Genomic DNA, 57,062 nt, shown 5'->3' with positions numbered 1-57,062 from the left:
GCCTCGCAGCCCGGCGTTCCCGCCATCGCGGAGAACGTCCCCTCCGAGACCCTCGCCGCGCTGGCACCGACGATCGTAGGCGCCATCTCCGCCCCCGGCCTCATCGCCGACGGCGGACAGGCCGCGATCCTGGCTCAGGCGCGGGTCCTGCTGGCCACCCCCGGCATTCCGGCGCAGGTCAAGTCCACCCTCGAGCGGGTCATCACCTTCCTCGACGGCAGTGGCGGCGGCGGCCCCGAACTGCCCCCGTCGGACGGTCCGCGCATCGCGCAGTTCCTCTACCCGACCATCGGCAAGGGCTGCATCGGCCCGACCTCGGACTCGGTCGGCACCGCGCTGGCCGTGCCCGGCCCCGCCGAACTGCCCCCGCCGGGACCGGCCGCCGACCAGACCGGCTTCGTCTTCACCGCGCTCGGCACGAAAACCGCCACCGTGGTGCAGAATCCGCCGATGACGGTGCAGTGGGTCAACCTCGACAACCGCCGCACCGGCACCCAGCCGCTCACCACCGAGTCCGGCATCAACGCCGACGGCCCGGCCACCCTCACCGCCATCGCCGACACCGGCGCGGGTCGGGTCGCCGCGGTGATCAGCGGCTCGCTCACCACGACCACCGCCGACGGTGACCGCACCTGCTCGTTCGCCCCGACCGTCGGCTTCTTCTCCGTCGGCTGAGTTCTCGCACCACGCAATTGGAGTTCGATCTATGAAGTTTGTCGTCCCCGGCCTGGTCAGTGGGCTGGCCGGCGCGGTGCTCGGGGTGATCGCCGTCATCGGCATCACCGCGGCCGCGCAACAGAATTCGATCCCGTCGCCCGAGGAATCCGGTGACCCGGGCTCGTCGGTGCTCGGCAACGTGCAGTACGGCTCGCGATGAGCAACGTGCGCAGGCTGATCGCCTGCCTACTCGTCGGTCTCGGCGCGCTGCTGCTCGCGGCCGCCGTCATGATCCCCAGCTACACCGTCGACCGGGTCGCCAAGACCCCGCTCGATCTGCGCATCACCACCGTGGCCAAGAGCGTGCCCGGTGAGGAGAGCCTGGTGCTCGACTCGCGTTCGCTCACCTCGCCGGAGGGGTCGGCCAAGGTCGACACCAACGTGCCGGTCGTCTCCCAGCGGTTCCTGACCGTGGAGGAGCCCTCGGGCGCCGACGAGATGACCGTCCAGGCCGGTCAGACCCTGCGTCGCGACGACCGGGACGGCGACAGCGGCATCCTGACCGCCTCGATCGACCGCGTCACCATCGATCGCGTCACCGGTCAGCCGATCGACGCCGCGCCCAACGGTTCGATCGCGGTCACCGTCGACAAGTCGGGCGCCTCGGTGGCCGAGGAGTCGCAGCGTCGCGGCCTGCAGTACCGCTTCCCGATCGGCACCGAGAAGAAGTCCTACCCGTACTTCGACCTCAACGCCCGCGCCACCTACGACATCGATTTCCTCGAGGAAACGCAGATCAACGGCGTGACCGTGTACCACTTCCGCCAGTCCATCCCGGTCACGAACATGTGGGACGTCGTGCAGGCGCCGACCAACAAGCTCAGCCTGCCCGCCGCCAAGTGGGGCCTCGAGGGCGACGAGCCGGTCACCATGACCCGCTTCTACACCAACACCCGCGACCTGTGGGTGGAGCCGAAGACGGGCGCGGTCCTCAAGGGCGGCGAGAAGATCCACCTGTACTACGGCCGCAGCGCCGACCAGGTCGATGTCACCGCGCTGAAGTCGCACATCGTCTTCGACGAGGAGACCATCGACGCGCAGATGGGTGTGACCCAGAAGAGCCTGGACAAGCTCTCGCTCTACGGCAGCACCCTGCCGGTGGTGCTCGGCATCGCCGGCGCGATCGCCCTGATCGCGGGCATCGTCCTCGGCTTGCTCAGCGGGGGTTCGTCGGCCGGTCGCGGCCGCGCGTTCGACCCGCCCACCGAGCGGATCAAACGCAACCCGTAGCACCCGGTAGCACCCACCTCGGCCTCCCCGACACCGTGTCGGCGGAGGCCGAGGTGTTTTCGTTCGCCGTGAGTGAACGCCCTCACCTGCGGGAACAAAGGCCCGGTAGTCCATGTTGAGTCAGCAAAGCTCAACTTTGGAAGGGTCGATATGACTACAGCTCAGAACCTGCCGGTGCTGTTCCTGACCGAGCCGATCGTGCTGCCGGGCATGGTCGTGCCCATCGAACTGGACGAGTCCGCGCAGGCCGCCATCGACGCCGCCCAGGCGGGCAAGACCGGGGCCGTGCTGGTCGCGCCGCGCCTGGACGAGGGCTACGCGTCCTACGGTGTGGTGGCGACCATCGAACAGGTCGGTCGGATGCGCGGCGGCGCGCCCGCGGCGGTATTGAAGGCCGAGCGTCGCGCGCGGATCGGGCACGGGGTGACCGGGCCCGGCGCCGCGCTGTGGGTGGAGGCCGAACCCGTCGAGGCCGTCGAGCCCGACGAGCGCGTGCGCGAGCTCGCCGACGAGTACAAGAAGCTGGTCGTGGCCGTGCTGCAACGCCGCGAGGCCTGGCAGATCATCGACATCGTCAACCAGCTCGACAATCCCGAGGCCGTCTCCGACACCGCGGGCTACGCGCCCTACCTGTCCAACGAGCAGAAGCGCGAACTGCTCGAGACCCCCGACCTCGCCGCGCGCCTGATCCGTCAGATCGAGTGGATCACCGACCATATCGCCGAGGTGGAGGTCACCGACAAGATCTCCGAGGACGTGCGCGACGGGATGGAGAAGTCCCAGCGCGAGTTCCTGCTGCGCCAGCAGCTCAACGCCATCCGCAAGGAACTCGGCGAGGACGAACCCGACGGCGCCGACGACTACCGCACCCGCGTGGAGAACGCCGACCTGCCCGAGAACGTGCGCGCCGAGGCGTTGCGCGAGGTGGGCCGGTTGGAGCGGGCCAGCGATCAGAGCCCCGAGTCCGGTTGGATCCGCACCTGGCTCGACACGGTCCTCGACCTGCCGTGGTCGGTGAAAACCGAGGACAGCAGCGATGTTTCGGCCGCGCGTGCCGTACTCGACGCCGATCACCACGGCCTCGAGGAGGTCAAGGACCGGATGGTCGAGTACCTGGCCGTGCGTTCGCGTCGGGCCGCCCGTGGACTCGAAGTGGTCGGTGGGCGCGGTTCGGGCGCGGTGCTCGTGCTGGTCGGTCCGCCCGGTGTCGGCAAGACCTCGCTGGGCGAATCCGTCGCGAAAGCGTTGGGCCGCAAGTTCGTTCGCGTCGCCCTCGGTGGGGTGCGCGACGAGGCCGAGATCCGTGGCCACCGCCGCACCTACGTGGGCGCGCTGCCCGGTCGGATCGTGCGCGCGGTGAAGGAGGCGGGTTCGATGAATCCCGTTGTCCTGCTGGACGAGATCGACAAGGTCGGCTCCGACTTCCGTGGCGACCCCGCCGCGGCCCTGCTCGAGGTCCTCGACCCCGCCCAGAACCACACCTTCCGCGACCACTACCTCGACCTGGACCTCGACCTGTCCAACGTCTTGTTCATCGCCACCGCCAACGTCATGGACACCATCCCCGGCCCCCTGCTGGACCGCATGGAGCTCATCACCGTCGACGGCTACACCGAGGCCGACAAGGTGGCCATCGCGCGGGACTTCCTGGTGCCGCGTCAGCTGGAACGCAATGCGCTGACGGCGGACGAGGTTTCGATCACCGAGGCGGCGTTGCGTGAGATCGCGGCCAACTACACGCGTGAGGCGGGGGTGCGTCAGATGGAGCGCCTCGTCGCAAAAGCCTTGCGCAAGGCGGCAACTCGGCTGGTCGTCGGCGACGGCAACCCACTCAGCGTGGCCGAGTCGGGTGTCGAGGTCGGCGGCGTAATGGGGTCCGGCGCGAGCCTCGGCAATGGCGCTGGGCTCGGTGACGGCGCTGGGCTTGGTGATGGCGCTGGGCTCGGTGGTGGCGCGGGCCTCGGTGACGCGGACGCGGCCTTGTCGGACTCCACGCTGGTCGACAAGGGTTCGCTCGGCGACGGCGCCCTGCTCGGCTACGACTCGGATCTGGGCTACGACAACGTCATCGACATCGACGCGGGCCCCCAACCCACCGGCCAGGCCACCAACCTGACCATCGATGTCGACAACCTCACCGACTACCTCGGCCGCCCCCGCTTCACCCCGGACTCGATGGAGCGAACCTCCGTCCCCGGCGTCGCGACGGGCCTCGCGGTGACCGGTGCGGGCGGCGACGTGCTCTACATCGAGGCCAACGGCGCCGAAGGCGAACGCTCGCTGACCCTGACCGGCCAACTCGGCGATGTCATGAAGGAATCGGCCCAGATCGCGCTCACCTACGTGCGCTCGCACCTGGAGGAGATCGGCCTCGAACCGAAGGTCCTCGACCGCAATATCCACATCCACTTCCCGGCGGGCGCGGTCCCCAAGGACGGTCCCTCGGCGGGCGTCACCATGGTCACCGCCCTGGTGTCGCTGGCGCTGGGTCGCCCGGTGCGCGGTGATGTGGGCATGACCGGCGAGGTGACCCTCAACGGCAGCGTCCTGCCCATCGGCGGCGTGAAGCAGAAGCTGCTCGCCGCCCAGCGCGCCGGCCTGAAGACCGTCTTCATCCCGGCCCGCAACGAGCCGGACCTGGACGAGGTCCCCGCCGAGGTGCTGGCGGCCCTGACCGTGCGCCCCGTCGCGGACGTGGCCGACATCCTGGCCTACGCGATCGAACCGATCGCCGAACCCGCCGCACCCCCGGTGGCGGTCTCGGCCTGACCCCTGACAACGCGGGCGGATTCACCTCCGCCCGCGTTGTCGCGGTGAACCGCGCCCTTCGGTGACTCGTAGTTGCCTACATGAATCAACCGCTGCGAGTGCTCATCTGCAGTACGCCGATCGCCGGGCACGTCAATCCCGCGATCCCGATCGCGCGGGAGCTCGTCGCGCGCGGTCACGAGGTCCACTGGTACACCGGCGCCCGGCATCAGCGGGCGGTCGAGCGGGCGGGCGCGGTCTACGAACCGATCCGCGACGCCACCGACCCGCTCGGCCGCACCCCCGACGAGCTGTATCCGCAGCGTGTGGGCCTGACCGGCCTGGCCGGGGTGAAGTTCGACATCAAACACCTGTTCCTCGACGAGATCCCCGGCCAACTCAGCGACGTGCGCCGCATCCTGACGCATTACCCCGCCGATCTCGTCCTGGCCGACCCCGGTTTCATGGCCGCCGCGATCCTGCGCGAACTCGACGGCCCGCCCTTCGCCACCTACGGCGTCTCGATCCTCACCATGGCCAGCCGCGACGTGCCCCCGATCGGATCCGGCAAGCTCCCCGGCTCGGCCGCCGCACGGCTGGTGAACCGCCTCATGCTGCCCCTGGTGCCCCGCCTGCTCTTCGGCGACGTGCACCGCCACTACCAGACCGTGCGCGCCGCGGTCGGCCTTCCGCGCACCTCGGCCCCGGTCTTCGACCTGTGCACCTCGCCCGACCTGTACCTCCAGGGCAGCACCGCCTCCTTCGAATTCCCCCGCAGCGACCTCCCCCCGCAGGTCCACTTCGTCGGCCCCCTACTGCCCGACCTGGCCCCCACCGAGCAACTCCCCGCCTGGTGGGACGAGATCGACCGAACCAAACCCGTCGTGCTGGTGAACCAGGGCACCGTCGCCACCGATCTGTCCGACCTGATCGAACCCGCCATGGCCGCCCTCGCCGACGAGGACGTCACCGTGATCGCCACCGGCGGTAGCGCCAGTTCCACACTGCGCCAACCGATTCCGCCGAATGCCCGCGTCGAGGAGTTCGTCCCCTTCGGCAAGCTACTGCCCCTGGTCGACGTGATGGTCACCAACGGCGGCTACGGCGGCGTCCAATTCGCCCTGGCCAACGGCGTACCGCTGGTCGTCGCGGGCGCCACCGAGGAGAAACCCGACATCGCCGCCCGCGTCGAATGGACCGGCGTCGGCGTGAACCTCCGCTGCGGCAACCCGACCCCCGACCAGCTCCGCACCGCCGTCCGCACGGTCCTGACCGACCCGACCTACCGCACCCGAGCCCAAGCCATCCAACGCGAAGCCGCCGCCCTCGACTCGATAACCCGCTCAGTCGACCTCATCGAGGGCCTACACCCCCGAATCCACGCCCACCGCTGACCACCATCGTTCTGCGGCGACCACCGTCACTCCGCGGCAACCATCGACCACGCTTGCGCAGTAGTAGGTTTCGGGGCGATCGCTTCGAACTGGTCGGTGGCGGGTTCCTCGATGGCCGGTTCGTCGGAGGCCTCGTCGTCCACGTCCACGTCCACGTCCGCGTCGTCGTCTTCGTCGTCGGCCAGCCCGTCCTCGGCCAGGTCCTCGGGAACCCCGCGCTCGAGGTCCTGTTCCACGCGCCGGGTGGTCCCCTGGGCGACCGCGCACAGGATCGGCTCCTCGCCCTCGATCTCGGCGTAGACGTCGCAGTGGGTGACGGCCTGGCGGCGGGTGGCGCCAAGGACGGTGGCGTGCACGCGCAGCCGTTCACCCTGGGCGGGGCGCAGGTAGGTGATGGTGAAGCCGCCGGTGAGGATGTTGGGGCCGAGGATGGTGCCCGCGGCGAAGGTGAGGGCGTTGTCGGCGGCGTAGGCGAGCACTCCGCCGTGCACGAAACCGAACTGCTGGCCGTGTTCGGGTTGGATGTCGATCACGAGAGTGGCTGCCCCGTCACCGAATTCGGTGAGTTCGGTGCCGACCAGCCGGGCGAACGGTTGCGCGGCGAGCACCTGGCGCGCCAAATCGAGGTCGAGGATGGTGGCTTCGGTCGGCATCGGGTTTTTCCGTTTCTTCGAGCTCAGTCGTGAACGATCGGCGCCCTACGGATATTGCCACGCCCGGTTCCGCCGGATTGTCGCTGCCTCGAGGTATGACAGAACAGTGCCCCGGTGGCTCCTGCATGTCGATCTCGACCAATTCCAGGCGGCGGTGGAATTCCGGCGTCGTCCCGAGCTGCGCGGTCAGCCGGTGATCGTCGGCGGCGAAGGCGATCCCGCGCAGCCCCGCAAGGTCGTGACCTGCGCGTCCTACCCCGCGCGGGCCTTCGGCGTGCGCGCGGGCATGGCGTTGAAGATGGCCAAGCGCAAGTGCCCGGCGGGCGTTTTCCTGCCCGTCGACATGCCCGCCTACGAGGTGGCCTCCGAGGAGATCATGGCGACCCTGGGCCGGGTCGCGGGCCCGGTGGAGGTGTGGGGGATGGACGAGGCGTTCGTCGCCACCGACGACGATCCGTGGCGCCTGGCCGCCGAAATCCGCACCGCCGTGGTCGAACTCGGCCTCACCTGCGCGGTCGGCATCGGCGACAACAAGCTCACCGCCAAGCTCGCCACCGGTTTCGCCAAGTCCACCGGCAAGACCTCCCCCGAACCCGAGCACGACCCCGGCGCCGCCACCGGCATCTTCGAACTCACCGCCGCCAACTGGTCCGACCTCATGGGCCACCGCCCCACCGACGCCCTGTGGGGCGTGGGCGCCCGCATCGCCCAGCGCCTGGCCGACCTCGACATCACCACCGTCGCCGACCTCATGTCCGCCGACCGCGACCGCCTGATCGCCGAATTCGGCCCCACCACCGGCCCCTACTTCCGGGCCCTCGGCCACGGCAAAGGCGACACCGAACTCTCCACCACCCCGCGAATCCCCGTGGGCCGCAGCAAATCCGAAACCTTCCCCCACGACCTCACCGACCCCGACGAGATCCACCGCGAAGTCGCCCGCCTGGCCACCGAGGTCGCCGAGGAAATGCGCGAACACCACCGCGTCACCACCCGGGTCGCGGTCACCGTCCGCACCAAAACCTTCTACACCCGCACCAAGCAGCGAAAACTCCCCACCCCCACCGACGACATCCCCACCATCACCACCACCGCCCTCGCCATCATCGCCCGCTTCGACCTCGACCGCCCCGTCCGCCTCCTTGGCGTCCGCCTGGAACTCCTCCCACCCGAATAACCCACTCGGAGTTCGACCGCGGGTGGATCGTGGACCCTATGCTCGGGTCCATGGAATTCTCTGCGATGGTGGCCCGTGAGTCCGATGGCGGGATCGTGCTCGCGCGCGAAACGGTCGGGGACGATTTCCTCGGCACCGGTGACGTGACGATCAAGGTTCACTACTCGAGCGCCAACTACAAGGACCTGCTGGCGATCACCCCGCGCGGCGGCGTGGTGCGCAACTACCCGATCGTGCCCGGCATCGACCTCGCCGGTGAGGTGGTCGCCTCGGATTCCGACGATTTCGCCCCCGGCGACCAGGTGATCGCGCACGGCTACGAGCTCGGTGTCGCCCGCAACGGCGGCTTCGCCGAGTACGCGCGCGTTCCCGCCGACTGGGTCGTGAAGCTCGACGGCCTCACCACCCGCGAAGCCGCCACCATCGGCACCGCCGGCTTCACCGCCGCGCTGAGCGTGCAGGCCCTGCTCGACCACGGCCTCACCCCCGACGACGGCTCCGTGCTCGTCACCGGCGCGACCGGCGGCGTCGGCACCATCGCGGTCGACATCCTGTCCGGCCTCGGCTTCGAGATCATCGCCTCCACCGGCAAAACCGACGCCGCCGACCTCCTCGCCGAAATCGGCGCCAACGAGGTCATCGGCCGCCTCCCCCTCGACCCCGACGCCAAACCCCGCCCCCTCAACAAAGCCAACTGGGCAGCCGCGGTCGACAGCGTCGGCGGCCCCTCCCTGGCGCATGTCCTCAGCGCCATCGGCTACGGCGGCGCGGTAGCCGCCAGCGGCCTCACCGGCGGCGCCGACCTCCCCACCACCGTCCTGCCCTTCATCCTGCGCGGCGTCAGCCTCCTCGGCATCGACTCGGTCCAACTCCCCATCGACAAACGCCGCACCCTCTGGACCGCCCTCGGCAAAGCCCTACGCCCCCAACACCTCTCAACCATCGAGTCCTACATCCCCATCACCGACGTGAACTCCGTCCTGCAATCCATCAAGAACGGCACCCACTCCGGCCGCACGGTGATCGGTGTCGCCGACGAGTTCTGATACGTCGGCACCCACTCCGGCGGCCGTAAGAGCATCGCCGACGAGTTCTGGGACGTCGACACCTACTCCGACCGCGCCGTAAGAGGCGTAGTCGACGAGTACTGAGACGCCGGCGGCCGGTCTCGGCGCTCGAGTCCGCACTCTCCACTCGGTGCAGAGGCGGACGCGCGCCGAGAACGGCCTACCGCACCGGGAACGATGGCGGGAACAGTTCGCTGACCGGTCGACGCAGGTAGTCGCGTTCGGCGTAGGCCGCGCGCATTCGTTCGAACAGCGTCTGCGCCCGCCGCGTCATGGCGGTGAGGTCAATGCCGGGAATCACTCCGTCGCGCAGAGTGATTCGACCCGCGACCATCGAGAAGTCCGCCGCTCGTCCGGAGCTGTTCATGCACAGGGTGCGGAGCGGGTCGTCGAGCACGCCGTCGCGCGGGTCGTCGAGGCGGAAGGCGACCAGATCGGCGGTCGCCCCCACCTCGATCCGGCCGAGGTCGGGGCGGTGCAGCGCGTCGGCCCCGCCGAGCGTGGCGGCCGAGACGTAGTCGGCGTAGGTGGCCGCGTCGAGCCGGGAGGTGAGCACCTTGGTCAGGGTGACGCCGAGGTCGATGCCGCGGACCAGGTCCGGCGGGAACGAGTCCGTGCCGAGGCAGATCCGCACGCCCGCCGCCCGGTACCGGTCGAAGCTGTCGAGCGCGGCGCCGTGCCGGGCCGAGGTGAGCGGGCAGTGCACGATCGAGGCGCCGGAGGCGGCGAGTGTCCCGATGTCCGCGTCGGTCTCGGCATCGTCGACGTGCGGATTGGAATCCACGTAGATCCCGTGGGGGATCAGCAGATTCGGCCCGAGCAGACCGACCTGTTCGAGCACGGCCAACGGTGGCATCCCGAACCGCTCGAACACGAACGCCCGCTCGTGCAACCCCTGGAGCGCGTGCAACCGAACCAGCACGTCGGTCCGCGAGGCGAGCGCGGCGGTCCGATGCAGCAGATCCTCCGACAGCGTCTCGATCCGACACGGCAGCAGCGCCGGGTGCACGAGATCGGTGTCCTGCGCCGAGGCCCACTCCACAAACCGGGCGGCATCAGCGAATCCGCTGCGTCCGAGTTCCTCGTTCCAGTAGATGGACCGCGTCCCGTCGTCATCGACCACATTCACCCCCGACCGGTACGCGGGCCCGAGATACACCCGCAGCCCGAGCCGTCGAGCCGCCTCGGCCATCGCCACGGCGTCCTCGTAACTCTCCGCCCAGTCACTGTGCACTTCGGAGGCGATCGGCATCGCCGTGGTGACCCCGTGCAACAGCAACTGGACGAACCCGAACTCCCGGATGAACGCCCGCTCCTCGGCGTCGAACACCGCCCGCCGCCGATGCGTGGCGTAGTCGCGCGACCACTGCAACCCGAGCCCGAGCTCGCGCGACTGCCACGAATCCAGGATGGTGTGGTCGATATCGGTGAGCGCGTCGAGGTCGATGAGTCCGGGCATCAGCACGGCATCACCGAGCTCGATCACCTCGTCGACCTGGGCCGTGCCCCGCGGCCCCACCGCGACGATGCGCGAATCCTCCACCACCACTTCGGCATCGGTGAGCAGCACCGGTGAACCAGCGCCGCCACGACGCGAATTCTGTGCACGCACAGTGGGTTCGGTGATCGCGACGTGGCGGCTGCGAAGCCGGTCAGCCCGTCGGACCATCGAGCAATCGGTGAACCTCACCGGGCTGCCGGACGAATGCGCGAGCACGTGTCGGGCCCGAATACTGCGTCGCATCGACTATGTCCCTTCTCTGCCCCAGCGACCGGGAATCTCGAACCCCTCGATCGCGGTATCGACGGATATCAGCCGGCCTCGGTGGATCACGGTGCGCTCGGCCGGTCGATCCATCACCGCCGACGTCGGACTCACCGCGTCGACCAGGAAGAACTCCGCCGGATCACCCACCGCGAACCCCGGATGCGGATCAGTGCCGTCCAGCGGCCGCAGACTCCGGTCGATCACGCTCGCCCCACCCCAGGTCGCCACCCCGAGTGCGTGTTCGACCTGCTGATCGGACCCGTATCCGTTGACGAACGCGAGCTGCCACGCGCGATCGAGCATGTCGCCGTTGCCGTAGGGCGACCAGTAGTCCCGCTGCCCGTCCATCCCCACGCCGACCCGCACCCCCGCCGCGGCCAGGTCGAGCAGCGGCAATGCCCACCCCTGCGCACCCGCCGCGTGCGTGAGCGCCACGTCGAACTCCGCCAGTTCCTCGATCATCGCGGGTACTCCGGGCAACCCGCTGGCCAGGCAGCGGGCGTGCGAGATCGTCGCCAGCCCGGTCATCCCGAGTGCCCGCACCCGGTCGAGGATCAGCGACAGCGTGAACAGCCCCAGTTCCCCCGCCTCGTGCAGGTGGATATCGACCCCCACCTGATGCTTTTCGGCCAACCCGAACACCGCGTCGAGGTGGCGCACCGGATCGCGGTCGAGCTCGCACGGATCCATCCCGCCGACCAGATCGGCCCCCGCCGACAGCGCCGCGTCCATCAGGTCGATTACCCCGGGCTCGAGCAGGATCCCGACCTGTGGAAACGCCACGATCTCCACATCGCACACGTCGGCGTAGCGTTCCCGCGCGGCGAGTTCGCCCTCGAGTTTCGTGAGCCCGGTATCGGCGTCGACCTGCGCGTGACTGCGAATCCTGGTGGCGCCGTTGGCAACCGCCACCGCCAGGGTGAACGAGGCACGCTCGGCCACGGACCGTTCCGCCGACCGCCAGTTCTGCCGATCGTTCATGATCCGACCCCAGCGACCGGGCAGCCCGGTCTGCGCCCGGAAGGGCAGTCCGAGCCTGCTCGAGTCCAGGTGCAGGTGCACGTCCGACAGCGCGGGCAGGATCAACCGACCCGCACCGTCGACGTGCTCACCGGCCGGCACCGGCGAACCGGCGGCCGCGGATACCGCGGCCACCGTGCCGTTCTCGATCACCAGGTCCACCGGGGCACTGCCCCAGGGGCGGACATCGGTGATCGACAGTGAATCTCGCACGCCTCAGTCCTTGCCGAAGGAGGCGAGGTCGACGGTGATCATCCCGTCCGCCCTCGGCTTCCAGTTCAGGTCCGGGTCCACCGCGTAGCTGGCATCGGGCGTGTAGAGGCCGATCAGCAGCGCCTTGGCGTCGTTGAGGGCGAACAGCTCGCGGTACACGTCGATCCGGTCCTGCCCGCCCACGGTCCTGGTCTTCGCGACCAGCGCCTGGGTTTCCGGCAGCATCGCGTAGTCGTTCCACTGCCCGCCGAACATGGAGGCGATCGGCGCGTCCCCGTCCATGGTGGACGGCGCGTAGGTGTTGAGGTAGATCCCGGTGGCGGCCTTCTTGGTGTAGATCATCTGCGAGTGGCTGCTCTGGTCGGTGCCCTGGAGGGTGATGGTGATGCCGACCTCGGCCAGATTCGCCTGGATGGACTGGGCGATCTCCGAACTCAGCGGGATGCGCCCGTTCGTCGCGTATTGGAACGGGATCGGCGTGCCGTTGTAGCCCGCCGCGGCTAGCAGCTGCTTCGCCTTGTCCGTATCACGCACGGGTGCCGGGTATTTGGGGTCGAACCCGCCGACGTTCTCGGCGACCAACTGGTTGTCGACCGTCGCCCGACCCGCCAGCAGACTCTTCACGATGGCGTCCCGGTCGATCGACAGCGCGATGGCCTCGCGCACCCGCTGATCGGCCAGCGGTCCGGCGGTGGCGTTCATCCCGAGGAAGGTGACCCCGTTGGAGACCCGCGACTCGATGTGCACGCTCTGGGAACCCTCTACGGCCGCAACCTGATTCGGCGCGATCAACGCGACGTCGAGGCTGCCCGACTGCACCCCGTTGAGCCGGGCGTCGGCGTCGGCCACCGTCTTGAAGGTCACGGTCTCGAGCGTGGCCTTCTCGCCCCAGTAGTCCGGATTGCGCTTGACGACGTACTCGACGCCGCGCGTGTAGTGGTCGAACACGAACGGCCCGGAACCCACCGGCGCCGCCGCGAACCCCGCCGAACCCAGCTTCGTGTACACGCTCTCGGGCACGATCGACACGCCGGTGGTAATGGTCGGCCACGCGGAGAAGGGGGCGTTGAGGCTGAACACCACCGTGTTGTCGGGTCCGGCGGCGGCGGAGGCGAACATCTCCATGTAGGTGGCCGGATCGCCGTTGGGGGTGGCCTTGATCTGGTTGTAGGTGAACGCCACGTCGGAGGCCTTCACCGGGTCACCGTTGTGGAATTTCGCGTCGTCGCGGATGGTGAACGTCCACTCGGTGAAGTCGGCGTTGTGCTTCCACTCGGTGGCCAGCTTCGGGCCGATCACGCCCTCGGCGTCGAACCGGGCGAGCTGGTCGAAGGTGGCGAAGTAGTAGTTGTAGCCGGCCAGCGAGCCGTCGCTGATCGGGTCCGGCACGTCCGTCGGTTCGGTGACCGCGCCGACGACGAGCGAGGTCGCCGACGCGGTGTCGGTGCCCGCGGGCGCGCAGGCGGTCAGCGTGAAGGTGGAGAACGCGAGAATCGCTAATCCTGTTGCCACACTGCGGGTGATCGGTCTCATGGGTTTTCCTCATCTTTCGTGGAGCGGGGAAGTGGGTGCAGGCACGCCGCGACGTGGTCGGGCGGGCCGAGCGGTGCGAGTTCCGGTATGCGCGTGGCGCATTCGTCGGTGGCCAGGGGGCAGCGGGTGCGGAAGGTGCAGCCGCTGGGCGGGTTGGCGGCATCGGGGAGTTCGCCGCGCACCAGGGTCGAGGTGTCGCGGCGGCGGCGATGCGGGTCGGGGACGGGCGCCGAGGCGATCAGCGCCCGGGTGTAGGGGTGGCGGGGACTGGTGAACACGTCCTCGGTGGCGCCGATCTCGACGAGTTTGCCCAGATGCATCACCGCCACCCGGTCCGACAGGTGTCGCACGACCGACAGATCGTGGGCGATGAACAGGTACGACAGGCCGAGCTGCTCCTGGAGGTCCTGGAGCAGGTTGATCACCTGGGCCTGCACCGACGCGTCCAACGCCGACACCGGCTCGTCGAGAACGAGCACCTCCGGCCGCGGCGCCAAGGCCCTGGCGATGCCGAGCCGCTGCCGCTGTCCGCCGGAGAACTCGGCCGGGCGCCGGTCCAGCGCGTCCGGCCCGAGGCCGACCTGCTCGAGCAGTTCGAGCACCCGCTCTCGGGAGTAACCACCCGCGATCCTGAGCGGTTCGGCGATGATGTCGTGCGCGCTCATCCGGGGATCGAGGGAGGAGTACGGGTCCTGGAACACCAGCTGGACCCGATTGCGCAGCGCCCGACGCGCGGCCGGACGCAGTTGCGCCAGGTCGTGGCCGAGGATGCGCACCGACCCGGAGGTGGGCGTGTTGATGCCGAAGAGGGTGCGGACCAGGGTGGACTTGCCGCCGCCGGATTCGCCGACCAGCCCGAAGGTCTCCCCGCGCCGGACGCCGAAACTCACCCCGTCGAGCGCTCGCAGCCTGCGCTTGCCGGTGAGGCCGCGCCTGCTGGTGAAGCTCACCTCGAGGTCGTCGACCCGGATCACTTCTTCAACGGTGTCGATCGCGATCATGCCGAAATGTCCTGTCGCAGTGGGGCGGTGAGCGCGGGTGGGCAGGCGAGCCCGCGCCCGTCCCCGAAGGCGACGAGCGGCGGTGCGGCCGTGGCACATTCGGTGGTCTTGCCCGCGAACTCACAGCGAGGCGCGAAACCACACCCGGCCGGCCGTTGCGTCGGGGAGGGTGGCGAACCGGGAATGGCGTAGGCGCGGCCCGCCCCCGCGTGCCCGAGCAGACTGCTCTGGAGGCCGCGGGTGTACGGGTGGGTGGCGTCGTCGAAGATCTGCCACACCGACCCGGTCTCCACGACCCGGCCCGCGTACATGATCGCCACCCGATCGGCGTACTGGGCGACCAGCCCGAGGTCATGGGTGATCAGCACCATCGCCGCGCCGCTGCGGGCGCGCGCCTGCGCCAACACCTCCATGAGCTGGGCCTGGATGGTCACGTCGAGCGCGGTGGTCGGCTCGTCGGCGATGAGCACCGCCGGATCGTTGGCCATGGCCATGGCGATCACCGCCCGCTGCCGCATCCCGCCCGACCACTGGTGCGGATAGGCCCGCGCTCGTTCGGCGGGTTGCGGAATACCCACGGAGGCAAGCAGTTCCACCACGCGTCGCTTGCGCGCCTTCGCGTCGAGCCGCTGATGCACGGCCAACGCCCGTCCGATCTGCGTGCCGACCCGGCGAACCGGATTCAGCGTGGTCATCGGGTCCTGGAAGACCATGCCGAGCTCGGCGCCGCGCAGCCGCCGCAGGGTCTCGTCATCGGTACCGACGAGCTCCCTGCCGCGAAAACGCACACTGCCCGAGAAGATCGTCAGCGATGGGGGGAGCAGACCGAGCACCGCGAGCATCGTCACCGACTTGCCCGACCCGGATTCGCCTACGAGACAGAGCACTTCACCCTCGTCCAGGCGCAGACTCACCGAGTCCACGAGGACGACCCGTTCGCCCGCAGCGGTCTCGTAGCCAACGGTCAGATCAGTGATCTCCAGCAATACGCTCATGCCACAACTTCTTTCGCGAGAGCTCCGCGACGGGAGCGCGGTGCCCGCCGAACGCGGCGCAACCCCTGCCCCTCATCGGTGAAACGCCGACTCGCCAGCAGCGTCCCGCCGATCACGAGCAGCAGCGCCACCGCGGGCACGATGGTCAGATACGGCGCCTGACGCAGGTACTTCTGCCCATCGGTGATCATCAATCCCCAACTGGGCGTTGGTGGTTGGACACCGAGCCCCAGGTAGTCGAATGACGAGATCATGATCAGCACAGTTCCCAGATCGGCGGTCGCCAGAATCAACACCGGCACCGTGACGTGCCCGACGATGTGCTTGCGCATCACCCACCCCGAGCGCGCCCCGAGCAGCTTCGGCGCGATCACGAAATCGCGACCGGACAACCCGAGCGCGACAGAGCGCGCCACCCTGGCGTAGCCGACCCAGAAGGTGACGCCGAGGATCGTCGCCATCAGCGCGGTACTCGGCCCGCGAATCGCCGACACCGCCATGATCACCAGCGTCATCGGCACCGCGAGCTGCACATCGGCGACACCCATCAGCACGTTGTCGGTGACGCCACGGAAGTAGCCCGACACCGTCCCGATCGCCATCCCGATCAGCGCGTTGACCACCACGATCACCAGCACCAACCCGAGCGTGATCCGCCCGGCCAGCGCCAACCTGCTCGCCAGATCGCGCCCCAGCGAATCGGTGCCGAGCGGGTAGTCGCCGTTGCTGAACGGCGTGGAGAACGCGGCCGCGAGGTCCTGCCCGTAGGGGTCGTAGCCGGGGAAGAGCGGATACAGCAGGGAGAACAGCACGACCGCGAGGATCATCGCGACGCCCGCGATCGTGGCGCGGTTGGGGAGACGGATCATCGGACTCTCGCTCGCGGATCGATGACGCCGTAGAGGACGTCGATGCCGAAGTTGACGACCACGAAGATGGTCGCGATCACCACCAGCCCGGACTGCACCACCGGAAAGTCCCGGTTGAACACCGCGTCGAGCATCAACGTGCCCAAACCCGGCCAGGCGAAGACGTTCTCGACGATCACCAGCCCACCGAGCAAGGTGCCCAACGTGATTCCGGAGATGGTGAGCACCGGCAGCAGCGCGTTGGGCAGCACATCGCGCAGCAGCACCGACGAACGCCGCTCACCGCGCGCGTACGCGGTGCGCACATAGTCCTGGGAACTCTCCGCGACCAGCGAGTTGTCCAGCAGGCGTGAGTAGACGACGAACTGCGCGGTGGCGATGGTGAGCGCGGGCATGACGATCGCGAGCGGATCGGCCCCGGCGAGTGAGGGCAACCAGCCCAGCGTCACCGAGAACACCAGCACCAGCAGCAGCCCGAACAGGAAGTCCGGCACCGCGAGTCGGGCCGCGCCGACCCCGAGCGCGAGCCCGCGCAGCGACCAGCGGCCGCTGAGGTGGATGGCGAGCACGACGGCGAAGGCGAGGGCGAGACCGATCGCGAAGCCCGCGACCCCGAGCTGGAGCGAGGCGGGCAGCCGTTGCAGAACCAGCGTCATCGACGAGGTGCCGCTCTGCTGGTAGGAGTCGCCGAAATCCCCGGACAGAACGCCCGTCACGTAGTCGATGTACTGGGTCAGCGGTGGTCGGTCGAAGCCGAGTTCGGCTTCCAGGGCGGCGACGTCGGCCTCGCTCGCCGTTTCCGGCAGGAGGGAGGCCACGGGACTTCCGGTCGATCTGCCGAGCAGGAATGCCAGCGAGATGACGGCGAACACGGTGATCACCGCCTGGACGAGGCGGCGGATCAGATAGGCGGCCAACACGGATCCTCTCTGCGGCCGAAGTGTCATTCGGTATACAGAATTGGATCTGCGTGTATCTCCGCTGTGATCCGAAAGTTTCGTGTCCGTGAATGATCTGAATGCTTCCACCTGGGGTTATGGCAGCGTCAAGACCCATTTCCGACCCTGTTTGGGCGGTGGTACGCAGGTCACCCCGGATGTGAAAGATATATTTGGTCTACCAAATGGAATTCCAGACGGCCGTCGCTAGACTGCGCGGTCGCCCCTGCCTCGGCCTCGCCGCCGCTTCGTAGACTGACCCGGTGGCCCGAAACCTACGTCCGCCGGCGGAAGTCGTCGACGACACTTCCCAGACGCGCCGGATCTACGACGATCTGCGCCGCGCGATCATCACCGGGGAGTACCGCGAGGGCGAGAAACTGCCGGAGGCCCGCCTGGCCGCCCAGCTCGGCACCTCCCGGCTCCCGGTCCGCGAGGCATTGGCACTGCTCGAATTCGACGGCATCGTCAGCGCCCTGCCCCGGCGCAGCGCGGTGGTGCGCTCCTGGGACGCCACCGCCGTGGAAGAACTCTTCGACGTGCGCATCGGCCTCGAGCCGCTCGGCGCCCGCCTCGCCGCCGCCCGCATCCGGCAGGGCCACGACAGCTCCCCGCTGCGGGCGGCACTGCGAGAAGCGCGCGAGGCCACCGACTCTCGCGATCCGCTGCGCATCGCCGAGTCCAACGCCGAGCTGCACGGCGCCATCGTGGAACTGTCCGGCAACAGCCTGCTCACCCAGCTGATGCGGACCATCCTCGCCCGCATGGCCTGGCTGTTCTTCCTCACCCACGAGCGCGACACCGAGGAACAGCGCGACGAACACCAGCACCTCATCGACGCGATCACCTCCGGCGACGAGCGCCTGGCCGAATACGCCATGCTCAGCCACACCGAAGCGGGCCGCGCCCCCACCCTGGCCATCGTCACCGCCCTGCGGCACAGCGAACGAAGCACCGGTCAGGGCGCGTAACCCCGACCCGGCGCCCGCTCAGACCGCGGCCGGAACCACCGGCCCCTCGGCGAACTGGGTTCGGTAGAGCTCGGCATAGCGGCCGCCCGCGTCGAGCAGGGTGGTGTGGGTGCCGCGTTCGATGATGCGGCCGTGTTCGAGGACCAGGATCTGGTCGGCGGCGCGGATGGTGGACAGGCGGTGGGCGATCACCAGGGCGGTGCGGCCGGTGAGGGCTTCGGTGAGGGCTTCCTGGACGGCGGCTTCGGAGGTGGAGTCCAGGGAGGCGGTCGCCTCGTCGAGGATGACGACGCGGGGTTGTTTGAGTAGCAGGCGGGCGATGGTGAGGCGTTGGCGTTCGCCGCCGGAGAGGCGGTAGCCGCGTTCGCCGACCACGGTGTCGAGGCCGTCGCTGAGGGAATCGACCAGCTCGCCGAGGCGGGCCCGGCCGAGGGCGTCCCAGAGTTCGGCTTCGGTGGCTTCGGGGCGGGCGAGCAGGAGGTTCGCGCGGATGGTGTCGTGGAACAGGTGCCCGTCCTGGGTGACCAGGCCGACGGTGCGTTGGATGGATTCGGTGGTGAGCTCACGCACGTCGGATCCGTTGAGCCGCACCGCGCCGGAGTCGACATCGTAGAGCCGCGAAACCAGTTGGGCGATGGTCGATTTGCCCGCGCCGGACGATCCGACCAGGGCGACGAGCTGTCCGGGTTCGGCCCGTAGCGAGACCTCGTGCAGCACCTCCACCCCGCCGCGCCGATCCAGCGTCGCCACGTCCTCGAGCGAGGCCAGCGACACCTTGTCGGCCGAGGGGTAACCGAAGTTCACCGCGTCCAGTTCCACCGCGACCGGCCCGTCGGGCACGTCGACCGCGTGTGGCGCGTCCTCGATCAGCGGCTTCAGATCCAGCACCTCGAAGACCCGCTCGAAACTCACCAGCGCCGACATGATCTCCAGGCGCGCGCTCGCCAACGCGGTGAGCGGGGCGTAGAGGCGGGTGAGCAGCAGCGACAGCGCCACCACCGAGCCCGCGTCCAGGCGGCCCGCCAGCGCGTACCAGCCGCCGAGGCCGTACACCAGCGCCAGCGCGAGCGCCGAGACCAGCGTGAGCGAGGTGACGAAGGTGGTCTGCAACATGGCGGTGCGCACGCCGATATCGCGCACCCGGGTGGCCCGCACCGCGAACTCCGAGGACTCCTGCTTCGGCCGCCCGAACAGCTTGACCAGGGTGGCGCCCGGCGCGGAGAAACGCTCGGTCATCTGGGTGCTCATGGCGGCGTTGAGCTGGGCGGCCTCGCGCTGCATGACGGCGAGCCGATCGCCCGCGTACCGGGCCGGGATGACGAACACGGGCAGCAGGATCAGCGCCAGCACGGTGATCTGCCAGGAGATGCTGAGCATCACGCCCAGGGTGAGCAGCAGCGTGACCAGGTTGGTGACCACCCCGGAGAGCGTGTCGCTGAACGCCCGCTGCGCGCCGATCACGTCGTTGTTGAGCCGGCTCACCAGCGCGCCGGTGCGGGTGCGGGTGAAGAACGCCACCGGCATCTTCTGCACGTGATCGAACACGGCGGTGCGCAGATCCAGGATCAACCCCTCGCCGATCCGCGCCGACAGCCACCGAATGACGATCCCGAGCGCCGCGTCGAGGATCGCCAGCCCCGCGATGGCGACCGCGAGCAGCACCACCGTCCGCGGCGCGACCCCGTCGACGATCCCGTTCACCACGCGCCCGGCCAACACCGGCGTCGCCACGCCGAGCACCGCCGCCACCACGCTGAGCAGCAGGAATCCCCCGATCCGGCGCCGATGCCCCTGCGCGAACCGCAGAATCCGCCGCGCCGTCACCACACTGAACGGCCGCTCTTCGCCGGGCCCGTTGGCCCGCCGGTACATCTGGCTGTACGCCACTGATTCGATACTCACTGCCACTCTCCTCGAGGCTCCCCACCCATTGAACTCCTGGCCACCGACACTAAAACCTCAACCAAACTTGAGAGCAAATGCTTTCCGCGTAGCCCGGGTTCCGCGCTCAGCGAAACCGAGCACTCCCCGCGCGAGGCTCACCCCCGAGCTTCACGATCCTGACAGGCGCGGAGTTCACCAGATCCGCACAGCGGGCGCGGACGGGACGGAGTTCATCAGATCGGCACAGCGGGCACGGACGGGACAGGTTCGGCGGATGCCCGGAATAGGCTGGTCACGTGGACGACGAGCGGAGTGCGCGACTACTGGCCGAGGCGCTGGGGGCCCGGCTCGCGGGTGCGGTCGACGCCTCGGTGCGCAGGCGGGTCGAATATTCCTCCGACGCCTCCAACTACCGGGTGCTGCCCACGATGGTGGTGTTCCCGCGCGATGCGGACGACGTGGCCGCCACGGTGGACTTCGCCCGCGAGCACGGCCTGTCGATCACCCCGCGCGGGGCGGGTACCTCGGTCGCAGGCAATGCCATCGGCCCCGGGATCGTGCTGGATTTCAGCAGGCACATGAACGCGGTCGGGGTCGTCGATGTCGAGGCGCGCACGGTCATCGTGCAGCCGGGGGTCGTGCTGTCGGAGTTGCAGCGCAGGGTGCGGCCGCACGGGTTGCGGTTCGGGCCGGACCCATCGACGCAGGACCGTTGCACCCTGGGCGGCATGATCGGCAATAACGCCTGTGGGCCGCACGCCTTGGCGTGGGGGCGGACCTCCGATACCGTCCGTGAGCTGCGCATCATCGACGGCACCGGAACGCACCGAACTCTCGGCACCGACCTGAGCCAAGTGCCCGGCCTGGCGAAATTCACCACCGCGAATCTGGCGGTACTGCGTACCGAACTGGGCCGCTTCGAGCGCCAAGCCTCCGGCTACGGACTGGAACACCTGCTCCCCGAACGGGGTTCGTCCGCCGCGAAGGCGTTCGTCGGTTCCGAGGGCACCTGTGGACTCCTCCTCGAGGCGACCGTCGCGCTCGCCCCGGCACCCGCCGCCACCGTGCTCACCGTGCTCGGCTACCCCGACATCGCCACGGCCGCAGACGATGTCGCCGCCGTCACCCGCTGCGGACCGATCGCGGTGGAGGGCATCGACGCCGGCCTGGTCGACGTGGTGCGCGCCCATCGCGGCACCGTCCCCGACCTGCCACGAGGTCGCGGCTGGCTGTTCGTGGAGACGGCGGGGGAGACCCCGGCGCACGCGCTGCTGGTCGCCCACCAACTCTGCCGCGAAGCCAACGCCGACGACCACCGCATCGTCACCGATCCCGCTGCCACAGCGGCACTCTGGCGAATCAGAGCCGACGGCGCCGGTCTGGCGGGCCGCACCCCCGACGGCGAACCGGCGTGGCCGGGCTGGGAGGACGCCGCCGTCCCACCCGAGAACCTCGGCGCCTACCTCCGCGAATTCGCCCTCCTCACCGCCGAATACGACCTACGCGGACTCCTGTACGGCCACCTCGGCGACGGCTGCATCCACGTCCGCCTCGACTTCCCGATCACCGACGCACCGAAGCGGTTCCGGAAGTTCCTCTTCGACGCGGCGGAAGTGGTGGTGCGCCACGGTGGCTCGCTCTCGGGCGAACACGGCGACGGCCGAGCCCGATCCGAGCTCCTCGAGGTCATGTACTCCCCGGCCGCCCGCGCCGCCTTCGCCGGCTACAAAGCCCTCTTCGACCCCGACAACATCCTCAACCCCGGCGTCCTGGTGGCCCCCAACCCGGTGGACGCCGACCTCCGCGTCGCCGGACTGAAACCGTTCCCCGCGAAAGGTTTCGCCCTGTCCACCGATGCGGGCGATCTATCCACAGCTGTGCACAGATGTGTAGGAATCGCCAAGTGCCGCGCCGACACCCACGCCTCGGGCGGCTTCATGTGCCCCTCCTTCCTGGCCACCGCCGACGAGAAGGACACCACCCGCGCCCGCGCCCGCGTCCTGCAAGAAGTCGTCCGCGGCGAACTCGACTGGCGCGCCCCGGCCGTCGAACAATCCCTCGACCTGTGCCTGTCCTGCAAAGCCTGCGCCTCCGACTGCCCCGCGGGCGTCGACATGGCCACCTACAAATCCGAGGCCCTCTACCGCCGCTACCGGGGCCGCATCAGACCGCTCGATCACTATGTCCTCGGCCAACTCCCCCGCTGGCTCGCCCTCGCCCGCCACGTCCCCCGCCTCGCGAATGCCCTGTCGTCGCGCCCACGCCTGCGCCGAACGGCCATGCGCCTCGCGGGAATCGACCCCCGCCGCCGAGCTCCGCGCCTGGCAACGACCTCCTTCCGCGCACTCCGGACCGAACACGCCCGCCGACACACCGCCAACCCGGTGGCATTTTCGTGCAGCCACACCCCACAACCCCCAAAAATCGGCCCCACCACCCCTTCCCTGCACGTTTATGCCACCTCGAAGCCCCACCCCGTCCCGGCCGACACCCCGTCGCCACCGAGCCGGCCGGCGAGAATCCTGCTCTGGATCGATACCTTCACCACCACCTTCACCCCCGAAAACGCCATGGCCGCAACCAGACTCATCGAGTCCCTCGGCCACGAAGTAGCCATCCCCGACAAGCAACTCTGCTGCGGCCTCACCTGGATCAGCACCGGCCAACTCGACGGCGCCCGCGCCCGCCTGCGCGCCACCCTCGACGCCGTATCAGCCCACGTCAGCGACGGCGGAATCATCATCGGCCTCGAACCCTCCTGCACTGTCACCCTCCGCGCCGACCTGCCCGAACTACTCCCGGACGACCCCCGAGCGAAACCCGTCGCCGCCGCCGTGCGCACCCTCGCCGAATTCCTGATCGCCCACCCCACCTGGCGTCCCCCCCACCGCCCGAACGACACCGTCATCGTCCAACCCCACTGCCACCAGCACGCCGTCGGCGGCTTCGACGCGGAGCGCGAGATCCTCGCCGCGATGGGGGTCACCGTCCAAGAGTTGGCGGGCTGCTGCGGACTGGCGGGCAACTTCGGGATGCAGCAGGGCCACTACGACGTCTCCGTCGCGGTCGCCGAACTGGCCCTGCTCCCCGCCCTGCGCGCGGCCGCCCCGAACACCGTCTTCCTGGCCGACGGCTTCTCCTGCCGAACCCAGGCCGCCCAGCTGGCGAATACCGACGGCATCCACCTCGCCGAGTACCTCCGTGCGGATTGACCCAGCTCACAGGCGCACAATGGACCAATGCCCGACCAGACCACGGACCACGACCCGGCGGTAGCCGGTCTGTCCAGAACGGTCCGCTCGAGCCGCCCCTTCGACGTCGCCGTCACCGTTTCCCCGCTCAGGCGCGGCATCGGCGACCCGTGCCATCACGTCGACCCCGACGGCGCCCACTGGCACGCCTCCCGCATGCGCACCGGCCCGGTCACCTACCGCCTGGCCCAGCACGGCCGCGACGGCGCCACCGCCCGCGCGTGGGGCCCCGGCGCGGAGGAGTTCTTGAACGGTCTCGAGGACATGCTCTGCCTCGAGGAGAACCTCGACGACTTCGCCCCCGAACACCCCACGCTCAAAGAGGCCCACCGCCTCGTCCCCGGCCTGCGCATGTTGCGCACGGGCCGGGTGATGGAGTCGCTGGTCCCGGCCATCCTCGAGCAGAAGGTGCACACCAAGTCCTCGTTCGCCGCCTGGCGCACCCTGGTCCGCGAGTTCGGCACGAAGGCCCCCGGCCCGGCGAATCTGATGCTCGCCCCGGACGCCGACACCTGGCGTCGCATCCCGTCCTGGAAATTCCATCGCGCCAATGTCGGCCCGCAGCGTTCGCACACCATCGTGCGCGCCGCCCGAGTCGCCGATTCGATCGAACGCACCGCCGACCTCGACCCGGTCGAAGCCGCGAAACGCCTGCGCAGCCTGCCGGGCATCGGCGTGTGGACCGTGGCCGAGACCGCCCAGCGCGCCTTCGGCGACGCCGATGCCCTGTCCGTGGGCGACTACCACCTCGCCGCCGTCGTCGGCTGGAGCCTGCTCGGCCACCCGATCGACGACGACGCGATGGTCGACTACCTGCGCCCGCTCCAACCCCACCGCTATCGGGCGGTGCGGTTACTCGCGCTCAGCGGTCAGGCGCGCAAGCCGAAATTCGGCCCGCGCGACCCGATCACCGATCACCGCCACCACTAGCGCGTCGCGCGCTCATCCAGTACGCAGCGGCCCGCTTCCACCAGTGTTCGTCGCGCCCGCCTGCGCACCCGGCACTCGTCGACGGTGCAGTCGAGATGCGATTGCATTGCGGCATGGGCCTGTTCGGGGTTCATCGGTCCCGGATCGTCGCCGCAACTCTGTAGTGCAGCGGCGATGTGCATGTTCAGCTCGCTCAGTTGCATGGCCCAAGCACAGCACGCAACCGCCCGGCTAACGGTGAGTACACGCCCGAATCCACAGATTCGGTACGAATTCGCAGGACAACATCCAAGGGGGAGAGCAGGATTCCCCCGTGTGGACGAATTCCACGTGAGGGGAGTGGGGCTTTGGCATCGAATGCGATGAGGACAACTGAGGCGACGGGGGTGTCCTCCACCCTGCCGCGTCGCCAACTCGGTCGCTACCTGCGGGATTGGCGGACCAAGGCCGGACTCACCATCGCCGAGGCGGCCCGGCGCATGGAATGGGGCGCCAGCACGCTGCAACGCCTGGAAAAGGGCCACGCCGACCGCATTCGCACGATCGATATTCACGAACTGTGCCGGATCTACGGGATTCCCGGCGAACTCGCCGACGGACTCGCCGGTCTCGCGCAGCAGGCGGCCGTCAAGAGCTGGTGGCACGCCTACGGCGATCTGATACCCGAGAATTTCGATATCTACCTCGGCTTGGAGGCTTCGGCACGCCGGTTGCGTATCTATCAATCCGAACTCGTCCCCGGTCTGCTCCAGACCGCCGAATACGTACGCGCACTGAATAGTCTTGTGCAGCCGCATGATTCGACCGACGAAATCGAACGTCGGGTCGCTCTCCGAATGCAACGTCAGGCCCTGATCACCCGCGACCACGCACCCGCCGAGATCGAGGTGGTGCTGCACGAATCGGTATTGCGCAGTGTCGTCGGTGATGCGAAAGTGATGGCTGCGCAGTTGCGATCCCTCGCCGAGGCGAGTACGCGAAGTAATGTGGTGCTGCGCATCCTGCCGTTTTCCGCCGGCGTTCCGCTCGGAGTCTCCACCGGACCTTTCACGGTTCTCGAGTTCGGCACCGACGGCAAAGGGCAACCGGTCGAACCGCCGGTGGTGTACGCCGAAGGCTTCACCGGCGACCTCTACCTGGAACGACGCGCGGATGTTCGAAGGTACGACCGGGCTCACGATTGCCTCCAGCGACATGCGCTGGATATCCCACCGAGCACACACCTGCTCCGGCAGGTCGCGAAGGAGTATGTGGCATGAGTTTCGATCTCGTCGACGCACACTGGTTCAAGAGCAGGCGTAGCGGAGCCGGTAAGGATTGCGTGGAGGTTGCCTTCCTCTTCGGCGGTCGCGTCGGGGTGCGCGACAGCAAGAACCCCGCCGGGCCCGCGCTGGTCTTCGACGGCGCGAGCTGGGACGCGTTCACCCGCGGTATCGACGCGGGGGTGTTCGCGTGAACACCAAGCGGGCCATCGACACCACCGACGCCACCTGGATCCGGGCGGGCGCCGAGGACGGCAGCGTGGAGGTCGCCATGCTGGCCGAGGGCCATGTCGCCCTGCGCGACAGCGACAATCCCGACGGACCGGTGCTGATCTTCACCCCCAGCGAGTGGACGGCGTTCACCGCGGGCGTGCACGACGGCGAGTTCGACCGGCCGTAGGCGGTTTGGCGGCGCCGTGATCGGGTAACCCTCGGGCATGGACCGAGGGTTGAAGAAGGCTGCACCCCGGTACCGGAGGCTGGCGCCCGAGGATGGCGTGGAACGCCTGATCGTCGTGTTGCTGTTCGCGGTATCGGCGATCGGAATCTACGTACTCACCAGCTCGTTGCTCGCGGCGCTGTTCATCGGACTACTGGTAGGGCTGGTTGCCGTCGGGACCGTCGCGGTCCTGTAGGCGCCAGTTCCCTACCGCCGGAACAACTCACCGGCGGAACAGCTTGTTGCCGAGCCAGACGATCGGATCGTATTTGCGATCCACCACCCGCTCTTTGAGCGGGATCAGCGCGTTGTCGGTGATCTTGATGTGTTCCGGGCACACCTCGGTACAGCATTTGGTGATGTTGCAATAGCCCAAACCCGCTTCCTCCTGCGCCATGTCGCGCCGGTCGCGGGTGTCGAGCGGGTGCATCTCCAATTCCGTGATGCGCATCAGATAGCGCGGTCCGGCGAAGGCGGGTTTGTTCTCCTCGTGATCGCGCACCACATGGCAGGTGTCCTGGCACAGGAAGCACTCGATGCACTTGCGGAACTCCTGCGAGCGCTCCACATCGATCTGCTTCATCCGGTAGTCGCCGAGACCGAGACCGGGCGGCGGCGCGAAAGACGGGATCTCCCTGGCCTTCTCGTAATTGAACGAGACATCGGTGACCAGGTCCTTGATGATCGGGAAGGTCCGCATCGGGGTCACGGTGATGACCTCCTCGGCGGTGAAGGTCGACATCCGCGTCATGCACAGCAGACGCGGTCGCCCGTTCACCTCCGCCGAACACGAACCACATTTGCCCGCTTTGCAATTCCAGCGGACCGCGAGGTCGGGCGTCTGGGTGGCTTGCAGGCGGTGGATGATGTCGAGCACCACTTCACCCTCGTTCACCGCCACCGTGTAATCGACCAGCGCGCCACCGTCGATATCGCCGCGCCAGACCCGGAACCGGGCGTCGTACCCCATGCTCACGCCTTTCCTTCGGCTGCCGGATGCTCAGCCAGTTCCTGTGCGGTGTAGTACTTCTCGAGTTCGGACAGTTCGAACAGGGCGAGCAGGTCCTCGCGCATCGGCGTCTGATCGGCCCTGGTGACGGTGACGTCGGGAACCTGCGCGCGCGAAGCCGGGTCGACCGAGCAGACCAGCAGCGCGTTGCGCCAGTCCGCGTTCATGCCGGGGTGATCGTCGCGGGTGTGACCGCCGCGGCTCTCGGTCCGCAACAGCGCCGCCTGCGCCACGCACTCGCTGACCAGCAGCATGTTCGCCAGGTCCAACGCCAGATGCCAGCCGGGGTTGAACGGCCGCTTGCCCGCCACGGTCACATCGGCGAACCTGGCGCGCAGCTCGGCCAACTTGTCGATGGCCGCGCGCACCTCGTGCTCCTTGCGGATGATGCCGACCAGGTCGTTCATCGTCTGCTGGAGTTCGGCGTGCAGGGTGTAGGGGTTCTCGCGCCTGCCGTGCGCGGGCGAATCGAACGGCGCCAGTGCGGTATTCACCGCATCCTCGATATCGGCGTCGGCGGGCGTCGGCTTGCTGGTCAGCCCCTGCACATAGGCGGCGGCGCCGAGCCCGGCCCGCCTGCCGAACACCAACAGGTCCGACAGCGAGTTCCCGCCCAGCCGGTTGGACCCGTGCATCCCACCGGAACACTCACCGGCGGCGAACAATCCGGGCACGATCGCCGCCCCGGTATCGGGATCCACCTCGATCCCACCCATCACGTAGTGGCAGGTGGGGCCGACCTCCATCGGCTCGGCGGTGATATCCACATCGGCCAGCTCCTTGAACTGGTGGTGCATCGAGGGCAGCCTGCGCACGATCTCGTCGGCGGGCATTCGCGAGGCGATATCGAGGAACACCCCGCCGTGCTCGGTGCCGCGCCCCGCCTTCACCTCCTCGTTGATCGCCCTGGCGACCTCGTCGCGAGGGAGCAGGTCGGGGGTGCGGCGCGCGGAATCGTTGTCGCGCAACCACTGATCGGCCTCCTCCTCGGTCTCGGCGTACTGGCCCTTGAACACCGGCGGGATGTAGTCGAACATGAACCGCTTGCCCTCGGAGTTCTTCAGCACGCCACCGTCGCCGCGCACGCCCTCGGTGACGAGAATGCCCTTCACGCTGGGCGGCCAGACCATGCCGGTGGGGTGGAACTGGAGGAACTCCATATTGATCAGAGTCGCGCCCGCGCGCAGGGCCAGCGCGTGCCCGTCGCCGGTGTACTCCCAGGAATTCGAGGTGACCTTGTAGGACTTGCCGATACCGCCGGTCGCCAACACGATCGCCGGCGCCCGGAACAGCACGAACCCGCCGGATTCACGCCAGTACCCGAACGCCCCCGCGACAGCGCCCGCGTCGGTGAACAGTTCGGTGATCGTGCACTCCGCGAACACCTTGATCCTGGCCTCGTAGTCGCCGGTCGCCGCGAAATCCTCCTGCTGCAACGAGACGATCTTCTGCTGCATCGTGCGGATCAGTTCCAGCCCGGTCCGGTCGCCGACATGCGCCAACCGCGGATAGGTGTGACCACCGAAATTGCGCTGACTGATCCGCCCGTCCGGCGTCCGATCGAACAGCGCCCCATAGGTTTCCAACTCCCACACCCGGTCGGCGGCCTCGCGCGCGTGCAGTTCGGCCATGCGCCAGTTGTTGAGGAACTTGCCCCCGCGCATCGTGTCCTTGAAATGCGTCTGCCAGGTGTCCTTGTCGTTGGCGTTGCCCATCGACGCCGCGCACCCACCCTCGGCCATCACCGTGTGCGCCTTGCCGAACAGCGACTTGCACACCACCGCCACCGAAAGCCCTTGCTCACGTGCCTCGATCACGGCGCGCAGGCCCGCGCCGCCCGCCCCGATCACCACGACGTCGTAGTCGTGCCGCTGCACCTCTGGCATCGAAATCCGAACTCCTCGCGTTGTCGCGGCTCAGTGGACGAACCGCAGGTCCGAAATGGTGTGGCTCGCCACCAACATCACGTAGAAATCGGTGAGCACCAGGGTGCCGAGAGTGGTCCAGGCCAGGGCCATGTGGCGGGTGTTGAGCTTGGAGATCTGGGTCCAGTACCAGTACCGCACCGGGTGCGCGGAGAAGTGCTTGAGCCGCCCGCCCGCGATGTGGCGGCACGAATGGCACGACAGGGTGTAAGCCCACAGCAGGGTCACGTTGATCAGCAGGACCAGATTCCCGAGCCCGAAGCCGAAACCGCCACCGCTGCCGTGGAACGCGGTGAGCGCGTCGTAGCTGTTGATCAGCGACACCACCACCGCCGCGTAGAAGAAATAGCGGTGCGAGTTCTGGATGATCAACGGCAGCCGCGACTCACCGGTGTAGCGCGCGTGCGGCTCGGCCACCGCGCACGCGGGCGGGGAGAACCACACCGACCGGTAGTAGGCCTTGCGGTAGTAGTAGCAGGTCAGCCGGAAACCGAGCAGGAACGGCAGCACCACGAACCCCAGCGGGATCCACATCGGCAGCTCGGGAAACGGCGTGCCGAAATGTGAGGACCCCGGCACGCACGACTCGCTCAGACACGGCGAGTAGAACGGGGTCAGGTAGTGGTACTCGGGCACCCAATAGGCTGTTCGCACAAAGGATCTGATCGTCGCGTAGGTGACGAACGCGAACAGGCCGACGGCGGTCAGCAGCGGCGGCAGCCACCAGCGGTCGGTGCGAAGGGTGCGCGCGGCGATGCGTGCGCGTGTCCTGCTGAACACGCCGGTGCCCGTTGCCGGGGCGCCGGTGGGTGCGGCACTCACGATGGATGCCTCGCTGATCCTCGGACGCGGTGACGGTCATTACTCACCACTGCGGACTGTGATGTAGAGCACCCTACGCCTGTGTTCGCGCCGCTCGCGGCCGGTCTCACGCACTCGGTGACGCCACATAGCGGTGATATCGGTCACAGGTGAAACATCGGTGACGACCCGTCATGCCCGTGCAACAAACCTGTGGTGGCCTATGACAGGTATTCCCCGCACCGGGGAGAGGAGCGTGACGCGCAATGAGAAGAGCTGCGATCGTGGCACCGGTCCGCACGCCCAGTGGCGTCGAGGGCGGCGCCCTGTCGGGTATGCCCGCGGAATGGTTGGCCACCACGGTGCTATCCGCCGTGATCGAACGATCGGGCATCGACCCGCTACGCATCGACGATGTGGCCATGGCCTGTATCGACGGCGCGCTCTCCGACGTGCCCGCGGTCGGATCGCTCGCCGCCCGTGGAGCCGGACTACCTTTCGCAGTACCCGGATTCGTCACCGACAAACACGGCGGCAGCGGCCTACAGGCCGTGATCACCGCGGCCATGATGGTGCAGACCGGCGCGGCCGACGTGGTGGTGGCCGGTGGCGTGGAATGCGCCTCGGCCCAGTCCGGTCTGCCCGGCGGCACCGCCGGGCTGCACAACGCCGAGCGCCTCGCGCACTACTACGGGATCGACCGCAACGCCGCCGACGAGTTCGCGGTGGCCAGCCACCGCAAGGCGGCGCGGGCCTGGCGCCAGGGCGCGTTCGCGGCCGAGGTGGTCGGCGTCGACATCGGCTACGGCGACCACCAGATCACCCGCGACGAAGGCGTGCGCGACGACCTGTCCACCCACACCCTGGCCGGCCTGCGCCCGCTGCTCGCCGACGGCGTGGTCACCATGGGCAATATGAGCGCGCACCGGCTCGGCGCGTCGGCCTGCCTGGTCGTGGCCGAGGACCGCCTCGGCGAACTCGGCCTCACCCCGATGGCCTACCTCACCGGTTGGGCGGCGGCGGGCTGCGGCAGCGAGGGACCGGGCCTCGGCGCGGCCCCCGCGGTGTCGAAACTGCTCGCCCGCACTGGTTGCTCGCTGGACGAGATCGACCTGCTCGAGATCAACGAGGGCTACGCCGTCGAGGTACTCGCCCTGGCCACCGAATGGGAACTCGACCCCCTCGACCGCCTCAACGTGAACGGCTCCGACATCGCGCTGGGCCACCCGGTCGGGGCGACGGGGCTGCGGATCATGACGACGATGCTGCACCAGCTCGACCGTATCGGGGGGCGCTACGGGCTCGAAGCCATCGCCCTGGGCCACGACCACGGGATTGCGGCCCTGTTCGAGTCCGCCGAAGTCGACGAACCTGTCGAGGTTCCGCGTGGGGCTCGGTTCCACGGGTCGAGATCCCGGAGGCTGGGTCGACACCGCGCGTGAATTCTGGCGGGTGTACTGCTTTCTCGGGGTTTGACTTGCTGTGTTTATTGGCGGCTGGCGCCGCGGTTCTCGGCGCTTAACTCCGCCTCTTCCCTCGCTCCGGGTACTCCTTCGTCGCACCCTCCACTCAGTCCAGAGGCGGAGGCGCGCCGAGAACTCTCAGGTGTGCCTGGCCCAGGTTTTTGAACTGGGTTTTGGTGCTGGGGTATGTCTTCGCGCGCCCCTGGTGGTCCGGAGGCGGAGGCGCGTCGAGAACTCTCAGGTGTGGCTGGCTCAGGTGGTTTAACTGGGTGGGGCTGTTTGGTGGGCGGGCTATACCGGGGGGACCGGTCGCCGAACGTGGATCGGCGCGGCGACCCGTGAGGGGGAGGGTCGCCGCGCCGGGAATCAGGTTCTACTTTGTTCTGGGCCGGGAGTGGAAGCCCAGGCCCTCGTCTTGGGCGCCCATCCACGCCGCCTCATCGGACTTGCTGTCGGGGACGTAGATCGGTTCCGAACGGCGGGGGACCGCCAGTTCGGGTGGGGGAGCCTGCTCGAAGTCCTCCGCATCGATGACGATTCGCTCGAGGTCGTTCTCCAGGCGACGGATGGTGGCCGCGTCGCCGTAGTTGGAACGCAGTGCGCCGATCGATTGCCGGAGTTGGCCGACCGCGTAGCGCAGTTCCGCGATATCGCTGCGTGTCATCGTTACCTCCTGGTGTTTGGCGGGCATACCAACTCGCCGGATCACGGGTACGCCCGAAAAAGTCCCGGGCCGCACTGCACCGAGCCGTGTGACTCACCACACAACGTGATCTCCACCACAATAACGGATCTTTTCGGTTTCCGCCGGGCGTTGTGGACGATCACTGGATTGCCATCCGGTAACCGTGGCGCGGACTCACCCGGCCACGGCGTAGCGGGCGCGCACGCCCGCCCCCGCCCTGGCGACCAACGCGGTCACCGAGTGGGCCACTTCCTCGGCACGATCGAGGATCACACTGTGTCCCGCACCCTCCACCCGCACCAGTTCCGCGCCGGCCAGTTGCGAGGCCAGCACCACCGAATGCGCGAAGGGCACCATCAGGTCGGCCGAACCGGCCAGCACCAGTGCGGGCAGATCGCCGACCCTGGCCAGGGTAGTCGCCTCGTCGAAGTCCAGCAGCGAGGTGAGGAAGCCGGACATGGTGAGCAGCGCGGTCTCGCCGAGAACCGCCGTGGCGATCGAGGCCACGCGCGGATCCACCCGCCGTGTCCCCGTGCTCGCCTCCCGGAGCAGGGGTCCGAAGATCCAGCGCGACAAGCGTTTCGACGCCTGCATCACCCGCGGCGCGCGAATCACCGCGCGCTGCAACGACATCACCGCACGTCGATTGAGCAGCCGCCCGAGTCCGACCTCGGTGAGCCCGCCCGCCGCCCCCGCGATCAGCCCGATCCCGGCGACCCGGTGCCCGATCGTCTCGGGATACAGCCGCGCGTAGGCCAGCACCACCATCGCCCCCATCGAGTGCCCGACCAGCACGACGGGCCCGGTGGGCGCCATCGCGCGCAGCACGGCGTCGAGGTCGGTGGCGAGCTGGTCGATCGTATAGGTGGTGTGGTCGGCGTGCCCGGACTCGCCGTGGCCGCGGTGGTCGTAGAACACCATGCGCGTTTCGGTGTCGCCGTGGCGCAGCAGGTGCTCGCGCAGCAGCGACCAGGACTCGGTGTGCAGGCAGTGGCCGTGGGTGAACACCACCGTCAGCGGCGCGTCGGGGGCGCCGAAGGCGCGGACCGCGATCGGAACGCCGTCGTCGGCCACGACCGTGCAGCGGCGTCCGTCGGTGTGGGGGAAGGTCTTCGACATCGCGGCCTCCTTCACCTGGCAGGGGGTGATCCTGCCTGGCTTTTCGGTCAAGGTTTCCAGTGCGTTAACCGCTCAACCCTCGCGTTATCCACCCGATGCGCAAACGATCTCGGCTCCGGGCGCGTCGTTACCCACAAGATTCTCCGGCTCTCTAGCGTCAGCCCCAGAAATGTGTAGACAGCCCTACCGCAGGAGTTTCTTCACCTTTCTAGAAATAATCCTAGAAACCCGCAGAGACTCATACGCTCCGCAGATACCGACCGAAATGGGGCACCGTGAACCCGATCGTCCCCCGCTCGGCCGAGTAGATCAGCCCCTTCTTGATCAACCCGTCGCGCGCGGGCGACACCGACGCGGGCTTGCGACCCAGTTCGGCCGCCACCGCCGCCGTGGCCACCGGGGCATCGTCTCCGGCCAGGTCGGCCATCGCCCGCATGTACTCACGCTCGGCCGGTGTCGCGCGCTCGTAGCGGGAACCGAAGAACCCGACCGCCAACTCCTCCTCGGCCGCGGGCGCGGCGACCGCCACGTCCTCGGCGGTGATCGGACTCTCCGGCGCCTGATCCCACGCCGCCTTGCCGTACGCCTGCACGAAATACGGGTAGCCGTCGGCCCGTTGATACAGCGAATCCAACGCGTTCTCGGTGAACTTCACCTCCTCGCGCTCGGCGGGGGCGATCAGCGCGAGGTCGGCCGACTCCCGATCCAGCCGGTCGATCCGGTGATAGCTGAACAGTCGCTCCGAGTAGCTCTTCGACGCCGAGAGCACCGCGGGCAGGTGCGGCAGCCCCGCGCCAACGACGATCAGCGGCGCGCCGTCCTGGCTCAATTCGTGGCAGGCGCCGCAGATCGCGGACACATCGGCGGGCCCGAGGTCTTGCATTTCGTCGATGAAGATGCCGATGCCGACCCCGATGTCGGCGGCCAGCGCGGCGGCCTCCTTGAACAGCTCGATCAGGTCGATCTCGATATCGCCGGAATCGGCGCGGCCGGTGACCGCCGGAACATCGATCCCGGGCTGCCAGCGCTCGCGCATGCCCTTGTCGGCGGTGGCGCGCAACGCGAAAGCCTTGAGGATGCCGAGGAAGTCGTCGACGCGTTCGGGATTGCGGTGCGACATCGCGATCGCGCGCACCGCCATGTGCAGCGCCGAGGACAGCGGCCTGCGCAGATCCTGATCCGGGCGGGCCTCGATCTTGCCCGTGCCCCAGCCGCGCGAAACCGCCGCGGAGCGAAGTTGGTTGAGCAGCACGGTCTTTCCCACCCCGCGCAGCCCGGTGAGCATCACGCTGCGTTCGGGACGGCCGCGCGCGATACGCTCGAGCACGATGTCGAAAGCCGCGAGTTGTTTGTCGCGCCCGGCCAATTCGGGCGGACGCTGGCCCGCGCCGGGTGCATACGGATTGCGCACGGGGTCCATGCCGGATAACCGTAGCGCGTGTGCGCGGGAGAATCTCGGTAACTCTGGGCTGTGTCCTAGATACTGCTAGCGAACCCGAGACCGCCCGTGAATCCGAGAGGGAGCGCGATGTCCGAGCAACCTGTGTCCACCGCCGAGATGGTCGCCGCCTGGCCGCTGCCGCCGCGCGCGTACCTGGCCGACTCGGTCCGACGCGCACTGCTGGCCACCATCGAGGCGACGGACGAGCAGGGGTACGGGGAGTTGCCGCCGGAAGCGCTCGCCGATCTGGCGATCGGACCGCTGCTGATCATGCTCGGGCGCCTCGAGGTCGATCTGGCCGACGCCCGCACGCGCATCGAGGAATTGGAACGCGCGCTCACCGAGCGGTAGCGACACGCCGGATCGATGCCCCCTGTTCTGGGGTTTTGCACCTGGGGGAAAACAACTTGCGTGCTTCGCTGGACAGCACCGAGCCCAGGCCGTAATCTTCTCGTGACTTAGTGGAGTCTGTCGGTTCGTCAGAGAAGCGGCGCCATGGGTCACCGTCGAATAATCGTGGTCGCCAAGCGATCTGCGGGCACGCGACGGGAGAGAAGCAAGATCGGAGACTCGTCTCGGTGGGTAAACACAGCTTGCAGCGGGATTCTCGACTGCCGAATTCCGTCAAGGGCGCCCTCGTCATGGGCGCGGTGGCCGCTACAACCGGTGCGATGCCCGCGCTTTCGCAGGCAGCCACGATCAACATTCCCGGTCTCGGTAACTTCGACCTGCCGCCCGAGCTCGAGCAGCCGGCCCAGCAGCTCGAGAAGCAGCTCCAGTCGATGGTCGCCCCGCAGGGCCAGGCCGCGCCGCAGCTCCCGAGCGTGAACGTGGAGAACCCGTTCGCTCAGAAGCAGCAGACCGCGGGCAACATCGCCCTCGACGCCGCGCGCGGCAAGGTGGGCGCCGCCTACAGCTGGGGCGCCGTCGGCCCGTCGTCGTTCGACTGCTCCGGTCTCGTGCAGTGGGCCTACCGCCAGGCCGGTGTGGAACTGCCGCGCACCAGCTTCGAGCAGTCCCACGTGGGCGCGCCCGTCTCGTTCGACAACCTCCAGGCCGGTGACATCGTCATCACCAACGGTGGCGGCCACGTCGGCATCTACGCGGGCGACGGCAAGCTCCTCAACGCCGTGCAGTCGGGCACCCCGGTGTCCTACACCCAGCTCTCCGCCGACGACGTCGTCACGGCTCGCCGTATCGTCTAAGGGGTGCCCCCCGCGCAGCAGCGCTCCGAGACCCAGGCCCGTGTCGACGCGTGGACCTGGGCGGTGCGCCTGTTCAAAACACGGTCCGACGCCGCAGCCGCCTGCCGCGCCGGACACGTGCGCGTCAACGGGGTCACCGCGAAACCGGCGCTGACCATTCGCCCCGGTGACGAGATCCGCGTCCGCAGCGGCGGCCTCGAACGCATCGTGGTGGTCGAACGGATCATCCACAAGCGCGTCGGCGCCCCGGTCGCGGCCCAGTGCCTGATCGACCGCAGTCCGCCGCCCCCGCCCAGGGAAGTCCTGGCGACGCTGCCGCAGCGCGAGCGCGGCGCCGGTCGACCCACCAAACGCGAACGGCGCGAAACGGATCGGCTGATGGGCCGCACCGACTGAGTGCGCTCCCCGGTAGCCGCAGGGCGCGTACCTGGACCGATGTTGTCCGAGCTTCACTGTCGCCCCATCGGCCACAACCAGTCCGGTGGTCGGCGTCTGGGCGATCGCCTACGGTGGCACCTATGGGTGAGCGCACGACGATGTTATCGACTGTTCTTGCCTGCTGTTGTGCCGTCGCCACCACCGGCCCGCGCCTGCTCCGGCCGCGCGCCGCCGACACGGCCTTTCTCGAGAAACTCGAGTGCGCGCCGATCCCGCCCGCGCACAACACCGTTGGTCTCACCGCCCTGCCGCAGGCCGAGCTGTCCGCACCCACCGCGATCATCGCCGAGGGCGTGCGCACCCTGCGCTCCACCGCGCTGACCATGTCGACCTTCCTGGTCCGCCACCCCAGCGCCACCTTCCTGGTCGACCCCGCGATCTGCGCGGGCGTACACCGCCGGGTCCTGTCCGAACTGCCGTTCCCGCTGCCGCTGCTCGTCGGCCCCGACAATCCGATCCGCGGCCTGAGCGAGGTCCTCACCGCGCACGACCTCACCGGCAACGACATCGACTTCGTGCTGCCCACCCACCTGCACTGGGACCACGTCGCCGGACTCTACGAACTGCCCGGCCTGGTCCCCATCCGGGTGCCCTCGACCGAATACCGCTGGGCCATGGCCGGTTCGCACGCCCCGCTCGGCGTCGCGCGCGGCCCCCTGCGCGGTCGCGCCTTCGACCTCTACGAACTCGACGGTCCGCCCGTGCTCACCTTCGACCGCAGCCACGACCTGTTCGGCGACGGCGCGGTCCTGATCGTCGACCTGCCCGGCCACACCCCCGGCAGCGTCGGCATCCTGCTCGCCGTCGACGACGGCACCCGCGTGCTGCTGGTCGGTGACGCCGTCATGAGCACCCTCCAGATCGACCTGGTCCGCGAGAAGTCCCCGCTGCTCGGCGAAATCGTCGACACCGACCGCCGCGCCGCCTTCCGCACCCTGCACCGCCTGCACGCCCTGCCCGCCGAGATCGAGGTGATCCCCGCGCACGACCGCGCCGCCGTCACGGCCCGCGCCGCGCGCTGATCGAAACGCGCCGCGTCGGCGATAGAGTGACCCCCATGCGAGTCGACGGTCGGGAGATCCCGGTCACGGGCAAACTCCTCCAACCGCTGATCCGGCGCACCAGCGACATCGTGCGCGTGGTGCTGGCGATCCTGGGTGTGGCCGTGGTGATTGCGGGTTCGCTGATCACCCGCCCCGAGTGGTTGGCGCTGGAGAGCTCGGTCGCCAAGATCATCGACTTCCTCAGCCCCGACCAGCAGACCCTGGTCTACGTCATCTACGGCATGCTCATCCTGGCCCTGCCGTTCGCGATCTTCATCGAACTCGTGTTGCGCAGGCAGTGGAAGCTGCTGTTCGGCTACGCCGCGGCCGGCATGCTCGCGGTGCTGGCGCTGTCGATCACCGGCACGGGCATCTCCGCCCCGAAATGGCACATGCCCGTCCCCGACCGCTTCGACACCTTCCTGTCGCAGTTCCTCGACGACCCGCGCTGGATCGCCATGCTCGCGGCCATGCTCACCGTGTCGAGTCCGTGGCTGCCCGTGCGGCCGCGACGCTGGATGTGGTTCCTGCTGTTGATGTTCGCGCCCATCCACCTGGTGGTGAGTTCGGTGGTGCCCGCGCGGGCGATGCTGGGGCTGTCGGTGGGCTGGCTGGTCGGCGCGGTGATCGTCTGGCTGGTGGGCACGCCCGCCCTGGAGGTGCCGTTGGACGCGGCGGTGCGGGTGCTCGCCGGACGCGGCTACACCGTGCGGTCGTTCCGGGTCGACCGCCCCGCCGGCCGTGGCCCGCTGCTGCTCGGTACCGAGGTCGACGGTCCCGAGCACGAGATCGTCGTCGAGCTGTACGGCAAGAACCAGCGCAGCTTCGGCGCGATCCGCCAGCTGTGGCGCTGGATCACCTTCCGTTCCAGCGAGACCGCCCCGCTGCACGGTTCGATGCACCGCGCGGTCGAACACCGGGCGCTGCTCGGCATCGCGATCGGCGAGCAGGGGATGGCCGACTCGCGGCAGGTGGTGGTGGCCGGGCTCAATCGCGGCTGGGTGCTCTACGCGCACACCGTGCCGCGCGGCACCTCGATCTCGTCGCTGTCGGCGCAGGTGCTGCCCGGGGTGTGGCGCTCACTGGTGACCCTGCACCACAACCAGATCAGCCTCGGCGACATGCAGTCGGACTATGTGCGAGTCGCCAACGGCGACACCCTCTTCGGTGGTTTCGCCGCCGCCGAGTTCGGCGCCGCCCAAGCCCAACGCCAAACCGATATCGCCCAACTGCTGGTGACCACCACCTCGCTCTACGGCAAGCACGAGGCCGTCTCGGCGGCGATCGAGGCGCTCGGCAAGGACGAGGTCGTCTACGCCGCGCGCAGGCTCACCAAGTCGGCCATGTCGATCGGCATCCGCAAGTCGGTGCCGCAGTGGAGCAAGGTGATCTCCACGGCCCGCGAGGAGATCCGCAGGCAGACCGGCCACGACCGGATCGGTTCCGAACAGATCACCCGCTTCTCCCGCAACCAGATCATCCAGCTGGTGCTGCTGGTCGCGCTGGTCTACGTGGCCTACCCGTTCTTCAGCCAGGTCCCCACCTTCTTCAGCCAGCTGCGCCACCTGAACTGGTGGTGGGCGCTGGCCGGCCTGGTGGTCTCGGGCCTGACCTATGTCGGCGCGGCCGCGGCCCTCGGCGCGTGCGCGGACGGTCTGGTGCGGGTGCGTGACCTGCTGCTCGAACAGCTCGCCAACACCTTCGTCGCCACCACCACGCCCGCCGGTGTGGGCGGGCTCGCGCTGAGCGTGCGGTTCCTGCAGAAGGCGGGCATGTCGACCCTGCGCGCGACGGCCGCGGTGGCGATGCAGCAGTCGATGCAGGTGCTGACCCACCTGGTGCTGCTGGTGATCTTCAGCGTGATCGCGGGGACCTCGACCAACCTCGCCCACATCGTGCCCGACTCGACCGTGCTCTATCTCGTGGCCGGTATCGGCGTCGGGCTGATCGGGCTGTTCATGTTCGTGCCGAAACTGCGGCACTGGGTGAAGCATTCGGTGCGCCCGCAGGTCAAAGAGGTGCTCGGCGAACTCGTAGACCTCGCCAAGAACCCGAAGCGGTTCGCGATCATCGTCGCCGGCTGCGGTGCGATCACGCTCGGCCAGGCGCTGGCCCTGTGGACCAGCGTCGAAGCCTTCGGCGGCGGAACGGATTTCGTGGCCGTCACCATCGTCACCATGATCGGCGGCACGTTGGCCTCGGCCGCGCCGACACCCGGTGGCGTCGGCGCGGTCGAGGCCGCCCTGATCGGTGGTCTGGCCGCCTTCGGCGTTCCCGCCGAGGTGGCCGTGCCCGCGGTGCTGCTCTACCGCGTGCTGACCTGCTGGATCCCGGTCGCGGTCGGCTGGCCCGTCATGCGCTGGCTGTCCAAGAAGGACATGATCTGAGCGAGATCAGTTCGCCCGCAACGCGATAACCAGTCCGTCCTTGGAACACACCTGGGGCACTTGGGAATCGGGCTGCGCATTGCACTGCCATCCTTGCACGACCACCGAATCCGACGGGCTGATCGTGGTCACGTAGGTGGTGGCCACGTCGATGGCCTCCGTGCAGCCCGGCCGACCCGCCGAGTTGCCGATCGCGATCACCGTGCGCGTGGCGCCGCCCGCGTCGGTCACCGGCCCGCAGTTCACGTCCTCGACGCTGGACACCGGCGGTTTCGTCGGATCCACCGTGCGCACCGGCGTCGGCGCGGGTGGCGGCGGACTGGCCGGGGCCGCGTCACCGCGCAGGCCGATGGTCAGGCCCTGGTTGACGCAGATGTGCGGCACCGAGGTGTCGGGCTGGGGTTCACAGGTCCACCCGTCCACCGGCGCGGGGTCGCCGGTGCGCGGGGAGCCGAGGTAGTCGGTGGCCACGTTGATGGCCTCGGTACACCCCGCCCGCCCCGCCTCGGAGGCGAACGCGATGACTTCCGCGCCGGCCCCGTTGGCCCCCGCCACCGGACCGCAGTCCACATCCGCGAGCGGTTCGGGTCCCGGTGCGGGCGGATGCGTCGGACTCGGCGGCGGCAGCGGCGCGGCCGAACTGCCGGTCAACCTCGCCGCCGAGGTCGTCGCGGTGGCGGTCGCCAGCACCGTCGTGCTCGAGGTGTGCGCCGAGTGGTCTTCGCTGTCTTTCCCGCAGCCCGCCAGCCCCGCGACCAACACCATCGTGGCAGCCGCACCCGCGGCGATCCGAGTGGTTCTCATCAGCGCATTGCACCACGCTGCGCCTCCCCCACCCCCGATCCCGCACCCGACACGCCCACGGGCGCACCGGTGCTCCGGTAACCCACTAAACTGTCTGGGACGTGCACGATTCTCGACCGGAAGGTGTTCTTCGATGGGATCCCGGACGGTGGTCGCCGACGTCGCCGATGAGTTGGCGCGCCGCGTCGCCACCGGCGAGTACCGGCCCGGCGAGCTGATGCCCTCGGTGCGTCAGGTCGCCGACGAGTTCGGGATGAACCGCGCCACCGCCCAGCTCATCCTCGGCAAGCTCGAGTCCTACGGTTTCGTCGAGGCCCGGCGCGGCAAGGGTTTCACCATCCGCGATGTCCGGGTCGAGGGCGGCATGGACGTCTACCGGCATCTGTTCCGGTTCTCGATCACCGCGCCCGAGGTCGCCGCGGAGATGTTCGCCGACATCGTCGAGGTCGAACGCGGCATCGTCGGCGAGGCCCTGCTCGCCTACACCGCGGGCGAGAAGGTGCTCGATCCGGCCGAACTCGGCGCCGCCGTCGACGAACTCGAGTCGATGGCCCGCATGCCCGACCCCGATCACGCGGGCCTCATCGCCGCCGAGGTCGCGCTGGTGCGCACCCTGCTCGGCGTGCTCGACATGAGCATGCAGCGCGCGGTGCTCAATTCGATCGCCGATATGGTCGCCGAGGTGCCGGAGGCGGTGTCGGCCTACTTCGCCGTCGCGCCGGATCTGCACGTGCTCGTGTGGCGCGCGCTGCTGGCGGTCTGGGACGCCGAATCCGGACCGAGCGAGGCGCAACTGGCGCTGTTCGGGGACCTGTTCACGCTCTATCACCAGAAGGTGATCGCCCGTTTCGACCAGCTCGTCGGCGTGACCCCGACCGCCGCGCAGGTCACCGCGCTGAGCTCAGCTGTCTGAGTCGGATTTCTTCCCCGCGTCGGCGACGGCGTGGACATCGGCGTCGGTGCCCCGGTGATGCCACGGCAGGTGATTCGGAACCACCGACCCCAGGAATGTGTTCACCCCGTGCGCGGTCGCCAGCCCCGAGCCGACCATCACGCCGAGCGCGATCGACATCACCGACAGCAGCGCCGACACCAGCACCTCCAGCCCGCCGGTCGTCGCCCCCGACAGCGAGCTCGTGACCAGGTCGGAGATCCCGGTGAGGCTGATCCCGCCGGGCACCAGCATCCAGAACGCGGGCAGGAACGCCACCTGGGTCGGCGGCGCGTGCTTGCGCCGCTGGATCAGATACGCCGCGTTCACCGCCACCACGCCGCCCAGGAAGGTGCCGGTCAGCGGCCCCGAGACGTGTTTGCCGATGAGCTGGGCCACATAGGTGACGTAGAGGACCAGCAGCAACCACCCGATCGTGTTCACCGGCGCGCTGGACCGCCACGAATGCCCGAGCCCGATCAGCAGCACACCCACCAGCCCCGCCCACCAACCCAATTGGGCATGGCTCACCGGCGGCGTCGACAGTGCGCCGAGCACACTGATCCCCACATACGAGCCGAGCGCGAGCAGGAACAGCATGTTGATGCCGTAGACGACCCGGCTGGCACCGGCCACCATCGAGCCGGTCGCCAACTCGATCGTGCCGTTGGTGAGCATCGCGCCCGGCAGCAGCGTCGCGACCGCCGGTATCAGCAACTGCTGTGGCTGGCCGCCCGCGAGCGCCCCCGGAAACCCGTAGGCCAGCACCGCCACCACCGCCGAGGCCACCACCGGCAACGCCGTGGACAGCAGTTTCACCCGGGCGGCGAGCTGGGTCAGGATCCCGACGACCAGCCCGAGCACCACGTACCCGACCAGCGCCCGCGCCCCCGGATTGAGCATCATCCCGATGCCGACGGTCAGCACCACCTGCCCGAGCAGGATCAACCACGGCGGGCTGCCGGGTTTCTGGGTGAGGATCTTGTCGAGATCCTTCGTGGCCTGCGTGGGCGGCGGCGCGTCCTGTTCGATGTGGTCGATGAGCCGGTAGAGGCCGTCGATCTGGTCCAGCGGCAGGGTGCCCACCCGCGCGTCGAGCATGTCGAGCGCGGCGCCGTCGTCGGTGTGGACCCGCACGAACACCGCGGTGGGCAGCACCATGAAGTGGATGTTGTCGGTGCCGTAGCGGCGCGAGAGTTTGTCGAGGATGGCCTGCACGCGCGCGGAGGTCTCCCCGGCGCCGACCAGCGCCACGCCGATCCGACACAGCATGTTGAGCAGGTCGGCGGGCACGGGCGGGTCGACGGGCGGGTGGTGATCGGACGGCGGCGGGGCCTTCTCGTATTCCTCGCGGATCTTGGCGATGGCGTGGGTGACCCGGTGCCGGGTCACCGTCCAAGTCCTGCTCGCGTGTTCCTCCGAAGCCATGTCACCGCCGTCCGCAACCGTTGGGCAATGGTGCGCGACGGTGTGCGTCGCTGCGCACCGCCTCGCATCGCTGACGAGATATGCCGAGTGTAGGACAGTCGCGGAGGCTACGTGGGTCGTCGAGGTGCGCGGTGGCGTCGGCCGTGACCGCGAGTGCAGCTATCGATCAGATATCACCCGTTGAGTTTCGTCAGCCTGTCGCAGGCCGTGACGTATTCCTCGACGAGGCGGTTGATCAGGTCGGCGCTGCGTTCGACCTTGTTCATCATTCCGACCACCTGGCCGACCGGATTGAAGTTCACGTCCCTGGCCGCCTCGGGATAGCGGTGGCCGCGTTTGACGCCGTCGAGGGCCACCATCATCTGCAACGGCATGGGCAGCGGATCGGGAGTGTCGGCCGATTCCCACGCGTCGGTCCAGTCGTTGCGCAGCATCCGGCACGGTTTACCTGTCCACGACCGGGAGCGGACGGTGTCGTGACTCGACGCCCCGAGGTAGGTGTCCATCTGCGCGGGCGGCACATTGGCCTCCTCGACGGTGAGCCACAGCGACCCGGTCCACGCCCCCGCCGCGCCCATCGCCAGCGCCGCCGCGACCTGCGCGCCGTTGCCGATGCCGCCCGCTGCCAGCACCGGCAGGTCGCCGACCGCGTCGATCACCTGCGGCCACAGCACCAGCGAGGACACCTCCCCGCAGTGCCCGCCGCCCTCGGTGCCCTGGCACACCACGAAGTCCAGACCTGCCGCCCTGTGGTTCATCGCGTGCTTGACCGAGCCGCACAGTGCCCCGATCACCCGTCCCGATTCCTGGATCCGCGCCACCACATCGGCGGGCGGGGTGCCCAGCGCGTTGGCGACGAGCTTGGCCTTCGGATGATTCAGGATCACCTCGACCTGCGGCCCCGCGGTGGTGGCGGTCCAGCCGAGCAGTTCGCTGTGGTGTTCGCCGTCGGGCAGCGCGGGCACGCCGTGCGCGGTGAGCAGCTGCTGGGCGAAGTCGCGGTGGCCCTGCGGAACCAGCTGTGCCAGTTGCTTTTCCAGCTGTTCGGGGGTGAGTCCTTCCACGCCCTTGCCCTCGTACTTCGACGGGATCACCAGGTCCACCCCGTAGATCCCGGTGACGTGCTCGTCGAGCCAGGCCAGCTCCACCTCCAGCTGTTCGGCGGTGAATCCGACCGCGCCGAGCACCCCGAGCCCGCCCGCGTTGCTCACCGCGGCGACGACATCGCGGCAGTGCGTGAAGGCGAAAAGGGGGAACTCGATGCCGAGCTGTTCGCAGAATTCGGTACGCATACCGAACTGTAACACGTTCTAGTTTTGCCGGAAGGGCGTTTTCCTAGAGCGCCGCGTCCTCGAGCGCGCAGAGCGAATCCTCGAGGTGATCGAGCAATCGGTGCAGGTCGGGCACGGTGCGACGGCAACCGACCAGCCCGAAATCGAGGCTGTCGCCATGGGAGGTGAGGGTGATGTTCACGGCCTGACCGTCGAGCGGAATCGAGAGCGGGTAGGTCGCGTCGAGACGAGAACCGTTCCAGTACATCTGCTCGCGCGACCCCGGCACATTCGAGATGACGATATTGAACGGCGGCGTCGCCACCGAGGCGAACCCGGGCAGCAGCATCGCCGCCATCGGACTCAACATCACCCCCGCCACGGCCAGCGTCTGCGCCGGCGAGAGCGAGCGGTAGACCTCCTTGTTGCGCGCGGTCGAATCACTCACCACGCGAAGACGTTCCAGCGGATCGGCGATATGCGTGCCCAGATTGCACAGCAGCGCCGCGACTTTCACGCCCTGGGAGTCGAGGTCGTCGTCCTCGCGCAACGACATCGGCACCATCGCGATCATCGGCTTGTCCGGTAAGGCGTTGCGCTCCAGCAGATACGCCCGCAGCGCCCCCGCCGACATCGCCAGCACCACATCGTTGACCGTGGCCCCGGTGGCCTTCTTCACCTGCTTGACCCGATCCAACGACCAGGTCCGCACCGCGCACTTACGCGCCCCGCCGATCGGCACATTGAACAGCGTGCGCGGCGCCTCGAACGGCAGGGTCAACTGCTGCTGCAACACCCCGGTCCGGGTCGCCTTCATCAGCGCGGTGGTCGACGAGCCCGCGTCGGTGACCGCGTCGAGCACCCTACCGAGCCGAGACCGGCTGGCGGGCACGGTATTCCGCCGCTCCATGCGCGGCAGATTCCACGGCCGGTTCACCTCGGACGCGAACGGATCGGTGGTGAAGGTGCGCCGCAACATCCGCTGCGCCGACACCCCGTCGACCAGCGAGTGATGCATCTTCGCGTAGAGCGCGAAGCGACCGTCGGCCAGCCCCTCGATGAAATGCAGCTCCCACATCGGCCGATGCCGATCCAGCAGCGTGCCGTGCAGCACCGAGGCGTGATCGAGCAGCTGGTTCATGCCGCCCGGCGCGGGCAACGCGCTGCGCTGCACGTGATAGTCCAGGTCGACCTCGGTGTCGAAGGCCCACGCCACCTGTGGCGCGCCCAGCCAGGTGGCGGGTCGCTTGCCGAAAGTGGGTCGAATCGTGGTGTCGGCCAACAGTGTGTCGCGGAACTCGCGCAGGTAATCCGGTCCGGCGTCCTCGGGCGCCTCGAACAATTGCAGTGAACCCACATGCATCGGGTGTTCACGGGATTCGGCGAGTAAGAACAGCGCATCCAACGGCGCGATGAGATCCATGACAGATCGCCCCCTGACGAGAGTGGTTCGGTGCGGAGCTTTTTCGTGATCGACCACGCTGTCGGGTACGGCACCCCTGCGTGCCGTATTTCCAAGTTACCCGCCTGTAGGTAGCCCCGTCACACGAACAGTCAGACCATGGCCCAGATCATGGTGTTCGCCGGATGTTCAATCGGCGGCACCGTATCGGACGCAATCGGTGCGTAGACACAGCGGGCCGCTCCCGTTCGGGAACGGCAACGTTCGCTGTAGTACAGGAGTTCACGTCGTATGCACAACACCCTGCGTCGGACGGTGACCGTGGTCGCCATCGCGGCGGGTCTGTTCGGATCGTCCACCTCGCTCTCGGTCGCCGCGCCCGGCAACGGCAACTTTCCCTGCGCGCCCGGCAAGAGCAACCCGGTGAACTACTGCGACGCCCAGGTCGGCCAACTGGTCGAGGTCGCCCTCGCCGACCTGCACCCGACCCAGCCGTCGCTCGGACACGACGAGGTGGCCTACAAGCTCGGCCGCTACACCCTCGGCAAGGACGCCATCAACAAGCAGTTCGACGACTGGTGTGAGGCCAACGGCCAGAAGGAAGCCGCCTCGGCGGGTCCCGGCGCGCGCCTGTCGGATCCGGGCTCGTTCACCTGCAAGGTCGCACTCGGCGCGGAGACCCCGGCCACCATCGACCCGATGAAGACCGCCGTCGTCGGCCCGAAGGGCGAGCTGTACCTGACCGACGGCCACCACACCTTCACCTCGTTCTGGGAAACCCCCGGCGCGGGCCCGAGCACACGGGTGCGGGTGCGCATCACCGGCAACCTGTCCGACCAGAACCCGGCCGCGTTCTGGCAGACCATGCAGCAGAAGGGCTGGACCTGGCTGCGCAACGCCGCCGACCAGCCGATCTCCCCGCAGCAGCTGCCCCGCCAGCTCGGCCTGTCGCAGTTCGGCAACGACCCCTACCGCGCCGCCCTGTACTTCGCCCGCGACATCAGCTTCACCCAGGGCGGTTCGAGCCCGGCCTTCCAGGAGTTCTACTGGGGCCGTTGGCTGCGCGCCCAGACCGACCCGGCCCTGCGGCCCGAAGGCGCCAACATCGCCGACCACGCCGCCTTCGTGACGCTGGTCCGCAATATCGCCACCGCGATGGTGGCGCTGGCGCCCGGCGCGGTGGTCAGCGACGGCATGACCGCGGCGGCACTGGGCAAGATGGACGCCTTCGACGAGAAGGAATTCACCAAGCTGTCCAAGCCCTACAGCGACGCGAAGCCGGGCAAGCTGGCCTACGTGTTCGAGTACAAGTAGTTCGATGAGAAGCGGGCCGCGAGAACATGTCTCGCGGCCCGCTCAGCGGAGGCCGGTCAGACCCGGACGGTCTGCGCTTCCCTCGGGTCGACGGTCTCGCGCGAATCATCCTGCTGCGGCTCCTCGTTCGGGAGCGGCTCGGCGCTGTGTTGCCGCTCCGCGCCCGGCTGCGGGTCGACCTGTTCCGGCTCGACGGCCACCTCCTCGGCGACCTCCACCGATTCCACCGGGGGAGCGGGGTTTTCGATCACCGGCGGCTTCGGCTGACGAACCGGTTCGGCCCCGACACCCTTGGCCGCCACCTCGATCCCCAACTCCACCCGCGTCGTCTCCACCAGCGCCCGCTCCTGCTCCACCGCGTGCCGCATCGCCTTCTGCCACAGCGACGCCATCTCCTCCAACTCCTCGACCGTCGCCTCCACATCGATGTGCAGCTTCAGCCGCTGCATCGTGATGTGCTGGGCGGCGGTGAGAGTGCGCAGCAGGTCCTCGCACTTGTTCGGAATCCGGCGGTGCGAAACCACCCGCAGGCGAGTCAGCACGCCGTTGGGCCGATCCCAGATCAACTTGTGGATCTGCGCGCCCACCCCGTCGATCTCGTCGACCGTCACCAGATCCCAGTCACCGCAGCTGGCCAGATCCGCGCGCACCGACGCCGAGGTCTCCAGGATCGAGGCGACCCCGGCGAGCACCACCTCACGGCGCCACGCCTCGTGATCGCGCTGGTCACCCACCATGTTCGACACCTCGATCCCGCGCTGCGCGGCATCGAGGGCCTGCCTGCCGCGCTCGTCGGCGGCCGCGATGGCCTCGCGGTGGGTGCGGTTGTTGGCGATGACGCCGACCAGAACTGCGCCGGCGAGGGGGAGCGAGCCGAGGAGGGGGAGCCACTGAGTCACCCAGCGATCATTGCACCGGTCTCGGCAACAGTCACCATGATCGGCGCGTTGGTGTCGATCCCGCGTGTCCGTTCGCCCCGGAAAACGGGTGCTGGGCCGCCGTTTCGGCCGCGAAACGACGAATCCCCGGTGTGCGGCGAATCAACGCCGCGCACCGGGGATTTCGCGCTGGTGACTAGTTGGCCTGCGGGGTGGTCGTCGGCAGGACCGTGGTGGTCGGCTCGCCCGTGGCGCTGGGGTCGACGGTGGTCGTCGGCGCCACGGTCGTGGTGGGAGCCACGGTGGTGGTCGGCGCGGGGGCCTCGGCCGGTTCGGCCACCGGGGCCGGGGTGGTCGTCCCGGTGGTGGTGGTCGGTGCGGGCGTGGTGGTCGGCGTCGTGGTCGACGGGGTCGTCGTCGACGGAGTCGTGGTCGTCGGCGTGGTGGTCGTCGGCGTGGTGGTCGTCGGCTTCGGCGTCGTCGTGGTCGGCTTCGCCGTGGTGGTGGTCGGCTTGGGCGTCGTGGTCGTCGCCTTGGCCTTCGTCGTGGTCGCCGGAGCCGTGGTCGTCGTCGCCGGCTTGGTCGGCGCCGACAGGGCCGCCATCACCGCCGCGTCGTCGGGCGCCGCCTTCGTATCGGCCTGCTCGCCCGCCTGCGCCTGCTGGGCCAGGTGGGTCAGCCACGCCGCCGCGTACTCGGCCGAGGTCAACGGCTTGCCGTTGGCCGCGTCGGAGTCACGCCAGTAGTCGAAGTGATGACCGGTTCCGTTGGGGCCGAGGGTGAGCTGGTACGGATCGTTCATCGCCACCGGAATGGTGTTCTGGTTGGTCACGATCAGCCCGACGATCTCGTTGAAGATCTTCTGCGGCAGGTAGGCCAGCGTGGAGACCTGCTCGGCCGCGATCGCGTCCGCCTTGACCGGCGCGGTGCTCTGCCCCGGGGTGTAGTCCGGGTCCGAGACCTTCAGCAGCACATCGAGGAAGGTCTCGTCGCTGGCCATCCAGTTCGGGTTCTGCCCGATATCGGCGAACGCCGCCATCGCGATCCGGCCCAGCGTGAACGCCATGTCCTGGCCCATCGCCGGGGTGATCCCCGCGATGCCGTTGCGCTCGATATCGGCGCGCTGGAGTTCATCGATATTGATCTGGCGGCCCACATTGGCGGCCAACTGCAACAGCGAGATGTTCTCCGGCGCCGCGCAGGTGAGGTCGCCCTCGGAGCAGAACGAGGCGATCTTGCCGTTGAGCGCCCCGAAGTCGGCGCCGGTGGTCACGCCCTGGCCCGAGATCGGGGTGTTGCCGTTCTGGTAGCGCTGATCGAAGTTGTCGGGGTTGGCGAACGGGTCGGCGGCGCCGAGGAAGGTGCCGTCACCGGCCTTGCGACCGGGATCGGCGAACATCACCACGCCGAGCACGTCGTCGGGGTTCACCGTCGCGTACCCGTCGGCGGGGTCGTCGTTGCCGATGCCCTCCGCGACGCGACGCACCACGTCGGCGCCCTCGCTGTAGCCCACGATCGAGAACTTGGTGTCGGGGCAGGCGGCGGAGATCTCACGCATCACCTGCTGGGTGTTGGCCACACCGGTGTTGACCGCGTCCTCGTAGGTCGCCAGGTCGGCCGGGTAGGCGATGTAGACCGCCGCGTACTGGCCCTCGGCGACGCTGTCACGCGGCGCGTTCACCACCGGGTCGACCCACACGCTGCTGTGGTCGCCCGACAGCGCGGCGGGCAGCGGGTTGCCGTTGGCGTCGAGCAGCATCGCGGTGGTGCCCGCGACGGGGGTGTCGTTGCGACCGGCCACCGAGATGGTCACCATCTCGCGGCACTCGGTGACCGAGGTGGTCAGCTCGTAGGTGGGGGAGGCGGGCTGTGAAGTCACCGCGAACGAGGCGGCGACGAGGGCCGCGACGCCGAGTGCGGCGGGCGCGGCGACCGCCGAAGCAATGCGATGTTTCGCAAGGAACTCGCGCAGATTCATATGGTGTCCCGTTCGATGACCTACAGGTGGGCAGGCCCCCCGACGGGCCGCTTGTCACGAACATTGTCGTGCACCCGCACCGGATCGTTACTGCCGCGAACAGGACTCGGCGCCCCCGAATATCGGGTCATGTCTTCTCGCTATCGACAGCGGGAGTCGCCGAGGCGAGTCGCCCGGCCGCCAGCGCCGCCACCGCGATCGTGCACAGCGTCGCCAACATGATCGCCGATCCCTCGCCCGGCACGAGCACCCCGAGCTGACTGCCGACCGTCACCGCCGCCACCGGCACCCCGATCTGCGCCGCCGCCAACGTGCCGTAGGCCAACGGCTGCCCGAGCAATCGCGCCGACCAGTGCACCAGCACCGCGCCGGCACCGAGCGCCAAACCGAGCAGGATGAAACGCGGATGTTCGCCCAACTCACGCAAATCCAGCCGCGCGCCCAACCACACGAAGAACAGCGGCGCGAGCAATCCGTCGCTGATCGCGAACACCTGCTTGGCCACCCGCCGCGGCTCACCCACCCCCGCCACCGCCAGCCCCGCCGCGAACCCGCCGAGCATGATCGACACGTGCATCTCGCTGGCCACCCCGCACAGCGCGAACACCAACACCAGACTCACCCGCAGCTCGAGAGTGAACTTGCGGTCCTCGGACACCTCGTGCACCTGCCGCTGCGCGCCCGTGCGCACCAGATAGCGCAGCACGAGAAACATCACACCCGCGCACAGCGCCACCACCACCGCCCCGATCGCGGCCCGCCCGGCATTGCCCGGATCGATCACCAGCGGCAACGCCACGATGCACGCGGTATCGGCGATGGCCACCTGCGCCGTCAGCGCCAACACCGGCGGCCCCGTCAACCGCATCGAGTCGATGATCGGCAACGCCATCGCCGCCGACGACGACGCCATCAGCACCGCGTACACGGCCCCGTTCCCGAGGCCGAACGCCTGCGCCACCGACCATCCCGCGACCGCCGCCACCACACCCACCAGCGCCGCCCGCGCCGCCCCGATCCCGAGCGCGCCGCGCACCCGCGGATCCCGCACCGGCACGTGCGTGCCCGCCGCGAACATCACCAGCGCGAAACCCATGTCGGCGAGGAAGACGAAGATCGGGTCGCTGGGGTCGAGGATCCGCAGGCCGGTCGTGCCGAACACGACACCGGCCGCCAGCTCGCCCAGCAGCACCGGCATGTGCAGCCGTTTCGGCAGGGCGAGCAGCGGCCCGATCAACCCGAGCGCGACGACCAGCGCCAGGGTCCCGAACGTCATGGCATCGCGGCGATCTTGGCCGGTATCTCGATGTTCTCGTCGGCCCAGTACAGCGCGCACACCCGGTGGTAGCCGTCGGCGATCAACATCGGGATATTGCGCTGACAATCCCCGCGCACCAACAGAATCGGCGACAACTTCTTACCCTCGTTCACCTTCAACAGGTCCTTGCGGACATGCGGATTGGTCGGGGTCAGGGCCTCGAGCTGGGATGCCCGCAGAATGTCCTTCGCCTTCTTCACCACCACCGGCGCCGCCTTCAACTCCGCCACCACCGCCTCGACCATCGCCTTGTCGCCCAACAATTCCAGATAATCCGCGGCGGCGGGATAGTCGTGCTCCTCCGGCACCGCCTTCCACTTCACCTGCACAATCGCGTCAGCCATCGCCGTTCACCCCTTCGCTCGTTTGCCTGCCGGCTTCTTGTCCTCGATCCGGGTGATGCCCGGCAGCACATAGCTGCCGTCGAGCAGCGACTTCTGCGGTTGATACACGCGCAGCATCGGCCGGAACGGGCCCGCGGGCGCGGGCAACCAATTGGCCCGCCGGGTCGCGTCGGTCGGCTCCTCGTGCTGAATGGTGATGGTCAGCGAGCCGTCCTTGCCCGTTTTCAGACCGGGCGTGCGGTCACCGATCGAATAGCGGCCGATCGGATTGTCGACGAGGAAGTAGTTCGGGCGGTCGTACATGGTGATCGACCAGAACGCGTCGCACGGCGGCGGGCTGTCGAAACGCAGTTCGTAGCTGTGCGCGCCGTCGAGCGCGTTGCCGTCGGTATCGACGAAGGTGGTCGGGTAGCACGCCTCGTAGCCGTGATTGCCCCACAGCGCGCCACGGGCGGTGGTCGCGCGCTCGAGATAGCGCGCGGGGGTGTCGGGCAGTTTCCACTCCGGGCTGTCGATGGTTCCGACCTCGAAGAAGTCGATGTTGTAGTCGAACATGTGATAGGTCAGCTGCCAGCCGTTCTGTTCGGCCTTCGCCACCTGACCCGCCGCCTTCTCCACGGCCTGCTTGCCGAGTTCGAGTCCCCTGCGCAGCAGGGCCGCCACCGTCGGGTCGGGATTCAGATAGGGGCATTCCTCGGCGAACAGTCCCAGCGGCGCGAACCGCTGCTGGAACTCCTGATCCCGTTGCGCAGGCGGGAACGCCCGCACCAGCACCCGCAGCCGCTCGAAGAACGCCAGCTCGTCACCGACCCCTGGCGTCGGCGCGGGCAGCCCCACCCCCGGACCGGTCGGCGTCAACCGCAGCCCCGCCTGCAATTTCGCGACCTCGGCCAGATCGTCCTCGCCGTCGACCGCCCACCGCCCGACGATCGTGCCCACCGTCGTCGGGAACCGGATCACCGTGGTGCCCTTCGGCGCCTTTCCTTCCCAATCCGGCGCCACCAGCAGATACGACCCCGCCCCGGTCCCCGTCGCCCGCCGCCCCACATACGCGAAATTGTTCGTCCACACATCCACGAACTGCATCACGTAATACCGGTCGCCCGCGTCGGGCACATCGAACCGCACCGGCCCGCCACTGGTGTCGATATTGGCGACCGAATAGATGGTGTCGTTGTTGACCGAGACGAATTTCGTCTCCGGCGTGGCCAACGCGGTCGCATTCGAGAATTCGTTGAACGGCGCCGTAGGCAACATGCCCGCACTATTGGTGAGCAGTCGCCGAACCTCGGCCAGATCGAACAGCGGGGGATAGCCGTAGACGTACGCGTCAGCGGCCAGCAGCGCGATCGCGGTAGCAGTGTCGGAAGGCTTCGTCGTCATACCTGCCATCGAACAACCCCACCCCACCCCCTGCCTCACCCGATTGGGGTGAAGCCTACGAGTCGATGCCGCATTAGCTACGCGATTGCCGCAACCGCAGCATTGGTAACGTTCCAATAACGTCCGATGATAGTCGAGGTAGTCAGCACCGTCAGCAAGGTGCGGGAGGAGTCGCGCGGTGCTCAGGTCGGGATGGCTCCAGGCAGTGGCGGGTGTGATGACCGGCCTCACCGTCGGGTACGAGGTCACGCGGGTGGCAGGGCTCGTCGCCGATCACGGCCAGCTGTTCGGGACATCGGCGGTGACGGCGGCCGTCACCTGTTCACTGGTCGCCACCGGAGCCATCGGGTTGTTCGGATGGCGGCGGCCTCGATGGCCGGTCGCCTACAGCGTCGCCGCCGCCGGATTGCTGATTGTCGGCGCCGTCAACGCACTGCCCGCGCCGACCGAGTGGGGTCAGTCGCCGACCGCGATCGGCATCGGGCTCGGCCTACTCGCCGCGCCGTCGCTGCTCTCGGCTCGACAGCAACCGTGGCTGGTGGGCGGGATGATCGCCGCGGGCGCGCTCGGCTATCAGTGGGACAACGTCATCGGCGGCGACCACTATCGATACCGCGACTACCCCGGGTCGCTCGCGCCACCAGAACTGAGCTGGCACCTCTTCGCGTTCGTCGCGTTCGCCGCGGTCCTGTTCATCCAGGCGTGGTCGATGCGCGCCGACCGCGTGGAGGTGGCAACACCACCCACGGCGATCTGGTTGGGCGCGAGTATCGCCGCGAGCGTCGGGATCATCGCGCGCTTCATGACCGACAGCCGGATCCTGGCCGTCGCGGCGGCGCTGCTCGTGGTCGCGGTGGCCACGGCCGGCGTGCGCTGGCTACCCCGCGAATCGGCGTCGACGCTGGCGGCGCTGTGCGCCATCAGTTTCCTCTTGGTCATCCAACCCGGCCTCGATCGTGAGCCGTCCACCGTCACCTTGCTGCTCGGTGCCAGCGCCGTCCTCGTCGGGCTGTTGACCGGTCCCCGGCTTCTCAGCCCGGCGTCAGCGGTCGGCATCGGCGCGGGCGCTGGCCTGCTCGGCGCGCTGTCCTTTCTCTCCGACTCAGGATGGATTCGGATCGGCGCGGGCATCATCCTGGTGTTCGCGATGTCCGCGATCGCCGGTTCGGCACTGCCGACCACACCCGCACTCGTGGCGGGCTGGCTGGCACTCCCCGCCCTCGGGACATGGATCGCCACCGAGCGACCCGGCCGCGATCCGGGCTGGACCGAATTCACGCCGGACACAGACCGATACATGATGTGGACCAACGGTCCCTATCACGCCTACGCGATCATCACCGGTGACAGTCTCCCCGAGACCTTCCCCGTTCACCCCGACCTCGTCGTGCCCGGCCTACTCGCCGCCGTGCTCTGCCTGGTGTTCGCGGTCGGCCTGAGCCGAACAGCTGATCGGTCGACGACACCGAGCGCCTCAACAGTCGAATAACGGCGGTGCGGCCATGCGTTACATCGGGATCAAGTTTTCCAGATTGCTGGCAAACGCGGAAGCAATCGCACGCACACTGGCCTCGCTGCTTGATTCATATCCGAGAGGCGGTTTCAAACGCTCATACGTGCTGGTTCCGAGCTGAATCTGGAAGATCAAATTACCCGTGCGAAACTTCAAAGCTGTAGTGCAACTCCCATTTCTGGTCTCGGAGACGATATAGCAGTCGTCGCCGATACCCGCACAGTCAACCGAATCGGATGGCTTGTTCTGTTCGAATACTCGCCGAGTCCTCTCTGTTCGAGTGCCGAGGCTGTTCTCGTCCCCGACGTTTATCATGAAATAGAAATTCACTGACCGCTGTTGAGGATTATTGAGGTCGGCGTCGGAAATGTCCCAGCGACTTTCGCTGTCAGTATACGCCGCAAAACACCTGCGCGAGCTCGAACTGCCCTCTACTTCACCGGAGCTGTTGAAGCTGACAGATTCAGAATACAGATCTCCGACGAAATTCAATATCTCCTGCCGCGCCACCTCCGCCGAATCTGCGCAAGATGATGGAGCACCCGAGAATTCGCTGTTCTTGTCTATTCCATTGTTACTGCATGCAGCGAGCGCCACCAGGCTCATAGCAATCGGTGCGCTATAAATCCGCGACCACCTGCCTCTATTCACGACGGCGTCCCCCACGGTGGCCCGGTCGGGTTGCGAGGCTGCCAACTTTCGACGTCCTTTACCGTTGTATCATCTATTCCGCCAGGAATTTCTACCGCAGCGATCTCCCCGGCAATCAGATTCACCTGGCCCTCCATGTCGTTCAACTTGGACCTGATGCCCTCTTTCACCTCTTCGGTAATATCAATGAATTCACCGAGGAGCTTCTTCCCCAGTGCGAACATCGACGTAGAACTCCAATCGGGCCGCAGGCTCTGCACGCGGATGTCGTATTCCACGCCTTCTGCGTCTTTGAGCCTCGCGGCATAGTTGTGCACATGAGCGATATTGGTGATGTATCCGCTCGTAACGATTGCGCCGAGTTCATTGATTTTACCGTGCATCTTGAGGATGGCTGCTTTTTCAGTCCTCGTCGCGGTAACAAGACGGCCGACATAAGCGGTAGCGGAATCGGCCGCAGCGCCCACCCATCGCGCAGCCAGTCGCTCGTTCGCCGTTTCCAAGCCGATCTGGCCACCACTTCCATCGACCGCCTTGGCGAGTGAACTCACGGCAGAGTTCCATCCATTCATCACAGCAGTCACCGCATTCGGGTCTCCCAGCGACAGCACGATGTTCCGCATCACCGCGTCCATGTTCTCGACCTTGTAATACGGCGATCTGTTCACGACAAAAGCCGCTTGTTCCCATGGGAAGACCAAATCGGCTGGCAGTCCTTTTGGGTTGCGGTCTGCTGGAATGGCAAAGCCGTCGATCTCACCCATCAGTATCCAAGTTTTTCGTCAATGAAGCCGTACTGTCGATAGAACTCGGCGTCTTCATTCTCGAAATGACGTGCGGCGACTCCGATTGCGTCAGCGGCCTTGTCGATAGATGCAGTGCCGTCCTTGAGTTTGATACACAACGATTCGGCACTGGTATTGAAGGTCTTGACGATATTTTTCGCGACCTCCCAATTGCCGAGTGCGTCTTGCGGCATGGGTGATACATTGAGAATTCCCAGGTGTGCGGTCTCCCACCAACCCGCCGCTTCCCGGACTCGCTCAGCCTCAGTTCGTAGCGCGTCCGGCGCTACGCGAAAATCAGTCATCACTATACCTCGTATTCGGATATGCTCGAGTCGATTTGAGCGGTCATGCTGGACCCTATTGCGTGTACTATCGCAGCCAGCACGTCGTCGTCGCGCGATTCTGCAACTGTCGCCGAGTCGAGCCACATCGCCGACAACATGCCATTACCATCGACAGTCAGATTGCCGTAGCTTGCCCTTGTGAATTCGTCCAATATAGGAATATCGATCATGGTCGCCGCACGGGTGGCACGCCGTTGGCCCGACTCGATATCACGATTCAATTTGTGCCACTTGGCATTCATCTCTTGGATCAAGGTGTACATTCGATCATACTCAGTCGACATACGCGCCCCCTTTCAACAGCGGAACAGAACCATGTTTGGCCGTTCGCATGCAAGAATCAGGTCATTCAAGTCCATATTCGGCACGCTCCTTTGCCATATTGACTGCTTGGACGATGGCCCGAGCTATGAAGTCAACTTCGTTTGAGAACTGCCAGTCCGGCAGATTCCGGTTTCCGAATCCTTTGGGCAGATATATGTCACGAACCGAACCATCGCTCGATACGGTCGCGGTCGCGAGGCCGTCTCGGGACGTTGAGGTGTATCGGGCGACAGCGGCCTCCACCACATAGCGCGAAGCCACCACCGGAGCCGCCGATTCTGAAGGTCCGCGGATCGGCTCATCGGGAGTTGGCGAGGAGTACGCATTTCGGGTCGATGTTGTGGCCTCGGGACCCCGGCCATCAGATCGATTCGGGATCGGTTGTACGGCCCGCAGTGGCGCCTCGTCCCAGAACTCGTCGGGGTCATCATAATGGTTGTACCAACCCTGAGTGGCCATACAAAGAATTCCGATCTCTTTCGCCACGCCTAGAATGTGGCCCTTCTGACTATCGCCCAACTGAACTGGGCCGGGTGCTCATCGGATGCGTTCCGACGTGGCTGTTTTCCATCCGGTCCCGCAGATCGTGGTGCTCTGATACGTCGTCGAGGCCCCCTTCGCCGGTCGGTAGACTATCACAAGCCAGCAAAACCAGTCCTCTTGCAGCGCAACCGTCTTCATGGCGCGGTAGCTGGAAGCGCGGACCGCCGGAAGCTGCACGATCTTTCGGATTTGTTGGCAGCGCGGCGGAACGCGACCTGGACGGCACCGACGGCGACCGATCGTCGAGCCCTGGCTGCTCTCGGCAACATCGG

Annotated in this window: 52 protein-coding genes and 1 pseudogene (1 of these 53 only partly in view); 23 read left to right on the top strand and 30 right to left on the bottom strand. The window is 68.0% G+C overall.

The annotated features are described in order from the left end of the window. From ACFP3H_RS10990 to ACFP3H_RS10970, 5 genes are all read left to right on the top strand, one after another. Positions 1-675 carry the 3' portion of an Rv1157c family protein gene (locus ACFP3H_RS10990; protein WP_378603497.1) on the top strand. 96 nt of this gene lie to the left of the window's left edge, so the window shows 675 of its 771 coding nt (coding positions 97-771); its start codon lies beyond the left edge, outside the window; it ends in the stop codon at positions 673-675. Between the two features lie 31 nt (positions 676-706). Then, the gene (locus ACFP3H_RS10985) at positions 707-877 is read left to right on the top strand and encodes a DUF2613 domain-containing protein (RefSeq protein WP_378603494.1); all 171 of its coding nucleotides are present in this window, start codon (positions 707-709) and stop codon (positions 875-877) included. Then, a complete protein-coding gene (pgfA, locus tag ACFP3H_RS10980) occupies positions 874-1,947 on the top strand; it encodes a cell envelope lipid trafficking protein PgfA (RefSeq protein ID WP_378603491.1) in 1,074 nt (357 codons plus the stop codon). Before ACFP3H_RS10985 ends, pgfA begins: the two co-directional genes overlap by 4 nt. Positions 1,948-2,097: 150 nt before the next feature. After that, a complete protein-coding gene (gene lon, locus ACFP3H_RS10975; protein WP_378603488.1) occupies positions 2,098-4,716 on the top strand; it encodes an endopeptidase La in 2,619 nt (872 codons plus the stop codon). A gap of 80 nt (positions 4,717-4,796) precedes the next feature. Further along, complete coding sequence (locus ACFP3H_RS10970) at positions 4,797-6,089, top strand: glycosyltransferase (protein ID WP_378603485.1); 1,293 nt, start codon at positions 4,797-4,799, stop codon at positions 6,087-6,089. Between the two features lie 245 nt (positions 6,090-6,334). Here the strand turns inward: ACFP3H_RS10970 and ACFP3H_RS10965 are convergent. Then, positions 6,335-6,742: pseudogene (locus ACFP3H_RS10965) on the bottom strand (PaaI family thioesterase); the annotation flags it as partial. A 106-nt stretch (positions 6,743-6,848) separates the two neighbouring features. On the opposite strand from ACFP3H_RS10965, the gene ACFP3H_RS10960 reads away from it, so the two are divergent. Beyond that, positions 6,849-7,919 carry a DNA polymerase IV gene (locus tag ACFP3H_RS10960; protein ID WP_378603482.1) on the top strand — a complete coding sequence of 357 codons (1,071 nt, stop codon included), beginning with the start codon at positions 6,849-6,851 and terminating at the stop codon, positions 7,917-7,919. A 50-nt stretch (positions 7,920-7,969) separates the two neighbouring features. Further along, positions 7,970-8,965 carry an oxidoreductase gene (locus ACFP3H_RS10955; RefSeq protein WP_378603479.1) on the top strand — a complete coding sequence of 332 codons (996 nt, stop codon included), beginning with the start codon at positions 7,970-7,972 and terminating at the stop codon, positions 8,963-8,965. 181 nt (positions 8,966-9,146) lie between these two features. Here the strand turns inward: ACFP3H_RS10955 and ACFP3H_RS10950 are convergent, their stop codons facing one another. From ACFP3H_RS10950 to ACFP3H_RS10920, 7 genes are all read right to left on the bottom strand, one after another. Next, entirely contained in the window at positions 9,147-10,598 is a 1,452-nt protein-coding gene (locus tag ACFP3H_RS10950; protein WP_378603477.1) for a chlorohydrolase family protein, read from the bottom strand. Between the two features lie 135 nt (positions 10,599-10,733). Beyond that, on the bottom strand, positions 10,734-11,987 hold the full coding sequence (locus ACFP3H_RS10945) for an amidohydrolase family protein (RefSeq protein WP_378603474.1): 1,254 nt from the start codon (positions 11,985-11,987) through the stop codon (positions 10,734-10,736). A gap of 3 nt (positions 11,988-11,990) precedes the next feature. Then, complete coding sequence (locus tag ACFP3H_RS10940; protein WP_378603471.1) at positions 11,991-13,520, bottom strand: ABC transporter substrate-binding protein; 1,530 nt, start codon at positions 13,518-13,520, stop codon at positions 11,991-11,993. Next, the gene (locus ACFP3H_RS10935) at positions 13,517-14,521 is read right to left on the bottom strand and encodes an ABC transporter ATP-binding protein (RefSeq protein WP_378603469.1); all 1,005 of its coding nucleotides are present in this window, start codon (positions 14,519-14,521) and stop codon (positions 13,517-13,519) included. The genes ACFP3H_RS10940 and ACFP3H_RS10935 overlap by 4 nt, the downstream gene beginning before the upstream one ends. Continuing rightward, on the bottom strand, positions 14,518-15,516 hold the full coding sequence (locus ACFP3H_RS10930) for an ABC transporter ATP-binding protein (RefSeq protein ID WP_378603466.1): 999 nt from the start codon (positions 15,514-15,516) through the stop codon (positions 14,518-14,520). Before ACFP3H_RS10930 ends, ACFP3H_RS10935 begins: the two co-directional genes overlap by 4 nt. Next, positions 15,513-16,385 carry an ABC transporter permease gene (locus tag ACFP3H_RS10925; protein ID WP_378603463.1) on the bottom strand — a complete coding sequence of 291 codons (873 nt, stop codon included), beginning with the start codon at positions 16,383-16,385 and terminating at the stop codon, positions 15,513-15,515. The genes ACFP3H_RS10930 and ACFP3H_RS10925 overlap by 4 nt, the downstream gene beginning before the upstream one ends. Further along, the gene (locus tag ACFP3H_RS10920) at positions 16,382-17,302 is read right to left on the bottom strand and encodes an ABC transporter permease (protein ID WP_378603460.1); all 921 of its coding nucleotides are present in this window, start codon (positions 17,300-17,302) and stop codon (positions 16,382-16,384) included. The genes ACFP3H_RS10925 and ACFP3H_RS10920 overlap by 4 nt, the downstream gene beginning before the upstream one ends. A 284-nt stretch (positions 17,303-17,586) precedes the next feature. On the opposite strand from ACFP3H_RS10920, the gene ACFP3H_RS10915 reads away from it, so the two are divergent. Then, a complete protein-coding gene (locus ACFP3H_RS10915; RefSeq protein ID WP_378603457.1) occupies positions 17,587-18,294 on the top strand; it encodes a GntR family transcriptional regulator in 708 nt (235 codons plus the stop codon). 18 nt (positions 18,295-18,312) lie between these two features. Here ACFP3H_RS10915 and ACFP3H_RS10910 read toward each other — a convergent pair whose 3' ends face one another. Continuing rightward, positions 18,313-20,196: an ABC transporter ATP-binding protein gene (locus tag ACFP3H_RS10910; protein WP_378603454.1), complete on the bottom strand. Its 1,884-nt coding sequence runs from the start codon at positions 20,194-20,196 to the stop codon at positions 18,313-18,315. A gap of 278 nt (positions 20,197-20,474) precedes the next feature. Here ACFP3H_RS10910 and ACFP3H_RS10905 point away from each other — a divergent pair, with 278 nt between their 5' ends. Both ACFP3H_RS10905 and ACFP3H_RS10900 read left to right on the top strand, forming a co-directional pair. Continuing rightward, entirely contained in the window at positions 20,475-23,390 is a 2,916-nt protein-coding gene (locus tag ACFP3H_RS10905) for an FAD-binding and (Fe-S)-binding domain-containing protein (protein WP_378603451.1), read from the top strand. A gap of 27 nt (positions 23,391-23,417) precedes the next feature. Next, a complete protein-coding gene (locus ACFP3H_RS10900; protein ID WP_378603449.1) occupies positions 23,418-24,359 on the top strand; it encodes a DNA-3-methyladenine glycosylase family protein in 942 nt (313 codons plus the stop codon). Here ACFP3H_RS10900 and ACFP3H_RS10895 read toward each other — a convergent pair. Further along, positions 24,356-24,562, bottom strand: a complete 207-nt coding sequence (locus ACFP3H_RS10895) for a hypothetical protein (protein ID WP_378603447.1) — start codon at positions 24,560-24,562, stop codon at positions 24,356-24,358. The two genes, ACFP3H_RS10900 and ACFP3H_RS10895, sit on opposite strands and share 4 nt — an antisense overlap. Positions 24,563-24,721: 159 nt before the next feature. Between ACFP3H_RS10895 and ACFP3H_RS10890 the strand changes: the two genes are divergently transcribed. The 4 genes from ACFP3H_RS10890 to ACFP3H_RS10875 all read left to right on the top strand — a co-directional run bounded on the left by ACFP3H_RS10890 (position 24,722) and on the right by ACFP3H_RS10875 (position 26,256). Further along, positions 24,722-25,618, top strand: a complete 897-nt coding sequence (locus ACFP3H_RS10890) for a helix-turn-helix domain-containing protein (RefSeq protein ID WP_378603444.1) — start codon at positions 24,722-24,724, stop codon at positions 25,616-25,618. Further along, positions 25,615-25,815 carry a DUF397 domain-containing protein gene (locus ACFP3H_RS10885; RefSeq protein WP_378603441.1) on the top strand — a complete coding sequence of 67 codons (201 nt, stop codon included), beginning with the start codon at positions 25,615-25,617 and terminating at the stop codon, positions 25,813-25,815. The genes ACFP3H_RS10890 and ACFP3H_RS10885 overlap by 4 nt, the downstream gene beginning before the upstream one ends. Next, positions 25,812-26,021, top strand: a complete 210-nt coding sequence (locus ACFP3H_RS10880) for a DUF397 domain-containing protein (protein ID WP_378603438.1) — start codon at positions 25,812-25,814, stop codon at positions 26,019-26,021. The genes ACFP3H_RS10885 and ACFP3H_RS10880 overlap by 4 nt, the downstream gene beginning before the upstream one ends. A gap of 97 nt (positions 26,022-26,118) precedes the next feature. After that, positions 26,119-26,256 carry a hypothetical protein gene (locus tag ACFP3H_RS10875; protein ID WP_378603435.1) on the top strand — a complete coding sequence of 46 codons (138 nt, stop codon included), beginning with the start codon at positions 26,119-26,121 and terminating at the stop codon, positions 26,254-26,256. Between the two features lie 27 nt (positions 26,257-26,283). On the opposite strand, the gene ACFP3H_RS10870 is transcribed toward ACFP3H_RS10875, so the two are convergent. The 3 genes from ACFP3H_RS10870 to ACFP3H_RS10860 are packed head-to-tail and all read right to left on the bottom strand — an operon-like array spanning position 26,284 to position 29,816. Continuing rightward, on the bottom strand, positions 26,284-27,030 hold the full coding sequence (locus ACFP3H_RS10870) for a succinate dehydrogenase/fumarate reductase iron-sulfur subunit (protein ID WP_378603712.1): 747 nt from the start codon (positions 27,028-27,030) through the stop codon (positions 26,284-26,286). A 2-nt stretch (positions 27,031-27,032) separates the two neighbouring features. Continuing rightward, positions 27,033-28,955 (bottom strand): fumarate reductase/succinate dehydrogenase flavoprotein subunit, encoded by a 1,923-nt coding sequence (locus ACFP3H_RS10865; RefSeq protein ID WP_378603432.1) that lies wholly within the window; start codon positions 28,953-28,955, stop codon positions 27,033-27,035. 30 nt (positions 28,956-28,985) lie between these two features. After that, on the bottom strand, positions 28,986-29,816 hold the full coding sequence (locus tag ACFP3H_RS10860; protein WP_378603429.1) for a hypothetical protein: 831 nt from the start codon (positions 29,814-29,816) through the stop codon (positions 28,986-28,988). A 245-nt stretch (positions 29,817-30,061) separates the two neighbouring features. On the opposite strand from ACFP3H_RS10860, the gene ACFP3H_RS10855 reads away from it, so the two are divergent. After that, the gene (locus ACFP3H_RS10855) at positions 30,062-31,237 is read left to right on the top strand and encodes a thiolase family protein (protein ID WP_378603426.1); all 1,176 of its coding nucleotides are present in this window, start codon (positions 30,062-30,064) and stop codon (positions 31,235-31,237) included. A 394-nt stretch (positions 31,238-31,631) separates the two neighbouring features. On the opposite strand, the gene ACFP3H_RS10850 is transcribed toward ACFP3H_RS10855, so the two are convergent. The 3 genes from ACFP3H_RS10850 to ACFP3H_RS10840 all read right to left on the bottom strand — a co-directional run bounded on the left by ACFP3H_RS10850 (position 31,632) and on the right by ACFP3H_RS10840 (position 34,482). Continuing rightward, positions 31,632-31,922, bottom strand: a complete 291-nt coding sequence (locus ACFP3H_RS10850; protein WP_067454817.1) for a hypothetical protein — start codon at positions 31,920-31,922, stop codon at positions 31,632-31,634. A gap of 195 nt (positions 31,923-32,117) precedes the next feature. Next, positions 32,118-33,062 carry an alpha/beta fold hydrolase gene (locus ACFP3H_RS10845; RefSeq protein ID WP_378603422.1) on the bottom strand — a complete coding sequence of 315 codons (945 nt, stop codon included), beginning with the start codon at positions 33,060-33,062 and terminating at the stop codon, positions 32,118-32,120. 238 nt (positions 33,063-33,300) lie between these two features. After that, a complete protein-coding gene (locus ACFP3H_RS10840; protein WP_378603419.1) occupies positions 33,301-34,482 on the bottom strand; it encodes an ATP-binding protein in 1,182 nt (393 codons plus the stop codon). A 108-nt stretch (positions 34,483-34,590) separates the two neighbouring features. On the opposite strand from ACFP3H_RS10840, the gene ACFP3H_RS10835 reads away from it, so the two are divergent. The 5 genes from ACFP3H_RS10835 (at position 34,591) to ACFP3H_RS10815 (ending at position 39,576) form a co-directional block, all read left to right on the top strand. Further along, positions 34,591-34,854, top strand: a complete 264-nt coding sequence (locus ACFP3H_RS10835; protein WP_378603417.1) for a hypothetical protein — start codon at positions 34,591-34,593, stop codon at positions 34,852-34,854. A gap of 290 nt (positions 34,855-35,144) precedes the next feature. Beyond that, a complete protein-coding gene (locus tag ACFP3H_RS10830) occupies positions 35,145-35,708 on the top strand; it encodes a C40 family peptidase (RefSeq protein ID WP_378603709.1) in 564 nt (187 codons plus the stop codon). A 3-nt stretch (positions 35,709-35,711) separates the two neighbouring features. Continuing rightward, a complete protein-coding gene (locus ACFP3H_RS10825; RefSeq protein WP_378603414.1) occupies positions 35,712-36,104 on the top strand; it encodes an RNA-binding S4 domain-containing protein in 393 nt (130 codons plus the stop codon). 122 nt (positions 36,105-36,226) lie between these two features. Then, positions 36,227-37,168, top strand: a complete 942-nt coding sequence (locus ACFP3H_RS10820) for an MBL fold metallo-hydrolase (protein WP_378603411.1) — start codon at positions 36,227-36,229, stop codon at positions 37,166-37,168. A gap of 35 nt (positions 37,169-37,203) precedes the next feature. Next, the gene (locus ACFP3H_RS10815) at positions 37,204-39,576 is read left to right on the top strand and encodes a lysylphosphatidylglycerol synthase transmembrane domain-containing protein (protein WP_378603408.1); all 2,373 of its coding nucleotides are present in this window, start codon (positions 37,204-37,206) and stop codon (positions 39,574-39,576) included. 6 nt (positions 39,577-39,582) lie between these two features. Here the strand turns inward: ACFP3H_RS10815 and ACFP3H_RS10810 are convergent, their stop codons facing one another. Beyond that, the gene (locus ACFP3H_RS10810; RefSeq protein ID WP_378603405.1) at positions 39,583-40,380 is read right to left on the bottom strand and encodes a hypothetical protein; all 798 of its coding nucleotides are present in this window, start codon (positions 40,378-40,380) and stop codon (positions 39,583-39,585) included. Between the two features lie 133 nt (positions 40,381-40,513). On the opposite strand from ACFP3H_RS10810, the gene ACFP3H_RS10805 reads away from it, so the two are divergent. Beyond that, positions 40,514-41,293 (top strand): GntR family transcriptional regulator, encoded by a 780-nt coding sequence (locus tag ACFP3H_RS10805; protein WP_378603402.1) that lies wholly within the window; start codon positions 40,514-40,516, stop codon positions 41,291-41,293. Here ACFP3H_RS10805 and ACFP3H_RS10800 read toward each other — a convergent pair. The 3 genes from ACFP3H_RS10800 to ACFP3H_RS10790 all read right to left on the bottom strand — a co-directional run bounded on the left by ACFP3H_RS10800 (position 41,282) and on the right by ACFP3H_RS10790 (position 45,433). Next, positions 41,282-42,703 carry a threonine/serine exporter family protein gene (locus tag ACFP3H_RS10800; protein WP_378603399.1) on the bottom strand — a complete coding sequence of 474 codons (1,422 nt, stop codon included), beginning with the start codon at positions 42,701-42,703 and terminating at the stop codon, positions 41,282-41,284. The two genes, ACFP3H_RS10805 and ACFP3H_RS10800, sit on opposite strands and share 12 nt — an antisense overlap. Before the next feature lie 209 nt (positions 42,704-42,912). Further along, complete coding sequence (locus ACFP3H_RS10795; protein ID WP_378603397.1) at positions 42,913-44,031, bottom strand: NAD(P)H-dependent flavin oxidoreductase; 1,119 nt, start codon at positions 44,029-44,031, stop codon at positions 42,913-42,915. A 43-nt stretch (positions 44,032-44,074) separates the two neighbouring features. Then, positions 44,075-45,433 (bottom strand): WS/DGAT/MGAT family O-acyltransferase, encoded by a 1,359-nt coding sequence (locus tag ACFP3H_RS10790; protein ID WP_378603394.1) that lies wholly within the window; start codon positions 45,431-45,433, stop codon positions 44,075-44,077. Positions 45,434-45,703: 270 nt separating this feature from the next. On the opposite strand from ACFP3H_RS10790, the gene ACFP3H_RS10785 reads away from it, so the two are divergent. Then, the gene (locus ACFP3H_RS10785) at positions 45,704-46,726 is read left to right on the top strand and encodes a ParB/Srx family N-terminal domain-containing protein (protein WP_378603391.1); all 1,023 of its coding nucleotides are present in this window, start codon (positions 45,704-45,706) and stop codon (positions 46,724-46,726) included. A 56-nt stretch (positions 46,727-46,782) separates the two neighbouring features. On the opposite strand, the gene ACFP3H_RS10780 is transcribed toward ACFP3H_RS10785, so the two are convergent. The 5 genes from ACFP3H_RS10780 to ACFP3H_RS10760 form a co-directional block, all read right to left on the bottom strand. Further along, positions 46,783-47,625, bottom strand: a complete 843-nt coding sequence (locus ACFP3H_RS10780) for a hypothetical protein (RefSeq protein WP_378603388.1) — start codon at positions 47,623-47,625, stop codon at positions 46,783-46,785. A gap of 175 nt (positions 47,626-47,800) precedes the next feature. After that, positions 47,801-49,582 carry a cutinase family protein gene (locus tag ACFP3H_RS10775; protein ID WP_378603386.1) on the bottom strand — a complete coding sequence of 594 codons (1,782 nt, stop codon included), beginning with the start codon at positions 49,580-49,582 and terminating at the stop codon, positions 47,801-47,803. 127 nt (positions 49,583-49,709) lie between these two features. Next, entirely contained in the window at positions 49,710-50,858 is a 1,149-nt protein-coding gene (locus ACFP3H_RS10770) for a cation:proton antiporter (protein WP_378603383.1), read from the bottom strand. Then, a complete protein-coding gene (locus ACFP3H_RS10765) occupies positions 50,855-51,232 on the bottom strand; it encodes a hypothetical protein (RefSeq protein WP_378603707.1) in 378 nt (125 codons plus the stop codon). Before ACFP3H_RS10765 ends, ACFP3H_RS10770 begins: the two co-directional genes overlap by 4 nt. 18 nt (positions 51,233-51,250) lie before the next feature. Further along, positions 51,251-52,627, bottom strand: a complete 1,377-nt coding sequence (locus ACFP3H_RS10760) for a DUF1254 domain-containing protein (protein WP_378603380.1) — start codon at positions 52,625-52,627, stop codon at positions 51,251-51,253. Between the two features lie 178 nt (positions 52,628-52,805). Between ACFP3H_RS10760 and ACFP3H_RS10755 the strand changes: the two genes are divergently transcribed. After that, a complete protein-coding gene (locus ACFP3H_RS10755) occupies positions 52,806-54,116 on the top strand; it encodes a hypothetical protein (RefSeq protein ID WP_378603377.1) in 1,311 nt (436 codons plus the stop codon). 18 nt (positions 54,117-54,134) lie between these two features. Here ACFP3H_RS10755 and ACFP3H_RS10750 read toward each other — a convergent pair whose 3' ends face one another. The 5 genes from ACFP3H_RS10750 to ACFP3H_RS10730 all read right to left on the bottom strand — a co-directional run bounded on the left by ACFP3H_RS10750 (position 54,135) and on the right by ACFP3H_RS10730 (position 56,733). Continuing rightward, positions 54,135-54,746, bottom strand: a complete 612-nt coding sequence (locus ACFP3H_RS10750; RefSeq protein WP_378603374.1) for a hypothetical protein — start codon at positions 54,744-54,746, stop codon at positions 54,135-54,137. Between the two features lie 41 nt (positions 54,747-54,787). Next, on the bottom strand, positions 54,788-55,555 hold the full coding sequence (locus tag ACFP3H_RS10745) for a hypothetical protein (RefSeq protein ID WP_378603371.1): 768 nt from the start codon (positions 55,553-55,555) through the stop codon (positions 54,788-54,790). Further along, entirely contained in the window at positions 55,555-55,881 is a 327-nt protein-coding gene (locus ACFP3H_RS10740; RefSeq protein WP_378603368.1) for a hypothetical protein, read from the bottom strand. The genes ACFP3H_RS10745 and ACFP3H_RS10740 overlap by 1 nt, the downstream gene beginning before the upstream one ends. Positions 55,882-55,883: 2 nt before the next feature. Further along, a complete protein-coding gene (locus tag ACFP3H_RS10735; protein ID WP_378603365.1) occupies positions 55,884-56,186 on the bottom strand; it encodes a hypothetical protein in 303 nt (100 codons plus the stop codon). Between the two features lie 82 nt (positions 56,187-56,268). After that, complete coding sequence (locus ACFP3H_RS10730) at positions 56,269-56,733, bottom strand: YbaB/EbfC family nucleoid-associated protein (RefSeq protein ID WP_378603362.1); 465 nt, start codon at positions 56,731-56,733, stop codon at positions 56,269-56,271. Positions 56,734-57,062 lie beyond the last annotated feature (329 nt).

Origin of the sequence: Nocardia lasii (genome assembly GCF_042658545.1) — a bacterium.
In the GTDB taxonomy this organism is placed as follows: Bacteria; Actinomycetota; Actinomycetes; order Mycobacteriales; family Mycobacteriaceae; genus Nocardia; species Nocardia lasii.
Note: the sequence above shows the minus strand (reverse complement) of the source record. Positions and strands in the feature narration are given on the sequence as shown.

Bases quoted from the DNA above. Each gene is read 5' to 3' on its own strand.
- ACFP3H_RS10985 (WP_378603494.1), top strand. From the start codon at position 707: ATGAAGTTTGTCGTCCCCGGCCTGGTCAGTGGGCTGGCCGGCGCGGTG.
- pgfA (WP_378603491.1), top strand. From the start codon at position 874: ATGAGCAACGTGCGCAGGCTGATCGCCTGCCTACTCGTCGGTCTCGGC.
- lon (WP_378603488.1), top strand. From the start codon at position 2,098: ATGACTACAGCTCAGAACCTGCCGGTGCTGTTCCTGACCGAGCCGATC.
- ACFP3H_RS10970 (WP_378603485.1), top strand. From the start codon at position 4,797: ATGAATCAACCGCTGCGAGTGCTCATCTGCAGTACGCCGATCGCCGGG.
- ACFP3H_RS10955 (WP_378603479.1), top strand. From the start codon at position 7,970: ATGGAATTCTCTGCGATGGTGGCCCGTGAGTCCGATGGCGGGATCGTG.
- ACFP3H_RS10940 (WP_378603471.1), bottom strand. From the start codon at position 13,520: ATGAGACCGATCACCCGCAGTGTGGCAACAGGATTAGCGATTCTCGCG.
- ACFP3H_RS10935 (WP_378603469.1), bottom strand. From the start codon at position 14,521: ATGATCGCGATCGACACCGTTGAAGAAGTGATCCGGGTCGACGACCTC.
- ACFP3H_RS10930 (WP_378603466.1), bottom strand. From the start codon at position 15,516: ATGAGCGTATTGCTGGAGATCACTGATCTGACCGTTGGCTACGAGACC.
- ACFP3H_RS10925 (WP_378603463.1), bottom strand. From the start codon at position 16,385: ATGATCCGTCTCCCCAACCGCGCCACGATCGCGGGCGTCGCGATGATC.
- ACFP3H_RS10900 (WP_378603449.1), top strand. From the start codon at position 23,418: ATGCCCGACCAGACCACGGACCACGACCCGGCGGTAGCCGGTCTGTCC.
- ACFP3H_RS10895 (WP_378603447.1), bottom strand. From the start codon at position 24,562: ATGCAACTGAGCGAGCTGAACATGCACATCGCCGCTGCACTACAGAGT.
- ACFP3H_RS10890 (WP_378603444.1), top strand. From the start codon at position 24,722: ATGAGGACAACTGAGGCGACGGGGGTGTCCTCCACCCTGCCGCGTCGC.
- ACFP3H_RS10885 (WP_378603441.1), top strand. From the start codon at position 25,615: ATGAGTTTCGATCTCGTCGACGCACACTGGTTCAAGAGCAGGCGTAGC.
- ACFP3H_RS10870 (WP_378603712.1), bottom strand. From the start codon at position 27,030: ATGGGGTACGACGCCCGGTTCCGGGTCTGGCGCGGCGATATCGACGGT.
- ACFP3H_RS10865 (WP_378603432.1), bottom strand. From the start codon at position 28,955: ATGCCAGAGGTGCAGCGGCACGACTACGACGTCGTGGTGATCGGGGCG.
- ACFP3H_RS10855 (WP_378603426.1), top strand. From the start codon at position 30,062: ATGAGAAGAGCTGCGATCGTGGCACCGGTCCGCACGCCCAGTGGCGTC.
- ACFP3H_RS10850 (WP_067454817.1), bottom strand. From the start codon at position 31,922: ATGACACGCAGCGATATCGCGGAACTGCGCTACGCGGTCGGCCAACTC.
- ACFP3H_RS10845 (WP_378603422.1), bottom strand. From the start codon at position 33,062: ATGTCGAAGACCTTCCCCCACACCGACGGACGCCGCTGCACGGTCGTG.
- ACFP3H_RS10840 (WP_378603419.1), bottom strand. From the start codon at position 34,482: ATGGACCCCGTGCGCAATCCGTATGCACCCGGCGCGGGCCAGCGTCCG.
- ACFP3H_RS10835 (WP_378603417.1), top strand. From the start codon at position 34,591: ATGTCCGAGCAACCTGTGTCCACCGCCGAGATGGTCGCCGCCTGGCCG.
- ACFP3H_RS10830 (WP_378603709.1), top strand. From the start codon at position 35,145: ATGGGCGCGGTGGCCGCTACAACCGGTGCGATGCCCGCGCTTTCGCAG.
- ACFP3H_RS10820 (WP_378603411.1), top strand. From the start codon at position 36,227: ATGGGTGAGCGCACGACGATGTTATCGACTGTTCTTGCCTGCTGTTGT.
- ACFP3H_RS10815 (WP_378603408.1), top strand. From the start codon at position 37,204: ATGCGAGTCGACGGTCGGGAGATCCCGGTCACGGGCAAACTCCTCCAA.
- ACFP3H_RS10810 (WP_378603405.1), bottom strand. From the start codon at position 40,380: ATGAGAACCACTCGGATCGCCGCGGGTGCGGCTGCCACGATGGTGTTG.
- ACFP3H_RS10805 (WP_378603402.1), top strand. From the start codon at position 40,514: ATGGGATCCCGGACGGTGGTCGCCGACGTCGCCGATGAGTTGGCGCGC.
- ACFP3H_RS10795 (WP_378603397.1), bottom strand. From the start codon at position 44,031: ATGCGTACCGAATTCTGCGAACAGCTCGGCATCGAGTTCCCCCTTTTC.
- ACFP3H_RS10790 (WP_378603394.1), bottom strand. From the start codon at position 45,433: ATGGATCTCATCGCGCCGTTGGATGCGCTGTTCTTACTCGCCGAATCC.
- ACFP3H_RS10785 (WP_378603391.1), top strand. From the start codon at position 45,704: ATGCACAACACCCTGCGTCGGACGGTGACCGTGGTCGCCATCGCGGCG.
- ACFP3H_RS10775 (WP_378603386.1), bottom strand. From the start codon at position 49,582: ATGAATCTGCGCGAGTTCCTTGCGAAACATCGCATTGCTTCGGCGGTC.
- ACFP3H_RS10770 (WP_378603383.1), bottom strand. From the start codon at position 50,858: ATGACGTTCGGGACCCTGGCGCTGGTCGTCGCGCTCGGGTTGATCGGG.
- ACFP3H_RS10760 (WP_378603380.1), bottom strand. From the start codon at position 52,627: ATGACGACGAAGCCTTCCGACACTGCTACCGCGATCGCGCTGCTGGCC.
- ACFP3H_RS10750 (WP_378603374.1), bottom strand. From the start codon at position 54,746: ATGAGCCTGGTGGCGCTCGCTGCATGCAGTAACAATGGAATAGACAAG.
- ACFP3H_RS10745 (WP_378603371.1), bottom strand. From the start codon at position 55,555: ATGGGTGAGATCGACGGCTTTGCCATTCCAGCAGACCGCAACCCAAAA.
- ACFP3H_RS10740 (WP_378603368.1), bottom strand. From the start codon at position 55,881: ATGACTGATTTTCGCGTAGCGCCGGACGCGCTACGAACTGAGGCTGAG.
- ACFP3H_RS10735 (WP_378603365.1), bottom strand. From the start codon at position 56,186: ATGTACACCTTGATCCAAGAGATGAATGCCAAGTGGCACAAATTGAAT.